Annotated in this window: 51 protein-coding genes, 1 other RNA gene, 1 pseudogene, 1 riboswitch and 1 other annotated feature (1 of these 55 running past the window's edge); of the genes and pseudogenes, 50 read left to right on the forward strand and 3 right to left on the reverse strand. The window is 38.8% G+C overall.

All coding sequences use genetic code 11. The features are described from left to right. Window positions 1-424 precede the first annotated feature (424 nt). The 29 genes and pseudogenes from CD122_RS10165 to CD122_RS10305 all read left to right on the forward strand — a co-directional run bounded on the left by CD122_RS10165 (window position 425) and on the right by CD122_RS10305 (window position 30,190). Complete coding sequence (locus CD122_RS10165; protein ID WP_103358862.1) at window positions 425-910, forward strand: DUF4930 family protein; 486 nt, start codon at window positions 425-427, stop codon at window positions 908-910. Window positions 911-1,023: 113 nt separating this feature from the next. Beyond that, a complete protein-coding gene (gene mreC, locus CD122_RS10170) occupies window positions 1,024-1,860 on the forward strand; it encodes a rod shape-determining protein MreC (protein WP_103358863.1) in 837 nt (278 codons plus the stop codon). Further along, window positions 1,860-2,378, forward strand: a complete 519-nt coding sequence (gene mreD / locus CD122_RS10175; protein WP_103358864.1) for a rod shape-determining protein MreD — start codon at window positions 1,860-1,862, stop codon at window positions 2,376-2,378. The genes mreC and mreD overlap by 1 nt, the downstream gene beginning before the upstream one ends. A 35-nt stretch (window positions 2,379-2,413) precedes the next feature. Then, window positions 2,414-2,486 (forward strand) — a sequence feature (ribosomal protein L21 leader region). A gap of 11 nt (window positions 2,487-2,497) precedes the next feature. After that, window positions 2,498-2,806, forward strand: a complete 309-nt coding sequence (gene rplU, locus CD122_RS10180) for a 50S ribosomal protein L21 (protein ID WP_044360228.1) — start codon at window positions 2,498-2,500, stop codon at window positions 2,804-2,806. A 3-nt stretch (window positions 2,807-2,809) separates the two neighbouring features. Further along, entirely contained in the window at window positions 2,810-3,130 is a 321-nt protein-coding gene (locus CD122_RS10185) for a ribosomal-processing cysteine protease Prp (RefSeq protein ID WP_103358865.1), read from the forward strand. A gap of 10 nt (window positions 3,131-3,140) precedes the next feature. Beyond that, window positions 3,141-3,425 carry a 50S ribosomal protein L27 gene (gene rpmA, locus CD122_RS10190; protein ID WP_014613716.1) on the forward strand — a complete coding sequence of 95 codons (285 nt, stop codon included), beginning with the start codon at window positions 3,141-3,143 and terminating at the stop codon, window positions 3,423-3,425. 178 nt (window positions 3,426-3,603) lie between these two features. Continuing rightward, on the forward strand, window positions 3,604-4,893 hold the full coding sequence (gene obgE, locus CD122_RS10195) for a GTPase ObgE (RefSeq protein ID WP_103358866.1): 1,290 nt from the start codon (window positions 3,604-3,606) through the stop codon (window positions 4,891-4,893). Window positions 4,894-4,915: 22 nt separating this feature from the next. Beyond that, complete coding sequence (locus CD122_RS10200; protein WP_103358867.1) at window positions 4,916-5,359, forward strand: ACT domain-containing protein; 444 nt, start codon at window positions 4,916-4,918, stop codon at window positions 5,357-5,359. 14 nt (window positions 5,360-5,373) lie between these two features. After that, window positions 5,374-5,973 (forward strand): Holliday junction branch migration protein RuvA, encoded by a 600-nt coding sequence (gene ruvA, locus CD122_RS10205; protein WP_103358868.1) that lies wholly within the window; start codon window positions 5,374-5,376, stop codon window positions 5,971-5,973. A gap of 10 nt (window positions 5,974-5,983) precedes the next feature. Continuing rightward, entirely contained in the window at window positions 5,984-6,982 is a 999-nt protein-coding gene (gene ruvB / locus CD122_RS10210; RefSeq protein ID WP_103358869.1) for a Holliday junction branch migration DNA helicase RuvB, read from the forward strand. A gap of 12 nt (window positions 6,983-6,994) precedes the next feature. Next, window positions 6,995-8,020 carry a tRNA preQ1(34) S-adenosylmethionine ribosyltransferase-isomerase QueA gene (queA, locus tag CD122_RS10215; RefSeq protein ID WP_103358870.1) on the forward strand — a complete coding sequence of 342 codons (1,026 nt, stop codon included), beginning with the start codon at window positions 6,995-6,997 and terminating at the stop codon, window positions 8,018-8,020. Window positions 8,021-8,037: 17 nt separating this feature from the next. Beyond that, the gene (gene tgt / locus CD122_RS10220) at window positions 8,038-9,177 is read left to right on the forward strand and encodes a tRNA guanosine(34) transglycosylase Tgt (protein WP_103358871.1); all 1,140 of its coding nucleotides are present in this window, start codon (window positions 8,038-8,040) and stop codon (window positions 9,175-9,177) included. Window positions 9,178-9,192: 15 nt separating this feature from the next. Beyond that, window positions 9,193-9,456: a preprotein translocase subunit YajC gene (gene yajC / locus CD122_RS10225; RefSeq protein WP_103358872.1), complete on the forward strand. Its 264-nt coding sequence runs from the start codon at window positions 9,193-9,195 to the stop codon at window positions 9,454-9,456. 239 nt (window positions 9,457-9,695) lie between these two features. Next, window positions 9,696-11,975, forward strand: a complete 2,280-nt coding sequence (gene secDF, locus CD122_RS10230; RefSeq protein WP_103358873.1) for a protein translocase subunit SecDF — start codon at window positions 9,696-9,698, stop codon at window positions 11,973-11,975. A gap of 235 nt (window positions 11,976-12,210) precedes the next feature. After that, entirely contained in the window at window positions 12,211-14,496 is a 2,286-nt protein-coding gene (recJ, locus tag CD122_RS10235; protein ID WP_103358874.1) for a single-stranded-DNA-specific exonuclease RecJ, read from the forward strand. Between the two features lie 10 nt (window positions 14,497-14,506). Further along, the gene (locus CD122_RS10240; RefSeq protein ID WP_103358875.1) at window positions 14,507-15,025 is read left to right on the forward strand and encodes an adenine phosphoribosyltransferase; all 519 of its coding nucleotides are present in this window, start codon (window positions 14,507-14,509) and stop codon (window positions 15,023-15,025) included. Between the two features lie 235 nt (window positions 15,026-15,260). After that, window positions 15,261-17,450 carry a RelA/SpoT family protein gene (locus CD122_RS10245; RefSeq protein WP_103358876.1) on the forward strand — a complete coding sequence of 730 codons (2,190 nt, stop codon included), beginning with the start codon at window positions 15,261-15,263 and terminating at the stop codon, window positions 17,448-17,450. Window positions 17,451-17,462: 12 nt separating this feature from the next. Further along, complete coding sequence (gene dtd / locus CD122_RS10250) at window positions 17,463-17,915, forward strand: D-aminoacyl-tRNA deacylase (protein ID WP_103358877.1); 453 nt, start codon at window positions 17,463-17,465, stop codon at window positions 17,913-17,915. Then, window positions 17,912-18,790 carry an N-acetylmuramoyl-L-alanine amidase gene (locus tag CD122_RS10255; RefSeq protein ID WP_103358878.1) on the forward strand — a complete coding sequence of 293 codons (879 nt, stop codon included), beginning with the start codon at window positions 17,912-17,914 and terminating at the stop codon, window positions 18,788-18,790. The genes dtd and CD122_RS10255 overlap by 4 nt, the downstream gene beginning before the upstream one ends. A 544-nt stretch (window positions 18,791-19,334) precedes the next feature. Then, window positions 19,335-20,600, forward strand: coding sequence for a histidine--tRNA ligase (gene hisS, locus CD122_RS10260; RefSeq protein ID WP_103358879.1), 1,266 nt, complete (start codon window positions 19,335-19,337; stop codon window positions 20,598-20,600). A gap of 3 nt (window positions 20,601-20,603) precedes the next feature. Then, on the forward strand, window positions 20,604-22,370 hold the full coding sequence (gene aspS, locus CD122_RS10265; RefSeq protein ID WP_103358880.1) for an aspartate--tRNA ligase: 1,767 nt from the start codon (window positions 20,604-20,606) through the stop codon (window positions 22,368-22,370). A gap of 136 nt (window positions 22,371-22,506) precedes the next feature. Then, window positions 22,507-22,700, forward strand: a non-coding RNA gene (ssrS, locus tag CD122_RS10270) — 6S RNA. 243 nt (window positions 22,701-22,943) lie between these two features. Further along, window positions 22,944-23,606 (forward strand): SDR family oxidoreductase, encoded by a 663-nt coding sequence (locus CD122_RS10275; RefSeq protein WP_103358881.1) that lies wholly within the window; start codon window positions 22,944-22,946, stop codon window positions 23,604-23,606. Window positions 23,607-23,806: 200 nt separating this feature from the next. Continuing rightward, the gene (gene opp4A / locus CD122_RS10280; protein ID WP_103358882.1) at window positions 23,807-25,522 is read left to right on the forward strand and encodes an oligopeptide ABC transporter substrate-binding protein; all 1,716 of its coding nucleotides are present in this window, start codon (window positions 23,807-23,809) and stop codon (window positions 25,520-25,522) included. Window positions 25,523-25,607: 85 nt separating this feature from the next. Further along, window positions 25,608-26,621: an ABC transporter ATP-binding protein gene (locus CD122_RS10285; RefSeq protein WP_103358883.1), complete on the forward strand. Its 1,014-nt coding sequence runs from the start codon at window positions 25,608-25,610 to the stop codon at window positions 26,619-26,621. Further along, a pseudogene (locus CD122_RS10290) lies at window positions 26,611-27,449 on the forward strand (ABC transporter ATP-binding protein). The gene CD122_RS10285 and the pseudogene CD122_RS10290 overlap by 11 nt, the downstream one beginning before the upstream one ends. Then, window positions 27,446-28,408: an oligopeptide ABC transporter permease gene (gene opp4B, locus CD122_RS10295; RefSeq protein ID WP_103358884.1), complete on the forward strand. Its 963-nt coding sequence runs from the start codon at window positions 27,446-27,448 to the stop codon at window positions 28,406-28,408. The pseudogene CD122_RS10290 and the gene opp4B overlap by 4 nt, the downstream one beginning before the upstream one ends. A 12-nt stretch (window positions 28,409-28,420) precedes the next feature. Continuing rightward, window positions 28,421-29,314 carry an oligopeptide ABC transporter permease gene (opp4C, locus tag CD122_RS10300; protein ID WP_103358885.1) on the forward strand — a complete coding sequence of 298 codons (894 nt, stop codon included), beginning with the start codon at window positions 28,421-28,423 and terminating at the stop codon, window positions 29,312-29,314. 105 nt (window positions 29,315-29,419) lie between these two features. After that, window positions 29,420-30,190, forward strand: a complete 771-nt coding sequence (locus CD122_RS10305) for a tRNA threonylcarbamoyladenosine dehydratase (RefSeq protein ID WP_103358886.1) — start codon at window positions 29,420-29,422, stop codon at window positions 30,188-30,190. Window positions 30,191-30,222: 32 nt separating this feature from the next. Here the strand turns inward: CD122_RS10305 and mazE are convergent, their stop codons facing one another. Continuing rightward, entirely contained in the window at window positions 30,223-30,447 is a 225-nt protein-coding gene (gene mazE / locus CD122_RS10310) for a type II toxin-antitoxin system PemI/MazE family antitoxin (RefSeq protein WP_103358887.1), read from the reverse strand. Window positions 30,448-30,586: 139 nt separating this feature from the next. Beyond that, complete coding sequence (locus CD122_RS10315) at window positions 30,587-31,852, reverse strand: replication-associated recombination protein A (protein WP_103358888.1); 1,266 nt, start codon at window positions 31,850-31,852, stop codon at window positions 30,587-30,589. Between the two features lie 130 nt (window positions 31,853-31,982). Here CD122_RS10315 and cymR point away from each other — a divergent pair, with 130 nt between their 5' ends. Both cymR and CD122_RS10325 read left to right on the forward strand, forming a co-directional pair. Beyond that, the gene (gene cymR / locus CD122_RS10320; RefSeq protein WP_103358889.1) at window positions 31,983-32,402 is read left to right on the forward strand and encodes a cysteine metabolism transcriptional regulator CymR; all 420 of its coding nucleotides are present in this window, start codon (window positions 31,983-31,985) and stop codon (window positions 32,400-32,402) included. A 91-nt stretch (window positions 32,403-32,493) separates the two neighbouring features. After that, the gene (locus CD122_RS10325) at window positions 32,494-32,685 is read left to right on the forward strand and encodes a CsbD family protein (protein ID WP_103358890.1); all 192 of its coding nucleotides are present in this window, start codon (window positions 32,494-32,496) and stop codon (window positions 32,683-32,685) included. A 131-nt stretch (window positions 32,686-32,816) separates the two neighbouring features. Here CD122_RS10325 and CD122_RS10330 read toward each other — a convergent pair whose 3' ends face one another. Continuing rightward, a complete protein-coding gene (locus CD122_RS10330) occupies window positions 32,817-33,830 on the reverse strand; it encodes an LLM class flavin-dependent oxidoreductase (protein WP_103358891.1) in 1,014 nt (337 codons plus the stop codon). A 308-nt stretch (window positions 33,831-34,138) separates the two neighbouring features. Between CD122_RS10330 and CD122_RS10335 the strand changes: the two genes are divergently transcribed. The 19 genes from CD122_RS10335 to CD122_RS10425 all read left to right on the forward strand — a co-directional run. Beyond that, window positions 34,139-35,287: a cysteine desulfurase family protein gene (locus CD122_RS10335; RefSeq protein WP_103358892.1), complete on the forward strand. Its 1,149-nt coding sequence runs from the start codon at window positions 34,139-34,141 to the stop codon at window positions 35,285-35,287. After that, the gene (mnmA, locus tag CD122_RS10340; RefSeq protein ID WP_103358893.1) at window positions 35,284-36,396 is read left to right on the forward strand and encodes a tRNA 2-thiouridine(34) synthase MnmA; all 1,113 of its coding nucleotides are present in this window, start codon (window positions 35,284-35,286) and stop codon (window positions 36,394-36,396) included. The genes CD122_RS10335 and mnmA overlap by 4 nt, the downstream gene beginning before the upstream one ends. A gap of 150 nt (window positions 36,397-36,546) precedes the next feature. Then, on the forward strand, window positions 36,547-37,221 hold the full coding sequence (locus CD122_RS10345) for a tetratricopeptide repeat protein (RefSeq protein ID WP_103358910.1): 675 nt from the start codon (window positions 36,547-36,549) through the stop codon (window positions 37,219-37,221). 2 nt (window positions 37,222-37,223) lie between these two features. Further along, window positions 37,224-39,611, forward strand: coding sequence for an SF1B family DNA helicase RecD2 (gene recD2 / locus CD122_RS10350; RefSeq protein ID WP_103358894.1), 2,388 nt, complete (start codon window positions 37,224-37,226; stop codon window positions 39,609-39,611). Window positions 39,612-39,859: 248 nt separating this feature from the next. Continuing rightward, window positions 39,860-42,490: an alanine--tRNA ligase gene (gene alaS / locus CD122_RS10355; RefSeq protein WP_103358895.1), complete on the forward strand. Its 2,631-nt coding sequence runs from the start codon at window positions 39,860-39,862 to the stop codon at window positions 42,488-42,490. Between the two features lie 65 nt (window positions 42,491-42,555). Next, the gene (locus tag CD122_RS10360; protein WP_103358896.1) at window positions 42,556-42,831 is read left to right on the forward strand and encodes an IreB family regulatory phosphoprotein; all 276 of its coding nucleotides are present in this window, start codon (window positions 42,556-42,558) and stop codon (window positions 42,829-42,831) included. After that, entirely contained in the window at window positions 42,824-43,252 is a 429-nt protein-coding gene (gene ruvX / locus CD122_RS10365; protein ID WP_103358897.1) for a Holliday junction resolvase RuvX, read from the forward strand. The genes CD122_RS10360 and ruvX overlap by 8 nt, the downstream gene beginning before the upstream one ends. A gap of 13 nt (window positions 43,253-43,265) precedes the next feature. Then, window positions 43,266-43,586, forward strand: a complete 321-nt coding sequence (locus tag CD122_RS10370; RefSeq protein ID WP_103358898.1) for a DUF1292 domain-containing protein — start codon at window positions 43,266-43,268, stop codon at window positions 43,584-43,586. A 217-nt stretch (window positions 43,587-43,803) separates the two neighbouring features. Beyond that, a complete protein-coding gene (locus tag CD122_RS10375) occupies window positions 43,804-45,477 on the forward strand; it encodes a hypothetical protein (RefSeq protein ID WP_103358899.1) in 1,674 nt (557 codons plus the stop codon). Window positions 45,478-45,867: 390 nt separating this feature from the next. Continuing rightward, window positions 45,868-46,137 carry a hypothetical protein gene (locus tag CD122_RS10380; protein ID WP_103358900.1) on the forward strand — a complete coding sequence of 90 codons (270 nt, stop codon included), beginning with the start codon at window positions 45,868-45,870 and terminating at the stop codon, window positions 46,135-46,137. Between the two features lie 570 nt (window positions 46,138-46,707). Continuing rightward, entirely contained in the window at window positions 46,708-47,232 is a 525-nt protein-coding gene (locus tag CD122_RS10385) for a hypothetical protein (protein WP_103358901.1), read from the forward strand. A 391-nt stretch (window positions 47,233-47,623) separates the two neighbouring features. After that, complete coding sequence (locus CD122_RS10390) at window positions 47,624-48,268, forward strand: O-methyltransferase (protein ID WP_103358902.1); 645 nt, start codon at window positions 47,624-47,626, stop codon at window positions 48,266-48,268. Beyond that, window positions 48,261-49,190 carry a peptidase U32 family protein gene (locus tag CD122_RS10395; RefSeq protein ID WP_103358903.1) on the forward strand — a complete coding sequence of 310 codons (930 nt, stop codon included), beginning with the start codon at window positions 48,261-48,263 and terminating at the stop codon, window positions 49,188-49,190. The genes CD122_RS10390 and CD122_RS10395 overlap by 8 nt, the downstream gene beginning before the upstream one ends. 18 nt (window positions 49,191-49,208) lie before the next feature. Continuing rightward, window positions 49,209-50,474, forward strand: a complete 1,266-nt coding sequence (locus CD122_RS10400) for a peptidase U32 family protein (protein WP_103358904.1) — start codon at window positions 49,209-49,211, stop codon at window positions 50,472-50,474. Window positions 50,475-50,478: 4 nt separating this feature from the next. Beyond that, window positions 50,479-51,105 (forward strand): uridine kinase, encoded by a 627-nt coding sequence (udk, locus tag CD122_RS10405; RefSeq protein ID WP_103358905.1) that lies wholly within the window; start codon window positions 50,479-50,481, stop codon window positions 51,103-51,105. A 23-nt stretch (window positions 51,106-51,128) separates the two neighbouring features. Beyond that, window positions 51,129-51,605: a transcription elongation factor GreA gene (greA, locus tag CD122_RS10410; RefSeq protein WP_095116685.1), complete on the forward strand. Its 477-nt coding sequence runs from the start codon at window positions 51,129-51,131 to the stop codon at window positions 51,603-51,605. A gap of 107 nt (window positions 51,606-51,712) precedes the next feature. Then, window positions 51,713-51,815, forward strand: a riboswitch (TPP riboswitch). Window positions 51,816-51,986: 171 nt separating this feature from the next. Beyond that, the gene (gene thiC / locus CD122_RS10415) at window positions 51,987-53,723 is read left to right on the forward strand and encodes a phosphomethylpyrimidine synthase ThiC (protein ID WP_103358906.1); all 1,737 of its coding nucleotides are present in this window, start codon (window positions 51,987-51,989) and stop codon (window positions 53,721-53,723) included. Window positions 53,724-53,999: 276 nt separating this feature from the next. Then, on the forward strand, window positions 54,000-54,914 hold the full coding sequence (locus tag CD122_RS10420) for an FAD:protein FMN transferase (RefSeq protein ID WP_103358907.1): 915 nt from the start codon (window positions 54,000-54,002) through the stop codon (window positions 54,912-54,914). 71 nt (window positions 54,915-54,985) lie between these two features. Beyond that, a protein-coding gene (locus tag CD122_RS10425) for an NADH-dependent flavin oxidoreductase (RefSeq protein WP_103358908.1) crosses the window boundary here: on the forward strand, window positions 54,986-57,671 show its 5' portion. It continues 347 nt past the right edge of the window; the window shows 2,686 of its 3,033 coding nt (coding positions 1-2,686); it begins with the start codon at window positions 54,986-54,988; its stop codon lies beyond the right edge, outside the window.

The raw sequence follows: 57,671 nt of genomic DNA on the forward strand, positions 1-57,671 counted from the left end.
CCCGCATCTCTATCGTAATGTGTATTTTATATAACAGTTAGGTATATATTATTAGATATGAAGAAATTGTACGAGCCACAAGAACAATTCATAGCCTAAATATAAAACTAACAAAAATAAACCGATTTTTATGACCCATTTTAATAAAGTGAAACTAAATCGCAAAACTAAAATAACGAGTAGTATGGTTAAAAATAAAGTAATCCAGCTCATCTATATGCCTCCCTTAGATTATATTTTACAAAAAATAAATTTATCTTGCATCCTACTTGAGCACAATATGTTATCGTACCTTAGTATGATGAATAAAACGACAGCTTTCGGTATAATAAACAATTATGTATGTTGTTTATAAAAAATGAGAATTTGGAATGCTTTTTAAATATGTTTTTATATACTATGTTCAAATGTTGGAGGGAGAAACTTGCAGCTAATCAAACGCATTATTAAAGTTTTGATTGTTTTAGTTTTGTTGGCGATTCTGATTTTCATTTCATTAAAGTTTCTACCTGGTATTAAAGATCAAGCATGGAACCCGTTAAATGAACAAGTGGTGGTCCAAGAAGTTGATGAATCAGGTTTTGAAGTGCCGGTAGAAGGTCAAAGCTATGTATTGAAAGAAAATAATTTGTTCCGCAATGTGCCGAAAAGTCAAAGTCGTCACGTGTTCGATTGGATAGATAAATATGAGTTTACACAAGTGAATGAGTTAGAACGCATGGCGTATGATGATACATATCTTATTGCCGAACAAAATACGCAATTTATTTTATATCGTTTTGGTGATGATACAATGCGTGTTTATACAACTGAACACGACATGCAGTATGATTTATATCAACTAGGACATCAATTGAATTTATTACCAGCTGATTCGTTCCAGTCAAAAGATGATGATATAAATGATTAAAGCAATTGTCTGTATTTATCATGCAAAAATATGATTTTGCCACTTTATTTAATATATGGACTGATATAAAATAAAAAGATACAAACAAATACATGTAACTTGAGGTGTTGAGGTTGTCCAATTTTTTTAGAAACAACAAATTAGTGGTGTTGTTCTGTGCATTAATCCTATTTATTGGCTTAATTGGATTGTCTATTAGGTCAAATGTACAATCGGCGCCAGAACAGTATGTCAGTGATACGACTTCATTCGGACAGCGGGTGTTTTCATATCCGATGCATTTAGTAACAGGCTCCATTACGAATTTCTTCCAAGATAGACAACCTGCCACGAATCAAACGAAGCAACTTGAAGCAGAGACGCAGCGTTTGAAATCAGAAAATGAGAAACTGAAAAAAGAACTTGATATGGAAGATATTTCGAAGTATGAACCTGTATCAGCAGGGGTACTTGCACGTCAACCGGATCAATGGATTAATACGCTTGTCATCGATAAAGGTGCTAAAGACGGTATTAAGCCAAACATGGCAGTCATGACGACTGAAGGTTTAGTAGGGCAAGTGAGTAAAGTGAATCAATTTTCATCACAAGTGAATCTTATTTCAACAAAAGGGCGTTTAAATCGTTTGTCAGTCAACGTCTTACATGATTCTAACGAAGTGTTCGGATTAATTGATCATTTTGACGAAAAGAACGACCGTCTCATTGTTAGCGACATCGATAACAACGAGGATGTTAAAAAAGGAGATAAAGTCGTAACAAGTGGTCTTGGTGATCAACTACCTAAAGGACTCTATGTGGGAGAAGTTGAAAAAGTACAGAATGATCAATATGGTCTATCTAAACAAGTGTCTATTAAAACAGGTGCGAACTTAAATCAAATCATGCACGTTTATGTTGCAAAACGTGACCCTAAAACGCTTGTTGACGATGAAGGGGACGACAAGTAATGAGAAAATCCATTTACTATGTACTCGGTGCACTGTTATGTTTTTATCTGGATACATTGCTGACGTTTATGTCACCCATTGCAATCGGTCATGTTAAGTTTATTTTTGTCCCACATTTAGTATTTCTATATCTCATTTTAATAACTGTATATAGAAATACGAGCACAGCACTTGTATTAGGCATTCTAGTCGGCATCATACAAGATTTATACTTCGGTCAAATATATGGTCTTTATTTATTCGGCTATCTCTTGTCTATCTTGATTGCTGATAAGTTTCTCAAAGTATTCTTTAGAGATCATGTGATGGTTTATTGGATGATCTTGCTAGGCATTATCTTCCTAGAAATATTTGTTGTGGCAGTGTACAGTGTGTTAGGTTTGATTGACTTTCAAATCATACCATTCATCACTTTACGCCTATTGCCAACACTATTTTTAAATGCATTGTTATTGATAGTTATCTATGTCATTCTTGAAAGAAAAACAAAAGTGAAGACAAGTGTTGACATCAAATAATCAGAGTGTTATGATTCAGTAGTTGAGTAGTTTATAGCTACATACAACCGCTCAAATATAGGTTTAAGAACGTAATGTCACCTATATATGGCGTGACTTAAAATTAGGAGGTGCAAAGTATGTTTGCTATTATTGAAACAGGTGGAAAACAAATCAAAGTTGAAGAAGGTCAAGAGATTTACGTTGAGAAGTTAGACGTAAACGAAGGTGACACTTTCACTTTTGATAAAGTCCTTTTTGTAGGTGGAGATGCTGTTAAAGTTGGTGCGCCAACAGTAGAAGGTGCTACAGTTACAGCGACTGTTAACAAACAAGGTCGTGGTAAGAAGATTACAGTATTCACATACCGTCGTCGTAAAGACTCAAAACGCAAAAAAGGTCATCGTCAGCCTTATACAAAGCTTACGATTGAAAAAATTAACGCTTAATATATGATTAATGTTGATATCACGTTAAACGAAGAAGGTCGTGTCACAGATGTTGTGATGGACGGTCATGCCGATTTCGCGGAACATGGACAAGACATCGTTTGTGCAGGCGCATCAGCGGTAGTCTTTGGTAGTGTAAATGCGATAATGGGATTAACAGCCGAAAGACCGGATATTGATTACAGCGACGATGGTGGATATTTTCATGTAAGAAGTGTTGATACAAACAATGAACAAGCGCAGCTTATATTGCAAGCGATGCTCATATCTCTACAAACAATAGAAGATGAATATAGTGATTTTATTAAATTAAATCTAAAGTGAGGTGTAACTCATGCTAAAATTAAACTTACAATTTTTCGCATCTAAAAAAGGGGTAAGTTCTACAAAAAACGGACGTGACTCTGAATCAAAACGCCTTGGTGCTAAACGTGCTGATGGACAATTCGTTACAGGTGGTTCAATCTTATTCCGTCAACGTGGAACTAAGATTTACCCAGGTGAAAACGTAGGTCGCGGTGGCGATGATACATTATTCGCTAAAATCGATGGCGTTGTTAAATTTGAACGTAAAGGTCGCGACAAAAAACAAGTATCTGTATACGCAGTTGCTGAATAATTTGTCGTCATTTAACACCAGAAGGTAACTTCTGGTGTTTATTTATTAGGTGGCGGTTTTATGATAGTTTTCATTGTGATATGACCGCAATTTATCATATGATAATACATAAGCCTATTAACATCTAGATAACTAGAGGTTTCATATATTATAGAAAGAAGTAAAAGAGGTGAACTGAATGTTTGTCGATCAAGTCAAAATATTTTTAAAGGCCGGTGACGGTGGTAATGGTATAACGGCATATCGTCGTGAAAAATATGTACCGTTTGGTGGACCAGCAGGTGGTGACGGTGGTCGTGGGGCTTCCGTTATTTTTGAAGTAGATGAAGGTTTAAGAACATTAATGGATTTTAGATACCAACGTCAATTTAAGGCGAAAAAAGGTGAGAATGGTCAGAGTAGTAATATGCATGGTAGAAATGCAGAAGACCTTGTATTAAAAGTGCCACCGGGTACAATCGTTAAGGATGTTGCAACAGAACAAACACTTGCTGACTTAGTAGAACATGGTCAACGTGCAGTTATCGCAAAAGGTGGTCGTGGCGGACGTGGGAACTCTCGTTTTGCGACGCCTAAAAATCCGGCACCTGATTTTAGTGAAAATGGTGAGCCGGGTGAAGAACTAGAGGTTGTGCTTGAACTTAAACTATTAGCAGATGTTGGACTTGTTGGTTTCCCAAGTGTTGGTAAATCTACATTATTATCCATCGTTTCAAAAGCAAAACCGAAAATCGGTGCGTATCATTTTACAACGATTCAACCAAATCTTGGTGTTGTTGTCACGCCTGATCAACGCAGCTTTGTATTAGCTGATTTACCAGGTCTAATTGAAGGCGCGTCTGAAGGTGTCGGTTTAGGGCATCAATTTTTACGTCATGTAGAACGTACAAAAGTGATTGTGCATGTAATTGATATGAGTGGTATGGAAGGCAGAGATCCGTACGAAGATTATCAAACCATTAATCATGAGTTGAAGGCGTATGAACATCGTTTGGAAGAACGCCCGCAAATCGTTGTGGCGAACAAAATGGACATTCCAGAGGCTGCTGAACAGTTAGAACTTTTCAAAGAACAGCTTGGACCTGATACACCAGTTGTGCCGATTTCATCTTATACACGAGAGAATATTGACCAGCTACTCTATACGATTGCGAACACGCTAGAAGAAGTTAAAGATATTGACTTCAATGAAGAAGAAACGGCTGATGAAACGAATCGTGTATTATATAAACACACACCGTCGCAAGATAAGTTTGAAATTACACGTGATGACGATGGTGCTTATGTGGTAAGTGGTAATGCGATTGAGCGTATGTTCAAGATGACGGACTTTAACAGTGATCCTGCGGTACGTCGTTTTGCGCGTCAAATGCGTTCGATGGGTATTGATGATGCATTGCGTGACAGAGGTGCCGAAAACGGAGATATTGTACGAATTCTTGGTGGAGAATTTGAATTTATCGAATAGCGTCGAGTAAGGGGACGACACAATGAAACCAAAATTTTATTTAATTCGTGAAGATGTATTGCCATATGTAGTTGAAAAGGTATTGAAAGTGAAGGCGTCGCTTAAAGAGAATCCGACGATGACAGTTCAAGAGGCGGTCGTTTTACATGACTGTTCGCGTAGTGCGTTCTATAAGTATCGAGATACGATTTTTCCGTTAGAAGATATGAAACAAGATTTAGAAGCATTTACGATTATTTTGTTCGTGAATGATAAGGTGGGAATTTTAGCACATATTCTTGAAAAATTGTCTGCGTTAAACTTTTCAGTGTTGACCATTCATCAAAGTGTGCCGATTGATGAAAAAGCATCTATTACACTATCGTTGAATGCAAGCAAAGCCTCATTAAATGCCTATGAAATTATAAATGAGTTACGTCAAATGGAATATGTTTATAACGTTGATATTATTGGTATGAACATGTAAGGAGTAGAGTGAAAATGTATGCATATATACGTGGTACGGTGACGGAATTACAGCCGTCGCATATTACAGTTGAAACCACTTCTGGTATCGGTTATGAAATACAAACACCCAATTCATACCGTTTTCAAAGCCAACTAAATAAACAAGTTACAGTTTATACATCATTAATTGTGCGTGAAGATGCACAATTGTTGTATGGTTTTATCGATCAGGAAGAAAAGACAATGTTTTTAAGCCTTATCAAAGTAACGGGCATTGGACCGAAGTCTGCGCTGGCGATTTTAGCTGCAAGTACACCGGTTCAAGTGAAACGTGCGATTGAACATGAAGATGAGGCTTACTTAACACAATTTCCAGGTATCGGTAAAAAGACAGCACGTCAAATTATTTTAGATCTTAAAGGTAAAGTTGTCATTGAAGCGTCTGTGGATGATGGTCAACTCAACTTGAATATGAGTAATGATGAACAGATTTCTAAAGATGCGTTGCTTGCGTTGGATGCTTTAGGCTATTCAAAACGTGAACTGCAAAAGGTTGAAAAAGCGATGCAGAAGGAATCATTTGAAACGGTTGATGAAGCTGTGAAGTTTGGCTTAAAACAATTAATAGGATAGGAGGGCCCTTATGGAACAAGACCGTATGATGGATGGCCACGAGAACGTATTTGATGACGATATTGAGTTATCATTGCGCCCGGAGTTTTTACGTCAATATATTGGACAATCGTCAATTAAGTCGAATTTAGAAGTGTTTATTCAAGCTGCCAAGTTGCGTGAAGAACCGTTGGACCACGTCTTGTTGTTTGGCCCTCCAGGACTTGGTAAAACAACGCTATCGCATATTATTGCGAATGAAATGGGCGTTAATATGCGGACGGTTTCTGGTCCTTCTATTGAACGTCCGGGGGATTTAGCGGCAATATTGACGAATCTTCAACCTGGCGACGTGCTATTTATTGATGAAATTCATCGTTTAAGTAGTGTTGTTGAAGAAGTGTTGTATCCGGCGATGGAAGATTTCTTCTTAGATATTGTTGTTGGAAAGGGCGAAGAAGCGCGAAGTATCCGTATTGATTTGCCGCCGTTCACATTAGTCGGTGCAACGACACGTGCGGGTAGCTTAACGGGCCCGTTACGTGACCGTTTTGGTGTGCATTTACGCTTAGAATATTATAGTGAAGTGGATTTACAGCATATCATTATGCGAACAGCAGAAGTATTAGGCACTGCGATTGACAAGGAAAGTGCACGTGAGATTGCGAAGCGTAGTCGTGGGACACCCCGAATTGCGAACCGTTTGTTAAAACGTATACGAGACTTCCAACAAGTGAATCAAGACGATATGATTTACATTGAAACAACGAAGCATGCACTGCAGTTGTTACAAGTCGATGAACAGGGGCTTGATTACATTGACCATAAAATGATGGCGTGTATTATCGAGCAATATCGTGGTGGCCCAGTTGGACTGGATACGATTGCCGTATCTATTGGGGAAGAACGCGTGACAATCGAGGATGTTTATGAACCATTTCTCATTCAAAAAGGCTTTCTCGAGCGTACACCACGTGGTAGAAAGGCGACCCCGCTTGCTTATGAACACTTCAATTATCCACAAAAGTAAGGAGCTAGCACGTTGAATATAGAAGAATTTGATTATGATTTACCAGAATCTTTAATAGCACAGACGCCATTAAAGAATCGTGACACAAGTCGTTTGCTTCATCTTGATAGGGAAACAGGTGCAGTTGAAGATCTACATTTTAAAGATATCGTACGTTTCTTTAAGCCAGGCGATACTTTGGTACTCAATGATACGAAAGTAATGCCAGCGCGCTTGATTGGATTGAAAACAGAAACAAATGCGCAAGTTGAAATGTTAATGTTAAATCAAGTAGAAGGTGACGATTGGGAAGTATTGTTGAAACCTGCAAAACGTATTAAAGAAGGACAATCGTTAAGCTTTGGCGATGGTAAAATTATTGCTACTTGTATTGAAACGCGTGATCAAGGTGGGCGTATTATGCGCTTACAATATGACGGCATTTTACAAGAGCGTTTAGATGAGCTCGGCGAAATGCCATTGCCACCTTATATTAAAGAACGCTTGGCCGATAAAGATCGTTATCAAACGGTCTATGCCAAAGAAACGGGTTCTGCAGCAGCACCGACAGCTGGTCTGCATTTTACGGATGAATTATTAGCAGAAGTCCAAAACATGGGTGTGCGCTTAGCATTTGTCACACTACACGTTGGTTTAGGAACCTTCCGTCCAGTGAGTGTTGATAATATTGATGACCATGAGATGCACAGTGAATTTTATATGATGTCACAAGAAACAGCCGATTTACTTAACCAGACTCAAGCAGATGGGCACCGTATTATTTCGGTTGGGACAACATCAACACGTACACTCGAAACAATTCGTCGAGACAACGATAAATTTGTCGCAACGAGTGGTTGGACAGATATTTTTATTTATCCAGGTTTTGAATTCAAAGCTGTAGATGGACTCATTACAAACTTCCATTTACCGAAGTCGACATTAGTCATGCTTGTTTCAGCGTTTAGTACACGACAATACGTCTTAAACGCATATGCACATGCTGTAGAAGCGTCTTACCGATTCTTTAGCTTTGGCGATGCGATGATTATTATTTAATGATAGGAGAGAACAGGATGCCAGCAGTGACATATGAACATATCAAAACGTGTAAGCAATCAGGCGCACGTCTCGGTATTGTTCACACACCACACGGTTCATTTGAAACACCGATGTTTATGCCAGTCGGTACAAAAGCAACGGTTAAGACGATGAGCCCAGAAGAATTAAAACAAATGAACACGAAAATCTTACTTGGGAATACGTATCATCTATGGTTACAACCAGGGAATGATATCGTTAAACAAGCAGGTGGCCTACATAAGTTTATGAACTGGGACGGTCCGATTTTGACGGATTCGGGTGGTTTCCAAGTATTCAGCTTGAGCAACTTGCGTAAAATCACTGAAGAAGGTGTAGAATTCCGCCACCATACAAACGGTTCTAAGTTATTCTTATCACCAGAAGATTCAATTAAAATTCAAAATGATTTAGGTTCTGACATTATTATGGCATTTGATGAATGTCCACCAATGCCAGCTGAGTATGACTATGTCAAAAAATCATTAGAACGTACAACAAGATGGGCAGAACGTTGTAAAAAAGCACATCAACGTCCCGAAGACCAAGCATTATTCGGTATCATTCAAGGTGGCGAATACAAAGATCTTCGTCAACAGTCAGCGGAAGCACTTGTCGATCTTGACTTCCCAGGCTATGCGATTGGGGGTCTTTCAGTAGGTGAACCGAAGCCAGTCATGTACGAAATGGTAGAACACACGGTGCAATATATGCCAGAAGATAAGCCGCGCTATCTGATGGGTGTTGGCTCACCAGATGCATTGATTGAATGTAGTATTCGTGGTATGGATATGTTCGACTGTGTATTACCAACACGTATTGCACGTAACGGAACTTGTATGACATCACACGGTCGTCTTGTCGTTAAAAACGCACAATTTAAAGATGACTTCCGTCCGTTAGATGAGAATTGTGATTGTTACACATGTAAAAACTATACGCGTGCTTATTTACGCCATTTAATCAAAGCGGACGAAACGTTCGGTATACGCCTTACTACTTATCACAACTTACATTTTCTGTTAAAATTAATGGAGAACATTAGACAAGCCATTCGAGAAGATCGTCTTTTAGATTTTAAAGAGGAATTTTTTGAACAATATGGTCTTAATGTTGAAAATCCAAAAAATTTCTAGATAGGAGTTTGATTTATGTCTTCGTTTATTAGTTTATTACCACTAATTTTACTATTCGTAGTCATGTGGTTCTTTATGATTCGTCCACAACAAAAACGTGCGAAAGAGCATCGTGAAATGGTGGAACAATTACAAGCAGGTCAACGCGTAACAACAATCGGCGGTATCAAAGGAACTGTACGCGCTGTAGATGAAACAACAGCTGTTATTACAGTTAACGGTAAAGGTACTGAATTGACGTTTGAAAAACAAGCAATTAAGCAAGTTGACCCATCATAATTTAAACATGCAATGATATGTAACACATAACGGCTGGGGCAATGTGAATTTGTCCCAGCTTGTATCGTTTTAAACGACTTTTTTATGTTGGGTGCTACAATATTTTTACGAATCAACGTGAATTTGATATGATAGTAAATGTTGATTATTAAGCATGTCAGACATACTTTAAGACGAAAGCATTCGCCTATTTGGTTATAATACAGTTTGATATGAAGTTTAGAAAAAGAGGTGTTTTTGTGAAAAAAGCAAGTAGGTTGGTTGCATTTTTTGTGATTGTCGCATTGTTATTCGGTATGATGGCGTCGACCTATAAAAATGTAATCAAAGATGTCAACCTAGGGCTCGATTTACAAGGTGGATTTGAAGTACTCTACCAAGTGGATCCTCTTCAAAAGGGAGATAAGATTGACAGTACAGCAGTTGAGTCCACTGCGAAAACGTTAGAAAGACGTGTCAATGTTTTAGGGGTTTCTGAACCTAAAATCCAAGTAGAAGATAAGAACCGTATTCGCGTACAATTAGCGGGCGTTAAAGACCAGACACAAGCACGTAAAATCTTATCATCTCAAGCGAACTTAACGATTCGTGACGCAGATGACAAGGTGTTATTGACTGGTAAAGACTTAGTACAAGGGTCTGCGAAACAAGAGTTTAAGCAAAATACGAATGCGCCAGCGGTTACTTTCAAGTTAAAAGACAGTAAAAAGTTTGCGAAAGTAACAGAAGAGATTTCTAAAAAAGATGAGAATGTCATGGTTGTGTGGCTGGACTTCCAAAAAGGTGATAGCTACCAAGATGAAAAAGTAAAAGAAGATCCAAAATATATTTCGGCAGCGTCTGTTGAACAAGCCATCGACTCTGAAAGTGTAGAAATTTCAGGTGGTTTCCAAGGTGAAGACGGTATTGCGGAAGCGAAACAAATTGCTGACTTATTGAACTCAGGTTCATTACCAGTTAATTTGAAAGAGATTTATTCAACATCTGTCGGTGCACAATTTGGTCAAGATGCATTGGATAAAACAATCTTTGCGTCAATCTTAGGTATCGGCATTATCTTTGCCTTTATGTTGTTGTTCTACCACATTCCGGGGGCTATCGCGGTCATTACGTTAACAACATACATCTATTTAACAATGGTTGCGTTTAACTTTATCGGTGGTGTGCTTACACTTCCAGGTTTAGCAGCCTTAGTGTTAGGTGTCGGTATGGCAGTTGATGCGAACATCATCATGTATGAACGTATCAAAGATGAAATTCGTATTGGTCGCACGCTGAAACAAGCGTATAAAAAAGCGAACAAAAGTTCATTCATTACCATTCTGGATGCCAACTTAACAACAGTGTTAGCAGCGACGGTATTATTCTTCTTCGGTGAAAGCTCGGTTAAAGGTTTTGCGACAATGCTTTTACTCGCAATTCTTATGAGTTTCGTCACAGCCGTATTCTTAACACGTATTTTATTATCATTACTCGTACATTCAAACTTCTTCAAGAAAAAAATGTGGTTGTTTGGTGTCCGTCGTAAAGATATTCATGATATTAACGAAGGCTATGATGTACCAGACCTTCATACGCCATACGACAAAATTGACTTTATGAAGCTCGCAAAACCATTGTTTGCATTCAGTGGTATTGTCATTATCGCAGGTGTAATCATTATCTCTATCTTTAAGTTGAACTTAGGGATCGACTTTACATCTGGTACACGTGTTGATTTCCAAGCTGAACAACGCTTGCAACAAACACAAATCGAGAAGAAAATGGAAGACATTGGCTTGAAGCCGAACCAAATGTCTATCGGTGGTGACAAAGAGCAAAATGCGTCAATGCAATATAAACGTGATTTAACAAAAGAAGAAATTTCAAAACTTAAATCAACGTTGAACGATGCATATAATGCAGACCCATCAGTCAATACGGTATCACCAACGATTGGTCAAGAGTTAGCGAAAAATGCGATATTGGCAGTCATTCTGGCTTCGATTGGTATGATCATTTACATTACGCTTCGTTTCGAGTGGCGTATGGGTATTTCATCTATTATCTCGTTACTCCATGATGCATTTATGATTATTGCCGTATTTAGCTTGTTGCGTTTAGAAGTGGATATTACGTTCATCGCAGCGGTACTGACAATTATTGGTTACTCAATCAACGATACTATCGTAACGTTTGACCGTGTGCGTGAGATGTTGGCAAATGTCAAAGTCATCACGAAAGAATCACAAATTGACTACATTGTTAATAGTTCCATCCGTCAAACGTTAACGCGTTCGATTAACACGGTATTAACAGTTGTTGTAGTCGTTGTCGCATTATTAATTTTCGGTGCGTCAAGTATCTTCAACTTCTCATTAGCATTGTTAATCGGTTTAGTATCAGGTGTGTATTCTTCAATCTTTATCGCCGTACCTTTATGGGGTATGTTGAAAAAACGAGAATTACGCAAATCTGATAACAATAAGTTAGTCGTATACAAACGTAAACGTACAAACGAAGAAAAAGTATTAGTATAATTGAACATTTCAAGGCATGTGTTATTGAATTTAATAGCACGTGCCTTTTGTGCGTTTAGAAAGGATATAAAGTTTTTTATGTATGAACCATTCAAACAGCCACTGCCAAAAGTATCATTTGGTGCTGTTCAATTTTTAACCGCTATTGTTCAAAGCTTAATTTACTATAACTGTGATGCTTTTTATTTGGTCTGATTTTCGATATAATACGGTTTGTGGAAAGAGGTATAAAACAATGATAAAACCGAAATATCAGTGGATTAATAATACGGAACACCCAACAATTGATGATACATTGGTACAACAATTTAATATTACGCCAATTATGCAACGCACGTTAGAAGGAAAAGGCATTGTGACTGAAGAAGCGTTAGCCAGTGTCTTGGAAGATCGACAAATCATACATGATAGCGCGCAAATGAGTGACATGGCAAAAGCGGTGGCACGTATTCGTCAAGCGATAGCAAATCAAGAACCGATTCTCGTGTATGGTGACTATGATGCAGACGGTGTGACATCGACAACGATTATGGTGGACACGTTGCGCAAGCTTGGGGCGATTGTAGGTTGGTATATTCCAAACCGTTTTACAGAAGGGTATGGACCAAGTGAAGCGGCATTCCAAAATGCGGTTGATGAAGGCGTTTCGCTTATTATTACAGTGGATAACGGTATCCAAGGTCATGATGAGATTGCACTCGTACAGGAACAAGGAGTGGATGTCATTGTGACAGACCACCACGAAATTGGACCAACGTTACCGAATGCGTATGCGATTGTGCATCCAATGCATCCGGATTATGACTACCCATTCCGTTATTTATGTGGTGCAGGCGTGGCTTTGAAAGTAGCCAGTGCGTTATTAGAGGATCAAGTACCACAAGCTTATTGGGGACTGGCTGCGATTGGCACAGTGGCGGATTTGGTACCGTTAACAGATGAAAATAGATCGATTGTAAAAAAAGGGCTTAAACAGCTGAATGAAGATAAACCTGCTTCCATTACAGCGATTTTAGAACAAGCAAGTTATGATGATGTCATTACTGAAGAAACAATCGGCTTCTTAATTGCACCACGATTGAATGCGGTTGGTCGATTAGAAGATGCAAGTTTAGCCGCTGAGTTGTTAATGGCGGATGATTATGAAGAAGCACAATTTCTAGCGGAACAAGTAGAACATTTCAATCAAGAGCGTAAAGATATTGTAAGTGACATTGCAGAAGCCGCATTGGAAATGGCGGCATCTTATGTAGCGCGTGGCGATCAGTTTCTCGTACTGGCACAAGAAGATTGGCACGAAGGTGTGTTAGGTATTGTCGCATCACGTGTCGTTGAAACATATCATTTACCGACAATGGTGTTGAATTTGGATGCTGAAAAAGGCCATGCGAAAGGCTCTGCACGTAGTATTGAACAAGTGTCGATGTTTGATGCATTATCAGAACAGTCAACGCTTATCCAAAAGTTTGGTGGACATCATATGGCAGCAGGATTAACATTGGATTTGGATAATGTCGATGCGTTGCGTGATGGCTTAAACGATTGGATGCGACAAACGTTTGCTGGTGTGTCATTACAACCGACTAAAACAGTCGATGCGGTCGTAAACATTGGAGATATTACAGTTGATAACATTCAAGCGATGAATCGTTTAAGACCGTTTGGCATGGGGTTTTCAAAACCGGTCATTCAACTTTCTGGCATGCAAGTTCAACAAGCAAAAGCAATCGGACAACAGCAAAATCACCTCAAAGTGACGTTTGAGTCGTCACCGATGCAAGCATTGTATTGGAATTATGGTGCGCTAGCTGGGGAACTAATGGCAGGACAGACGATAGATATGATTGGCGAGTTGCAGATTAATGAGTGGAATGGTAACCGCAGTGCGCAATTTATTGTAACGGATATTGCAAGTAACGAACGTCAAATTTTAGACTATCGTAGTAAAAATAAAAAACTACCTCAATTTGATAACGATGCACAGGTCAGCTATTTAATTCATCCAAGTCGAGATAAGCAACGAGACAACGAGTTCTATTATGGAGAAGTTATTCCAGAGCATTATGAAAAATGTGTGATGCGTGATTTGCCGTTAACAATGGAAGACATTGAAGCGACATTACAACAATTGCAAGTGTCACAAATTTATCTTGTATTCGCACATGAACGTTCGATTTATTTTGAAGGGATTCCACAGCAAGCCATTTTTAAACAATGTTATAAGTCATTAATGCAAAAAGGGACAATCGACCTTGGGCAAGATGGCATGGCATTGTGTCAGTATTTAAATATTAAGCCAAATACTTTGAAATTTATCTTGAAAGTTTTTCTCGACTTAGGCTTAATTTCACAAAAAGATGGTATAATTGAACCGGTGCAACAAACTGATAAGCGACCGATTGAGACGAGTCGTGTTTATCAAGCACGCGTTCAGCGATTAGAAGTTGAAAAACAATTATTATATGACGAATTTAGTGCGGTTAAAGCATGGATTGAAACATCATTGGCACGCACGAATTAGGAGGATATCGATGGATTTAAAAAAATACGTATCAGAGGTACAAGATTGGCCTCAAAAAGGCGTGAGCTTCAAAGATATAACAACAATTATGGATAACGGTGAAGCATATGGTTATGCAACTGACCAAATTGTAAAATATGCGAAAGAAAAAAATGTCGATATAGTCGTGGGGCCAGAGGCAAGAGGATTTATTATTGGCTGTCCTGTTGCGTATGCGATGGGCATTGGTTTTGCACCAGTTCGTAAAGAAGGAAAGTTACCAAGAGAAGTCATTCGCTATGAATACGACTTGGAGTATGGTAGCAACGTATTAACAATGCATGCGGACGCAATCAAACCAGGACAACGTGTATTGATTACGGATGACTTGTTAGCAACAGGTGGTACGATTGAAGCGGCTATCAACCTCGTAGAACAACAAGGCGGTATCGTTGCTGGGATAGCGTTTATTATTGAATTGGCATACTTGAACGGTATGGACAAAATTAAAGATTATGACGTGATGTGCTTAATCTCATACGACGAGTAAGCATAACGTCACACAATATACATTTAATGCGGAATGGCTGCGGCTGTTCTGCTTTTTTAATTTTTTGGAATATGTTGTGAGCAAGCTTTGATTTATATAGTGCACAACTTTTAAATGTAAAAAACTGTGTCACAAAGTTGAAAAGTGATAAGATAAAAAGATACGACATATAGTTCAATTATTGGAATGCTTGTAGTATGATAGAATTAATATTGATTTAGTTGGGGGTGTCCACTTGAATAACGAATATCCATATAGTGCTGATGAGGTGCTACATAAAGCGAAAACATACCTCAGTGAAGAACAATATGCTTTCGTACTTAAAAGTTACCATTTAGCATATGAGGCACATGAAGGGCAATTCCGTAAAAATGGTTTACCATATATCATGCATCCTATCCAAGTGGCAGGAATTTTAACTGAAATGCGCTTGGACGGTCCGACAATTGTAGCGGGTTTTCTACATGATGTCATTGAAGATACACCCTATACGTTTAATGATGTTGCTGAGATGTTCAATGTAGAGATTGCAACGATTGTAGATGGTGTAACCAAACTGAAAAAGGTAAAATATCGCTCAAAAGAAGAGCAACAGGCTGAGAATCACCGCAAATTATTTATTGCGATTGCGAAAGATGTACGCGTAATTTTGGTGAAATTGGCAGATAGACTACATAATATGAGAACATTGCGTGCGATGCCGCGTGAAAAACAAATTCGCATTTCTAAAGAGACGTTAGAAATTTATGCGCCACTTGCACACCGTTTAGGGATTAATACGATTAAATGGGAACTAGAAGATATCGCATTACGTTATATCGACAATGTGCAATATTTTAGAATTGTGAACTTAATGAAGAAAAAACGTAGTGAACGTGAAGCATATATTGAAAATGCGATTCACAACATTCGTAAAGAGATGGATATTATGAATATTGACGGTGAAATCAATGGCCGTCCAAAACATATTTATAGTATTTATCGCAAAATGATGAAACAGAAAAAGCAATTTGATCAAATATTTGACTTGTTGGCGGTACGTGTTATCGTGCATTCGATTAAAGACTGTTACGCCGTGCTAGGGCTCGTCCATACATTATGGAAACCAATGCCAGGTCGTTTCAAAGACTATATCGCCATGCCGAAACAAAATATGTACCAGTCATTGCATACGACAGTCGTAGGTCCGAATGGCGATCCGCTTGAAATTCAAATTCGTACGTTTGAAATGCATGAAATTGCGGAACATGGTGTTGCAGCACACTGGGCATATAAAGAAGGCAAGCAAGTCACACAAGACAGTGAGACATATCATAAAAAGTTAAACTGGCTGAAAGATATTGCGGAGACGGATCATACGTCTACAGATGCACAAGAGTTTATCGAATCATTAAAGTTCGACCTTCAAAGTGACAAAGTGTACGCTTTTACACCGGCAAGTGACGTTATCGAGTTGCCTTATGGCGCGGTGCCGATTGATTTTGCTTATGCAATTCATAGTGAAGTCGGCAACAAAATGATTGGTGCCAAAGTAAACGGTAAAATTGTGCCGATTGATTACGTCCTACAAACGGGAGACATTGTCGAGATTCGTACGAGTAAGCATTCGTACGGTCCAAGTCGTGATTGGTTGAAAATTGTACGTTCATCGAGTGCGAAAAGTAAAATTAAAAGCTTCTTCAAAAAACAAGACCGTTCTTCAAATATTGAAAAAGGTAAGTTTATGATTGAAGCCGAGTTGAAAGAACAAGGCTTCAAAGTAGAAGAAGTGTTAACCGATGCGAACATTAAAATCGTCAATGAGAAATACAATTTCGCAAATGAATCAGACTTGTATGCGTCTGTTGGCTTTGGTGGTGTGACGTCACAACAAATCGTTAACAAACTGACGGAACGTATTCGTATTGAACATAAACAACGTGCATTGAATCAAGCACAGGAAGTAACGAAATCGGTACCAATTAAAGATCATATTACGACGGATTCAGGTGTTTACGTTGAAGGTTTGGATAATGTCCTTATCAAACTTTCGAAATGTTGTAACCCAATACCTGGTGATAAAATACTTGGTTATATCACAAAAGGTCACGGTATCAAAGTGCACCGTACCGACTGTCCAAACATCAAAAATGAAGATGAGCGTCTGATTGACGTAGAGTGGGTTAAGTCGAAAGATGCGTCACAAAAATATCAAGTTGATCTTGAAGTGACTGCATACGACCGTAATGGTTTGTTAAATGAAGTCCTACAAGCCGTAAACAGCACATCTAGTCATTTGATTAAAGTATCAGGTAAATCTGATATTGATAAAAATGCTGTTATTAATTTAAGCATTATGGTAAAAAATGTACATGAAGTCTTTAAAGTTGCTGATAAAATTAAGCAACTTGGAGATATTTATACTGTGACTCGAGTTTGGAATTAGGAGTGTCTGACTATGAAAATTGTCGTTCAACGTGTAAAATCTGCAGCTGTAACGAATGAAACAATTCACCGCGAGATTTCACAAGGATTCTGCATACTCGTTGGTGTGGGTAATGGCGATACAATGGCAGATGTAGAAGTACTCGCTAAAAAAATTGCCAACGCACGAATTTTTGAAGATGAAGCCGGAAAGTTGAATTTAAATATTCAACAGATTGAAGGTGCGGTATTATCCATTTCTCAGTTTACACTTTATGCAGATGTGAAAAAGGGGAATCGTCCAGGCTTTTCTAATGCGATGGCACCTGATGAAGCGAATGCCCTTTATGAGAAGTTTAATGATGCATTGCGTGCATACAATTTACCAGTCGAAACAGGTGTTTTCGGAACGGATATGTTAATTGATATTCAAAACGATGGGCCCGTGACGATTATTTATGAAAGTGAAAATGGCAAAATTCTATGAGAAAATTTGACCAATGGCTTAGACAGAGAAAGTTAAATCCTAAACGCGTTTATATCGCAATTTTAGCTGTTTTGTTCATATTGTTCCTTATTATCATCTCAATCTTTTTAATAGGGAAAAGCGATGATAAAGTCCATTTAGTAGAAGATGCGGAGATTCGTACAGGGCCTAATGCGGTCTATCCGGTATTATATGATGTCAAAGAAGGCGATACGTTTAAAATCCTGTCACGCACTGGCAAATGGGTTGAAGTAGCGTCTGCTGACCATAAACAAAAAGGGTGGATTGCAGGCTGGCATACCAATTTGGATATTAAAGAAGATGTCAATCCGAACGCGAGACCGCTAAAAGGGAAAGTCATTGTGCTCGATCCGGGCCATGGCGGTGGCGACCAAGGTGCTTCCAGTCGTACTGGGAAAAAAACTTTGGAAAAAGATATGACGTTGAAAACAGGTTTGGAACTAAAAAAATTGCTTGAACAAGAAGGCGCGAAGGTGAAAATGATTCGTAAAGATGACACGTATGTGAAGTTGAAAGATCGTAAGGCGACGGGTGATGTGTTTATTAGTATTCATAATGATGCACTGGAATCACCGGATGCCAATGGTGCAACGGTGTATTGGTATCATAAGAAACAAGAAGCATTGGCACAGACGCTGAATGCGAGTATTCAAAAAAAGGCGTTGTTATCTGACCGTGGTCCGAGACAAGAGAATTATCAAGTCTTGCGTCAGACGAAAAAACCAGCTGTACTATTAGAACTTGGTTATATTAGTAATCCGACCGATGAGATTTTGATTAATGATAAAAATCATCGCTACATTGTCGAATCGGCAGTGGTTGATGGCTTAAAAAATTATTTCCTTAATCAATAACTTGAAAATCGCACGAAAAAAAGTTATGATGGTATATGAATTTTATAAGAATAACCGTCTGTATTCTTGGAAGTGTAAGGCGAGATGTGGAAGATGTTCCGAAGAGAGTTTGTCCTTGGCTGTAAGACAAACCATTAACCCTTACAACTTGAACACAAGAAGAGGTACTTTATGAGAATAAAGTCGTGTTGCGAACGTTATCAGCAGTAGAGTGAAGAGGTTGGGACAAAAGCGCTTAGAATTTGAGCAGAACCGAACGATGAGCAAAATTGCTTTCCAAATTTTGTCGAAATCGTGGCAATTCTGTCGAAAATCCTGCTTTTGGGATACCGTTTATCGATTTCCCAGTGCGCAAATTAAATATTTCTCAACTTCTTAATTAGGGTGGCAACACGGCATACGAACGTCCCTTATATGTGTGAGCATATAAGGGGCGTTTTAATTTTGTTGCACCACTACATGACAGCGTCGTATTAACGGCCTTTCTATCACAATAAATTTCAGACATAAAAGGACTCACAAATAAGTTAGGAGAGGTGTAAAGATGATTAAGATTCCACGTGGCACACAAGATATTTTACCTGAGACATCAGCACAGTGGCGTTATATCGAATCGCGGTTACACGAATTGATGGCACGCTACAACTATGAAGAAATTCGCACACCAATCTTTGAAAGCACTGAACTTTTTGCGCGAGGTGTGGGCGATTCAACAGATGTTGTTCAAAAAGAAATGTACACGTTTAAAGACAAAGGGGACCGCAGCTTGACGTTAAGACCTGAAGGCACTGCAGCGGTCGTACGTAGCTATATCGAAAACAAAATGCAAGGTTTACCAAATCAACCTGTAAAGCTTTATTACAATGGCCCGATGTTTCGATATGAACGTAAACAGAAAGGACGTTACCGCCAATTTAACCAATTCGGTGTTGAAGCGATTGGTGCGGAAAATCCAAGCATTGATGCAGAAGTGCTAGCAATGGTTATGCACATTTATCAATCATTCGGCCTAAAAAACTTGAAGTTAGTCATTAACAGTATTGGTGATGCAGAATCACGCGTTGAATATCAACAAGCATTGCGTGAACACTTCCAACCGGTAATTCACAACTACTGTCCGGATTGTCAAAAACGTATTGAAACCAACCCAATGCGTATTTTGGATTGTAAAGTCGACCGCAATCAACCAGAAATGGCAACTGCACCGGCGATTACAGACTACTTAAACGAAGCATCAAAAACGTATTTTGAAGCGGTTAAATCGTATTTAGATCGTCTAGGTATTCCATATGTCGTTGATCCGAATCTTGTACGTGGTTTAGATTATTACACGCACACAGCATTTGAATTGATGATGGATAGTGAAAGCTACGACGGTGCGATTACAACATTGTGTGGTGGCGGCCGTTATAATGGTTTACTTGAATTGTTAGACGGTCCAAAACAAACAGGTATCGGCTTTGCTTTAAGTATTGAAAGACTTTTATTAGCACTTGAAGCAGAAGGAATTACACTACCTGTCGAAAGCCAACTTGATTTGTTTGTCGCAACAATGGGCGAAGCAGCTGATGATTATGCTGTGAAGTTGTTGAATGATTTACGTCATGCAGGTGTAAAGGTTGATAAAGACTATCTATCACGTAAACTTAAAGGACAAATGAAACAGGCAGATCGTTTGAAAGCAAAATATACGATTGTTATCGGTGACCAAGAATTAGAAGAAAAACAAGTAGCAATCAAAAATATGGAAACTGGACAATCTGAAACAATTAAATTTGACGAAATAGCAAGTTATATTAAAGGAGCATAAAAAATGGCACAACGTACAACATATTGTGGATTAGTAACAGAAGCATTATTAGGAGAAGAAATTACATTAAAAGGATGGGTACACAACCGACGTGACCTTGGCGGATTAATTTTCGTTGATGTCCGTGATCGTGAAGGCTATGTACAAGTCGTATTTAACCCAGACTTTTCAGCAGAAGCACTTGCAGTAGCTGAGCGCGTACGTTCTGAGTATGTGGTTGAAGTAACAGGTACTGTAACAAAGCGTGACGATGAAACAGTTAACCCTAAAATTAAAACAGGACAAGTAGAAGTCCAAGCGAAAACATTAACAATCATCAATAAATCAGAAACACCACCATTCGCATTAAACGAAGAAAACTTAACAGTTGATGAAAATATTCGTTTAAAATACCGTTACTTAGACTTACGTCGTGAAAAGTTTGCGGAAACATTCAAAATGCGTCATCAAACGACACAAGCGATTCGTCGTTATTTAGACCAAGCTGGATTCTATGATGTTGAAACACCAGTTTTAACGAAATCAACACCTGAAGGCGCACGTGACTACCTCGTACCTTCACGCGTTCATGATGGTGAATTCTATGCATTACCACAATCACCACAATTATTTAAACAATTATTAATGATTAGTGGTTTCGATAAATACTACCAAATCGCAAAATGTTTCCGTGATGAAGACTTACGTGCAGACCGTCAACCAGAGTTTACACAAGTCGACATTGAAATGAGCTTTGTGGAACAAGAAGATGTAATGGCATTAGGCGAAGCGATGTTGAAAGAAGTTGTATCAGAAGTGAAAGGTGTAACATTAACTGATGCATTCCCACGTATGACGTATGCTGAAGCAATGGAACGCTATGGTAGCGACAAACCTGATACTCGTTTCGGTATGGAATTACTTGATGTATCAGAACTTGGTAACACAATGGACTTCAAAGTATTCAAAGGTGCAGTTGAAAACGGCGGACAAGTAAAAGCGCTTGTTGTTGAAGGTGCAGCTGATGACTACACACGTAAAGATATTGATGGTTTAACAGAATTCGTCAACATCTATGGTGCAAAAGGCTTAGCATGGGTTAAAGTCGTTGAAGAAGGTCTTACAGGACCAATCGCACGTTTCTTTGAAGATGACCATGTTGCACAATTACAATCCTTAACAAATGCAAAAGCTGGAGACCTTGTCTTATTCGTTGCGGACAGTAAAGATGTTGTTGCGCAAAGCTTAGGTGCATTACGTAACAAGCTTGGTAAAGAACGTGGCTTAATCGATCCAGATGCACTTAACTTCTTATGGGTAACAGACTGGCCATTATTAGAGTATGATGATGAAGCAAACCGCTATGTTGCAGCACATCACCCATTCACATCACCAAAACCTGAAGATGTTGAGAAGTTGGAAACAGCACCTGAAACTGCACAAGCACAAGCATACGATATCGTATTGAACGGTTACGAATTAGGCGGTGGTTCTATCCGTATCCACGATGGCGAATTACAATCTAAAATGTTCAAAGCGCTTGGCTTTACAGAAGAAGCAGCACAAGAACAATTTGGTTTCTTATTAGATGCATTCAAATTTGGTGCACCGCCTCATGGTGGTATCGCATTAGGTTTAGACCGCTTAGTTATGTTACTTGCAGGTCGTACAAACTTACGTGATACAATCGCATTCCCTAAAACAGCATCTGCGACAGACTTATTAACAGATGCACCAGGAACAGTATCAGACCGTCAATTAGACGAATTATCACTGCGCATTAAACACTAATTTAGTATGGAATGTTAGTGGTGTGAGATGTGTGGCTTTAGTCAATGAGCGACATATCTTTGCATCACAGCCCAAATGATACGTAGTCGTTTTACTTGCGTATTTATAATAATGTGTTAATATAAACCTATAAGATAGTCGTCTGGGGTGTTCGTAAGTTCGCTTTTTATATTTTGACCTAACACTCATTGATCAGGGAGTCCAATTGGTTTTCTTGCAGCGCACACGCCTCTATAGGAGGACGTGCTAAACAAGAAACAGGACACCCACCTGTACTTAGCAGGCCAAAATGATCAAGCACTCATAAACTACGGCACTCATGGATTCTATCGGTACGCAGGACATTATGTCTTGCGTATTTTTTTTATTTTTTTTGATGTTTAGAACAGCTATAGTTTGGATTTAGCTCAAATTTTAAGTGAGCATATTAATATAATTTTGAACTTTAGACATATCCTAAATTACACAAAAGCGACATTTATAACAATTAAATTTAATTTTGTGAGCAGTTATAATGCGTACCTAATAACTATGTATTACTATGAAGGTAACATATTTATGGAGGGATACAACATGACAAAAACATTCGTACTAGGTGCAAATGGTGGCGTAGGTCGTTACCTTGTACAACAGTTGAAAGCGCAAAATATTGATTTTACAGCAGGTGTACGTAAAGCAGAACAACAAGAAGCGCTAGAAGCACAAGGTATTGATGCGGTATTAATCGACGTTGAAGCAGATACGATTGACGCATTAACAGAGAAACTTAATGGCTATGACCAAGTCGTATTCTCTGTTGGATCTGGTGGTAGCACAGGTGCAGATAAAACAATTGCGGTTGACCTTGATGGCGCAGTGAAAGCAATCCGTGCAAGTGAAGCAGCTAACATTGAGCACTTTGTGATGGTGTCAACTTGGGACTCACGTCGAGAAGCGATTGAACAAGGTGGCAGCTTAAAACCATACACAATTGCTAAACACTACGCAGATGACTACTTACGTCACAGTAACTTAAAAGCGACAATTGTGCACCCTGGCGTATTAGTTGACGATGCGGGTGTAGATAAAGTTCAAATCCAAGCACAATTTGATAGCCCTGAAGATATTAAAATCCCACGTGAAGATGTGGCACGTGTATTATATGAAGTGGTAACACAACCGCATATTCACGGAAAAGAATTCCAAGTGATTAATGGGGACACATCAGCACATGATGCAGTCGCAAACCACAAATAATATTATTATGTAAACAGGTAGCAATGTATGCAAATACGCGTACACTGTTACCTGTTTTTTGTTTTTATAATAACGATAATTAATTGATATACTTTACAATTCGAAAGACTAATATTACATTTTTAAAATAAATTATTGACAAAATTATCAGACTAATATAATAATTGTAATTAATCAGACACAATTTAAGGGGGAGTTGTATGAGTAAGAAGTGGCGTTTTTTATCTATTTTGTTTCTTAGTGTAGTTGTCGTATTAGCTGCATGTGGCAAAGGGGATTCTGGTTCAGGAAGTAGTAAAAGCAAGACAGAAAAAAGTGACGCGAAAGGTGGCACATTAAATGTCGGTATTGCTGAACCACCTCAAGGAGATTTCCAAGCGATATTCTCTGGGTCATCAGGAGATTCAGAAGTAATTGCCTATTTTAATGATAGCCTTGTTGATTTTGATGATGAACTCAATATGAAACCGAAAATCTTGTCTTGGGAGCAAAAGAAAGATGACGAATTAACATATACGTTTAAGATGAAAAAAGGCATTAAATGGCAAGATGGCAATCCGTTAACAATTAATGACTGGATTTTTACGTTAGAAACTTTAGCAGATCCAGATTATGACGGACCACGATATGACAATGTAGACGGTGTCCAAGGTGCTGAAGAGAAGCATAAAGGACAAGCCGATACGATTTCAGGTATTAAGAAAATTGATGATTATACAGTAGAGTTGACGTTCAAAGAAAATAAAGCGAACAATTTATTAGATATTTGGACAAGTTCATTGATTAGCGAAAAAATCTTTAAAGATATTCCAGTTAAAGATATGGCGAAATCACCTGAAGTTAGAAAACATCCAATCGGTATTGGGCCTTATAAAGTCAAAAATATTGTCGATGGTGAATCGGTAACACTTGAGAAGTTTGATGATTATTGGCAAGGCGAACCACAACTCGACAAAATCAATTTACGTGTTGTTGAACAAACGTCAATGGCACAAGCGTTAGAGAGTGGTGAAATTGACATGGCTAGCTTGTCAGCACCAATCGCGAAAGAGTTAAGTGATAACGGTTCTGAAAATATTTCACTATTAGAAGCACCGTCAACATCATATGCCATTGTTGGTTTTGTATTAAATGATTACGACAAAAAGACACAAACAATCGGTAAAGAACGTCCGAAATATCAAGACAAAAAGTTACGTCAAGCGATGGCGCACGCGATTAACCGCAAAGAATGGATTGACGCTTTCTATTATGGTTATGGTAAACCGATGAACGGACTAATTCCATCATCTCACTGGAGTGGTGCTAAAGAAGGCGACGTGCCAACGTATGACTACGATGTGAAAAAAGCGAAAAAATTATTAGATGAAGCGGGTTATAAAGACAAAGATGGTGACGGTTGGAGAGAAGATAAAGACGGTAAGCCATTTGTGATTAACTTGAAACACTATGCGGGCTCTAACCCAACATTCGAACCACGTACGGCAGCACTTAAAGGTTACTGGGAAAAAGTCGGTTTGAAAACAAAAACTGAAATGGTTGAGTTTGGTAAGTTTGGCGAAGACTTAGAGAATGCTACGGATGACATGGAGACGTATGTCAGAACTTGGGTACAAGGGGCAGACCCTGATCCATCAGGCTTATACAAATCAACGGCATTATGGAATGAATCACGCTACAACAATGAGAAAGCAGATAAGTTGCTCGATGATGCACTTGATGGCGACGTTGTAGGTGACGACAAAGACAAACGTAAAGAGAAGTACTTAGAATGGCAAAAAATCATGGCGGAAGATGTCCCAGTGATTCCTATCGTTGAACTGGAAGATGTTACAGCCGTTAACAATAAAGTGAAAAACTTTGAAGTGTCATTAAAAGGTACGAACCCAATTTATGAATGGACTGTTGAAGAGTAAGACGTATTGTTAAATGAAAGTGAAGGATTGGGCGAATGTACAGCTCAATCCTTTCATTATTAAGAAGGGGATAGGGGGCTTCGTTATGGAAGATAGAGAACTATTACGCGTCAAAGATTTATGTGCAGGATTTGAAATTAACGGCCAGCGCTATAATGCAATTTCTAACATTAACCTTACACTTAAAAAAGGAGAAGTGATGGGGATCGTTGGTGAATCTGGTTCCGGTAAATCTGTACTCAGTATGTCCATTCTACGTTTGTTACCAGATAAGATTGGCGAAATTCATAGTGGGGAAGTATATTTCAAACAACAACGCATTGATAATATGTCAACAACGCAATTTAATAAAATTCGTGGCAATGCGTTAGCGATGATTTTCCAAGAACCTATGACATCATTGAACCCAGTGTTTACGATTGGGAATCAGTTGATTGAAATGATGGTTAGTCATCTTGATATGAATAAAAAAGAAGCGAGAACACGTGCTATTTCACTATTAAAACAAGTCGGCATACCGCGTGCGGATGAAGTCGTTGATTCGTATCCACATCAGCTATCAGGTGGGATGCGTCAACGTGTGATGATTGCGATGGCGATTTCATGTTCGCCAGAGTTACTCATTGCTGATGAACCAACAACAGCACTTGACGTAACTGTTCAAGCGCAAATTCTCGAACTATTAAAAAGTATTCAACAAGAAACAGATATGGGCATTATCTTTATTTCACATGATCTAGGTGTTATTTCAGAAGTGTGTGATACGGTCGCAGTTATGTATGCTGGAGAAATTGTTGAACGTGCGAGCGTTATGGATATTTTCAATGATCCGAAACATCCTTATACACGTTTGTTAATTAAAGCAATCCCGCGTTTAGATATTAAGCAAGATAAGTTGGAAACCATTGAAGGTACTGTACCTGGACTTGATGAATTGCCTGAAGTGGGCTGCAAGTTTGCGAATCGTTGCCCGCATGCGATGCCTGTATGTACGCAACGCAATTTGAAGACGACGCATATTAATGAAACACATCAAGTATCGTGTCATCTCTTTGATGAAAGTGTGATGGCAGAAGGGGGCGTACAACATGTCGAATGAGCACATTTTAGAAGTTAAAGATTTAAAACAATATTATCCGATTAAAGGTGGTATATTTCAGCGTAAAGTTGGCGAAGTGAAAGCCGTTGATGGTATTTCATTCGTTGTTAAAAAAGGACAAACAGTCGGGCTTGTAGGCGAGTCAGGCTGTGGTAAATCATCAGCAGGACGTACAATTTTACGCTTGCAAGACGTTACATCAGGTGAAATTCGTTTTTGTGATCAAGATATTACACATTTAAAAGGAAAAGCGTTACGCGAAGCACGTAAAGGCTTTCAAATGGTCTTTCAAGATCCTTATGCGTCATTAAATCCAATGCAAATGGTCGGCGATATTGTCGGCGAACCGATTCGTAACTATTACCATAAGTCGCAAAAAGAAATCGAAGGCGAAGTGAAAGACTTATTAAAACGTGTAGGCCTTAACGAACAATGGATGAACTACAAGAAGACTTTGGCTTGAGCTATCTGTTTATCGCACACGACTTGAGTGTTGTCAAACATGTCAGTGACTATATTTGTGTAATGTATTTAGGTCATATTGTTGAACAAGGACCTGCCGAGGCGATTTATAATCGACCACAACACCCATATACACAATCATTGATTTCAGCGATTCCAGAAATTCGACCAGGTCAAAAGAAAGAACGTATTTTGTTGCAAGGGGACCTTCCTTCACCGAGTGATCCACCACAAGGTTGTCCGTTCCATACGAGATGTCCAGTTGCTAAAGACGCATGTCGCTTACAAAAACCGGACTATCGTCAAGTCGAACCTGATCACTACGCAGCATGTATTCTGTTAGAAGAAGAGGTGTTCCCAGAATGACAAATTTAATTATTCGACGCTTTTTATTAATGATTCCGTTATTATTTGCAATGTCAATTGTGATATTTTTACTCGCAAAGTTACAACCAGGTGATGCATTTACAGGGCAGATGGATCCAAGCGTAGATGCCAGTTACTATGAAGAACAACGTGAAAAGTTAGGGCTCAATGAATCGATTCCTGTGCAATATATGAAGTGGGGCAACAATGTGCTTCATGGAGAGTTAGGGGACTCCATTCGTTACAAACGCCCAGTGATGGATTTAATCAAAGAACGTATGCCGAATACGATTTTACTCGGCGTTGTTAGCTTAGTCATCACATATCTGATTGCTTTTCCACTCGGTGTGTTGTCGGGTAGAAAACCGTATAGCACCATTGACTACAGCATTCAATTTATTAACTATTTAATGCTCGCAATTCCATCATTCGTTGCAGGTGTATTTGCAATCTATATCTTCGCATTCCAATTAGGCTGGTTCCCATTTTCAGGTTCCGTCGCAATTGGTTTGGAAAGTGGTACGTTTGAGTATTATATAAGCAAGTTGTATCACACGATCTTGCCAGGTACAGTATTAGGACTGCTATCCACAGCAAGTTACGTCCAATTTTTACGTAATGATATTATCGAAAACTCACGTAAAGATTATGTGCGTACTGCACGTTCTAAAGGATTGTCAGAATCTAAAATTTACAACAAACATATTTTACGTAACTCAGTCATCCCGATTGTGACATTTTTCGGTGCTGATGTACTGTCGGTTTTTGGCGGAGCAGTTATTACGGAAACGATTTTCTCGTATCCAGGTATTGGTAAGTTGTTAATTGACGCAATCAGTGGTAAAGACTATCCACTGATGATGGCGCTACTCCTCTTTTTCTCATTTTTAGGATTACTAGCAAATCTGATTTCGGATATCGCATACAGTATTGTGGATCCACGAATCAAGAGTAATTAGGAGGCGGAGACCATGTCAAAACAAGTAAAAGGAACAAATCGTTCACCGTTTGAAATTGCAAAACGTAAATTTATGAAAAATAAACCGGCGATGGCAGCAAGTGGTATTTTAGGATTAATATTTGTTTTTTCGCTTTTGGCACCGCTTCTCGCACCGTATGACCCGAACGTCCAAAACTTAGTGCTCATCAAAGGACAAATGTCATCTGAACATTGGCTAGGTACAGATTCGGGTGGCCGCGATATTCTAAGTCGCTTACTCTACTCGGGACGTGTATCACTCCTATTCGGTCTTATCACAACGATTGGATTGATGATTATCGGTATTCTGATCGGCATGATTTCCGGATACTATGGCGGCTGGGTCGATACCGTACTGATGCGTTTTACAGAATTCGTCATGTTATTCCCATTTATTCCATTCGCAGTCGTGTTAAATGCGACATTCAGTGGTAAAATCGAAAACCAATACGGCTCGGCAATCGTCTTAGCCTTAGTCTTAATCGCACTGTCATGGGTCGGTGTCGCGCGTATCGTTCGTGGTAAAGTCATGCAAGAGAGAGAGAACGAATATTTTTTAGCAGCACAGTCGATCGGAACACCCGTTTATAAGATTTTGTTCAAACATTTATTACCAAATATTTTAAGTGTGATTATCGTGCAAGGGACTTTAATTTTTGCGGTTCAAATTGTCGCAGAAGCAGGATTAAGCTTTTTAGGCTTTGGTATTGATAAATCTGTACCAACGTGGGGGAATATGTTGAGTGATGCACAAGAAGGCGATATTTTACGTGGGAAACCGTGGATTTGGATGCCGCCAGCCATTGCGATTACAGTGACAATCTTATGTATTAACTTTATTGGTGAAGGCTTGAAGGATGCACTCAATCCGAAATCGCGTCACTAAAGTCTGTTTCAAATTCCTTTCTATCTGTGGTATCATGCAATTATGATAAAATCACTAGGATAAAACAATACATGAATACTAAGTAGCATGTAGAAGGAGAAAACGATGAAACACCAATTTTCAAGAAATGAACTTGCGATCGGTAAAGAAGGTTTGGATCGCCTTAAAAATACAACAGTAGCCGTGCTCGGTGTCGGTGGCGTTGGTTCGTTTGCCGCAGAAGCATTGGCGCGTACGAATATCGGGCATATTATTTTGATTGATAAAGATGATGTTGATATTACAAATGTTAACCGTCAAATTCATGCCTTAACAACAACAATCGGTCAAAGTAAAGTGACGTTGATGGAAGAACGTATTAAGCTGATTAACCCGGATTGTAAAGTCACACCACTGCATATGTTCTATACAGAAGAAACGTATGAGCAGTTATTCAATGATTACAATATTGATTACGTCATTGATGCGAGCGATACAATTATTTATAAAGTCCACTTGATGGAACAATGTTTACAACGTGGTATTCAAGTGATTTCAAGTATGGGTGCGGCTAATAAAATTGATCCGACACGTTTCCAAATTGCAGATATTTCAAAAACGCATACAGATCCAATTGCACGTATTATTCGTCAAAAATTAAAGCAAAAGAAAATTTATCGCGGCATTCCTGTCGTCTTTTCAGATGAAAGCCCAATTGTGATTCGTGAAGACGTCAAAGCAGTTGTAGGTGATGCGCAAGGTAAAAACCGTAAAGCACAAATGCCACCATCTTCTAACGCATTTGTACCAAGTGTGGTAGGTTTAATTTTAGCAAGTTATGTATGTAATAAAATCGTGGAAGACATTCCAGTCACACGTATTAAAGATAAGCAATAATGAAAAAGCATGGAGTCCTGTAATATTGGGCTTCATGCTTTCTCATTATTTAGCCATACGTCATTATAAATTTCATCTTCATTAACAAATTCATTCTTTTTGGCAGTCGCAAAATAATCATCAACTTTTGGTATTAACGAAATCGTCCCATTTTGTTCTTCGCAAATATAAAATGTTTTGCCAGCTGGGATATTAAACTTGTGATCTAATGTAACGATTACTTCATCGTCTTGAAGACGTGTTTTTACAGTGTCCATTAGACATCACCCTTTCAATGAGTATTCATACACATAATATATCATTTTAAATTTAATATCAATGAATATCTAGGGTCGTTAGAAAACGATATAAAAAAGCATGAAGCCACGTATTGTTAGGCTGCACGCTTTGTGATTGCTAGTTCTGTTGTTTAGTAATGTTGTCGTAGATTTGTTTGAATTGTTGTTCGGCTTTAGATGTTTCTTTTGGCTGATAGTATTGCTTGTTTTTAAGTTTAGTTGGTAAATATTGTTGTGCAACAAATCCGGAATCATAGTTGTGCGGATATTTGTAGCCGATTGCACGACCAAGTTCTTTAGCACCGCTATAGTGTCCGTCTTTTAAATGATCTGGAATTTGTCCGACATGACCTTGGCGTATATCAGATAGGGCACTATCGATCGATGTAATCGCCGAATTAGATTTTGGAGACAAGCAAAGTTCTATGACCGCTTGACTTAATGGGATACGCGCTTCTGGAAAGCCGAGTCGTTCAGCTGCTTCAATCGCTGCCAGCGTTCGTTGACCAGCACTAGGGGAAGCGAGTCCAATATCTTCATAACTAATGATTAATAGGCGACGTGCAATCGTTGGAAGGTCGCCAGCTTGAATTAATCTTGCAAGGTAATGTAACGCAGCGTCGACATCACTCCCGCGAATGGACTTTTGAAATGCACTCATCACATCGTAATGCATGTCGCCATCTTTATCGCTTAAAAATGCACCACGTTGTAAGCAGTCTTCAGCGTCTTTCAATGTAATATGTGCAGGTTTTGTATTTGCACTTAACACAGCCAATTCCAGAGCATTGAGTGCGCTTCTTACATCGCCTTGGCTTTGAGTAGCAAAATATTCAAATGCATCATCATCAATCGTCACATCGTATTGTTTCAAACCACGTTCTTCATCATCCAAGGCATTTTGTAAGGCTTGTTTAAGATCTTCTGCTTCGAGTGGATACAATTCAAATATTTGTGCACGTGAACGTATCGCAGGGTTAATCGCATGATAAGGGTTCGATGTTGTCGCACCAATCAAGACAATTTTGCCGTTTTCAAGATGTGGTAAGAGAAAATCTTGCTTAGCTTTATCGAGGCGGTGGATTTCATCTAGTAACAAAATCACTTGTCCTGACATTTTCGCTTCTTCGACAATCAGTTGCATATCTTTTTTCGTATTCGTTACAGCGTTCAGCTGACGGAATTTGTAAGCAGTACTTCCCGCAATCGCTTGTGCAATACTCGTTTTACCGATACCCGGTGGTCCGTAAAAAATCATAGAAGAGAGACGCTGTGCTTGAACCATGCGACGAATAATACCTGTTTCTCCCACTAGGTGTTGTTGGGCGATTACTTCATCAATGGTACGTGGTCGCATACGTGAAGCTAATGGCTCCGTTGTCATGAGATAACCTCCTAACATTATTTTTCAACGTATTTGTTGACTATCATTTGTACTCTTTTCGCAATGGTATTATAATAATATAAATAGTGAAAAATTGTAAGCAAATAGGATGGATAGGTGAGAGGATCTAATGAAAATATCGACTAAAGGCCGATATGGCTTAACATTAATGATTGCTTTAGCGAAGAGAGAAGGAACAGGTTGTGTCTCTTTGAAAACAATTGCTGAAGAAAATAATTTAAGTGATTTATATCTTGAACAACTCGTAGGACCATTGCGTAATGCAGGGCTCATTAGAAGTGTGCGTGGTGCAAAAGGTGGCTATGAATTGAATATGCCATCCGAAGAAATTACAGCGGGCGATATTATCCGCTTGCTTGAAGGTCCACTAACTATTGTGGAACGCATTGAATCCGAACCACCTGCACAACAACAATTATGGCTTCGTATGCGTGATGCAGTCAAAGATGTGTTGGATCAAACAACATTACAATCACTTGCAGCACACGAGGACACAGCTAACTTAGAAGGCTATATGTTTTATATTTAGTAATGTTTTATTAAATTATGAGACGCTTTAGTTTAAATTACCTATAATTAGGGTATAATTGTATTGTAAGCAAATTTAGGAGGTAATGATGATGACAAACGCAGAAAGCAAATTCGATCAAGTAAAAGGTAATGTTAAAGAAACAGTTGGTAACGTAACTGACGATAAACAATTAGAAGCTGAAGGCAAACAAGATAAAGCAGCAGGAAAAGTAAAAGAAGTTGTTGAAAACGTTAAAGACAAAGCAACTGAAGCAATCGACAAATTAAAAGGCGACAAATAATTATCGTCATATAATGTGGACAGTGGGTGCTCTATTTGAGTGCCTGCTGTTTTTTTAGTTGTGAGAAAAATAAAAAGCTTCCATGACGATGACTCACTACACATCATTATGGAAGCTTTCTCTATTTCATATTACGCTTGCTCTTCGTTTAATTCATCCAATGTTTCTTTAAAGTATTGATATGACTGTGCTTGCTTGTCTGTATCATAAATGTAGCTGACAGCCATAATTTCATCGACTTCGCCATAGTATCGGATAAAGTCGCGAATTTGATTTTTAACAGCGGCTTTATCACCAACAAGTGATTGTTGAATACGCGCGTCAGCCATTGCGACTTCTTGTGGTGACATAACGCTATGCATGTCGCGTACAGGTGGTTGCATTTTTTGCATACGTCCTCTTGTAATACCTGTGAACATTTGTGATTGTGTTGTAGCTAAATACATTGCTTCGTCACTTGTATCTGCCATCACAACGTTTAAACAAACCATAACATATGGCTCATCTAGAAAGTCAGATGGCTCAAATAATTCACGATAAATTTGTAAGGCTTCTTTCATTTGTTGTGGCGCAAAGTGACCGGCAAAAACATAAGGTAATCCTTTACGTGCCGCCAGATGTGCTGAGTCTGTTGAAGACCCTAAAATATAGAGTGGCACTTCTGTACCGACTGCTGGAATCGCCTTAACGAACCCTTGATTTGTGTCTGGTCCGAAGTATTGAATCAATTGTGAGACTTCATCTGGAAATTGATAGACGCCATCGTGTTTGTCACGACGTAAAGCATTGGCTGTTGCCATATCTGTCCCAGGTGCGCGACCAAGTCCTAAGTCGAGGCGATCGCCATAGATGGTTTTCAATGTACCAAATTGTTCAGCGACAACGAGTGGGGCATGGTTTGGTAGCATAATACCGCCAGAACCGATGCGCAAATGTTCTGTATGGGATAGTGCGTGTTGAATCAGTATCGCCGTTGCGGAACTGACTAAGTTTGGTGCATTGTGATGTTCGGCAATCCAGTAGCGTTCGTATGACAGTTTTTCTAATGTTTGTGCTAAGTTGACCATTTCATCAATAGCACCACGGTCATTGGAACCTTCTCTAATTGGAACGAGGTTCAATGCGGAATAACGAATTTGTTTCATGATGTACCTACACTCCTTTTCTGACGTTAGTATAGCACTTGTCACGTTTAAAGGCGTTTAAATTGCTTACGCAGGTTTCATTGTAGTTCCATGTGATTCGTCATACAATAGAAGAGATTGGGATATTATGTATATGGCAGTAGCTGAGCGGCCCAAAAATAAACTTTTACTAGCTTATACCGGGGGCAACGGCATCTTTTTAGAATAATGAGATCCTGTCCGACGCCCTGTCTCGAACAGACTACTAGCAATATAAAATTGGCAATGCTAAAATAGGAACACTGATTAGAAGAAAGGACTGTCGTAAAATGGGTATTTATGCAGATTATGCTGCGACCACACCAGTAAAACCACAAGTGATAGAAGCGATGATGTCGATTTATCAACATCATTATGGAAATCCGTCTTCCATCCATACGCAAGGAAGAGATGCACGTCATTATTTAGATACATCACGTCGAGAAGTGGCACGAATTTTAAATGCAGAACCGAGTGAGATTATCTTCACGAGTGGGGCGACAGAGTCAAATAATACCGTCATTAAAGGGATTGCCCAGGCACAACGTGATAAAGGGAAGCACCTTATTACGTCAAAGATTGAACATCATTCAGTACTGCACGTTTTTGAATTACTCGAAAAACAAGGCTTTGAAGTGACATATTTAGATGTAGATGAAGCTGGGCGCGTAGATGTGCAACAGTTGAAAGAGGCGTTACGTGATGATACGACGCTCGTTTCGATTATGTTTGTCAACAATGAAGTAGGCACGATGCAGCCGATTGATGAAATTCAAGAAATCGTGGCACAATCGAACGCTTATTTCCACACGGATGCGGTACAAGCGGTCGGTCATTTACCTATTGATGTCAAGGAACTGGCTGTCGATGCGTTAAGCTTAACGGCACATAAGTTTGGTGGTCCAAAAGGTGTCGGTGCGCTTTACATTAAAAAAGGCACACATATTCATTATCAACAACAAGGTGGCGAACAGGAAACGAAACGTCGTGCCGGTACGGAGAATGTGCCACAAATTGTCGGGCTTACTGAAGCATTGAAACTTGCCGATTCAGAACGTGACGCGCATAATATCCATATTGCATTATTAAAGGAACAGCTATTAGTCGGTTTGCAAGATAGAGCGATTCCATTTGAATTGAACGGCTCAATGATTGAAACGACAAATCATATTGTTAACTTATATTTCCCATTTATTGATGTTGAAACGCTATTAACATTACTTGATTTAGCAGGCATCTACGTATCATCAGGTTCGGCATGTACGGCGGGTTCTACCATTCCATCACACGTTTTATCAGCGATGTACGGGGATGATGCACGTGTGACACGTTCAGTACGTATTAGTTTAAATGAATTAATGACAAAAGATGATATTAATCGCATCATCGTTGAAATACAAAAAATCTATTTGAAGTTTAAAGAGGAGGAACATGCGTGACAAATGAAAATACACGTGTTGTAGTCGGAATGTCAGGAGGTGTTGACAGTTCCGTTACAGCATACTTATTAAAACAACAAGGTTATGACGTCATCGGTATTTTTATGAAGAACTGGGATGACACAGATGAAAATGGTGTTTGTACGGCGACGGAAGATTATAACGATGTGATTGCAGTATGTAACCAAATTGGTATTCCATATTATGCGGTTAACTTTGAACAAGAATATTGGGACAAAGTGTTTACGTATTTTTTAGATGAATATAAAAAAGGACGTACACCGAATCCGGACGTGATGTGTAATAAGGAAATTAAATTTAAAGCGTTTTTAGAACATGCGCTTAAACTCGGTGCGGATTATGTGGCAACAGGTCACTATGCGCGTGTGCGTCGTAATGAAGATGGACGTGTTGAAATGTTACGCGGTGTGGATCAAAACAAAGACCAAACGTATTTCTTAAACCAATTAACGGATGAACAATTACAAAAAGTGATGTTCCCAATTGGCGATATTGATAAAAAAGAAGTGCGTGCGATTGCGCTGGAACAAGACTTAGCAACGGCGAAGAAAAAAGATTCAACTGGGATTTGTTTTATCGGAGAGCGTAACTTTAAAGAATTTTTATCACAATATTTACCAGCACAATCAGGTGAAATGCGTACGCTTGATGGCGAATTAAAAGGGCGACATAGCGGCCTAATGTATTACACAATCGGACAACGTCATGGTCTCGGCATTGGTGGCGACGGAGATCCGTGGTTCGTTGTAGGTAAAAATTTACAAGATAATGTATTGTATGTTGAACAAGGTTTCCATCACGATGCGCTTTACAGTGATTATTTAGTCGCTTCTGATGTGTCATTTGTGAATCCAATTGACTTAACTGAGCCATTGAAATGTACGGCGAAGTTTAGATATCGTCAACAAGATACAGGTGTAACCGTGACGAAAGAAAGTGACGATTCAATTCGCGTGACATTCGATGAACCTGTACGCGCGATCACGCCAGGTCAAGCCGTTGTCTTCTACGATGGCGATGTATGTCTAGGTGGCGCGACAATTGATGATGTATTCAAAAACAGCGGTCAACTTAGCTACGTAATTTAATAGAACTTTTGATAGATAGGGGTAGTACGATAAAATCTTTGAAAAACAAAAGATTTTTGTGCTACGCCCTATTTTAGTTATGACGACTTTTGATGTACAATTGACATTAAGCTAGAAAATTATGAACAGTAATGTAAAGGTGAGACGATGATAGAACAACAACAAATACATAGATTAATTAAGCAAGGTCAGTTTGAAAAAGCATTACAAGCGTGTTTCGATAATATTGAAGCGTCACCTGAAGAAGTTGAGAATTACATCAATTCAGGTATATTGCTAGCAGAGGCTGGCGAAATCGATAAAGCTGAACGCTTCTTCCAACGCGCCATTGAATTACAGCCAGATAATGGTGTGATTTATTATAACTTAGCGAATGTTTACTTTAATGAAGCACGTTTTCAAGAGGCGATTAAGTTGTATCAGCTTGCTATTGGTAAGCAGTTAGAAACGAAAGATGTCTATTTTATGCTCGGTATGTCGTTTGTGCAACTGGAAGCGAAAGACAAAGCGTTACCATTTTTAATGCGTGCATCTGAAATGGACACAGAATTTGAAGATTTAGAAGCACAATTTCAATATGCGCTTGTATTATGTGAACATGAGATGTTTGAACAAGCGGTGCCATTACTTGAGCGTATTTTAGAAAAAGCACCCAATCATGCAGACGCACAATATAATCTGACGCTGGCACAATATATGTTGAATGAAGATATTGAAGCGGCCATTCAAGGTTTTGAACGTGCAGTCGAAATGGATGACACGCATATGCTAAGTCATCACGCTATTAAAACATTTACGATGATTCAAGAAGAACAGGAGGGATAAGCGTGGACAACCCAACGTTATTAGATAGCACCTATGTCAAAGGTGACGTTGCACTTATACTTTTTCAAAACAGTGACAATTTCTATACCGTTTTAAAAGTCGATGTAGCGGATACAAATGGCGACTTTGAAGATGAAGCAACGGTCGTTGGGTATTTTCCGGATATCGTTGAAGACGAAACGTATACATTCAAAGGCTACGTTGTTGAGCATGCACGCTACGGCAAGCAACTGAAAGCGGAGACGTTTCAAAAAGAAATCCCTCAAACGAAAGATGCGGTAATCGCCTATTTATCGAGTGCGTTGTTCAAAGGCATCGGTGTTAAAACCGCAGAAGCTATCGTAAACACGCTAGGCGAAGATGCGATTCATCAAATATTAAACGACGCGTCATGTTTAGCACGCGTGCCTAAGCTGTCCAAAGATAAGCAAGAACAAATTGCGCAACAAGTATACCAAAACCAAGAAAGTGAACAGATTATGATTCGCTTGAACGAGTTAGGCTTCGGTTCCAAGCTTGCGATGGACATTTATAAATTTTATCAATCGGATACATTAAAAGTGCTCGACAGTAATCCTTACCAGCTCGTGTATGACATCAAAGGGGTTGGTTTCCAAAAAGCCGATCAGCTAGCGCAACAACTCGGCATTCATCCGATGCACCAAGATCGCTTACGTGCAGGCATTCTATACGTTGTAGAGGAAACGTGTATTAAAAACGGGCATACGTATTTGCCGGCAGAAGCACTCATTAATGCGGCGATTGAGCTGTTATCAAAAAATATGACAGACGTTATTGATATGGCGGCGATGCAAGAGTGTATGACACAATTAGTTGAAGAACAGAAATTGATTGCGGTCGATGATATTGTTGCGATGCCGAGTCTGTATTATTCTGAACTGAAAAGTACGCAAAACTTATTTAAAGTGGCGAATCAGAAGCAAGCACTGACGAAATTTGATTTGTCTGATATTCAATTACATATTGGTGAAATTGAAGAAATGAATGAAGTCAGCTATGCGACCTCTCAAAAAGAAGCGTTGGAATGCGCAATTCAGAATAAAGTGATGTTGTTAACAGGTGGTCCAGGTACTGGTAAGACGACGGTCATTAAAGGGATTGTGCAACTTTATGCGGAAATGCATGGCTTATCGTTGGATTATGATGATTATGACGAAGATGAGGCTTTCCCAGTCGTACTTGCGGCGCCAACGGGTCGGGCGTCTAAACGTCTGCATGAGTCAACGGGATTAGAAGCGATGACCGTGCATCGTTTGATTGGTTGGAATCAGGAGACAAAGCCAGATGACTTGTTGGAACATGAGATTGATGCACGTTTAATTATTATTGATGAGATGTCGATGGTCGATACGTGGCTATTTCATCAGTTTATGAATGCTGTCCCAGTCGATGCGCAAATTGTGCTTGTAGGCGATGAAGATCAGTTGCCTTCAGTAGGACCGGGGCAAGTGTTCAAAGACTTAATTGACGCGGATGTGCTACCGAGAATTAACTTAACGGAAGTGTATCGTCAACAAGACGGCTCGAGCATTATTGACTTGGCACACCGTATGAAAATGGGTGAAGAAGTCGACATTACCCAACGATTTCATGACCGTTCATTTATTCCATGCCAAACGTCGCAAATTCCAGAAATCGTCGATAAAATTGTAACGAATGCTGTTGGTAAAGGTTACACAATGTCAGACATTCAAGTGTTAGCACCGATGTATCGTGGCAGTGCAGGCATTCAAAAACTGAACCAAGTCCTGCAAAACATTTTAAATCCGAAAGAAGATGACGATCATCGCGAAGTCCCGTTTGGTGATGTGGTGTTTCGTCAAGGGGATAAAGTGTTACAGTTGGTTAACCGACCGAACGACAATGTCTTTAATGGGGACATCGGTGAGATTGTAGGTATCTTTTGGGCGAAAGAGAACGCCTTGAATAAAGATGTGGTCATTGTTGATTATGAAGGTAATGAGATTACATATATGCGTTCAGACTTAACAGAACTCACACATGCGTATTGTACTTCAATTCATAAAGCACAAGGGTCAGAATTTCCTATTGTCATTATGCCGATTGTCAAACAGTATTATCGTATGTTACAAAAGCCAATCTTGTATACAGGTCTGACACGTGCCAAACAATCGCTCGTATTTCTAGGCGATGCAGAAGCATTTAATATTGGTCTACATACACATGGACAGACACGTTTGACTCAACTGCAGTCGTTCCTAGTCACATACTTTAAAGGCACAGCGCCAGAAGATGAGGCAGGCGAGGATGCGGACACAAATTTTATAGCTTCGATGTTCCAAGTCAATCCAATGATTAATATGGGCGATACGACGCCATATGACTTTCTAGAAATTGACAAAGCCTAAGATATTTTTATATAATCACATTAAAGTAAAGCGGATAACCGAGTAAATGATAAGGTGACTTCACAGAGACGTATCGTTGCTGAGAGATACGAGTCCTACCATTGAACGCTACTATGCGCATAGTTGAATAGCAGACAATAGAGTGATAGTCACCAACGACTATAACTAGGGTGGTACCGCGAGACATTCGTCCCTTTGATGAGACGAGTGTCTTTTTGTTTGAAGAAACATAACAGGGAGTTGACAGAATGAAGAATTTAAAAGCTAGTGAAATACGCCAAATGTATTTAGATTATTTTGTTGAAAAAGGACATATGGTGGAACCTTCAGCGCCATTAGTACCGATTGATGATGACACATTACTATGGATTAACTCAGGTGTCGCAACATTAAAGAAATATTTTGATGGTCGTGAAGTACCGAAAAAACCACGTATTGTGAACGCCCAAAAATCAATTCGTACGAACGACATTGAGAACGTTGGTTTTACAGCACGTCACCACACATTCTTTGAAATGCTTGGGAATTTCTCAATTGGCGACTATTTCAAACGTGAAGCCATTGAATTTGCATGGGAATTTTTAACAAGTGATAAATGGATGGCAATGGAACCTGAAAAGTTATACGTTACAATCCATCCGGAAGATATGGAAGCGTATAACTTATGGCACGACTTAATCGGTTTATCTGAAGACCGTATTATTCGTATTGAAGGCAACTTCTGGGATATCGGTGAAGGACCATCTGGACCAAACACTGAGATTTTCTACGACCGTGGGGAAGCATATGGCACTAATGATCCAGCAGAAGAAATGTATCCGGGTGGCGAAAATGAACGCTATCTTGAAGTATGGAACTTAGTATTTAGTGAATTCAACCACAACAAAGATCACAGCTATACACCACTACCAAGTAAAAACATTGATACCGGCATGGGGCTAGAGCGTATGGCCTCAATCTCACAAAACGTACGCACGAACTATGAAACAGACTTGTTCATGCCGATTATGGCTGAAATTGAAAACATTTCAGGTAAAAAATACTTAGTCAATGCACAAGATGACGTCGCATTCAAAGTCATTGCCGACCATATTCGTACAATTGCCTTTGCGATTTCAGATGGTGCGCTACCTGCAAACGAAGGCCGTGGCTATGTATTACGTCGTTTATTACGTCGTGCGGTTCGTTTCAGTCAAACACTAGATATTAACGAACCATTTATGTACCGCTTAGTAGAAATTGTTGCGGAAATTATGGAACCTTACTATCCAAACGTTAAAGAAAAGCAAGACTTTATTGCGCGCGTGATTAAGTCAGAAGAAGCGCGTTTCCACGAGACATTGGAAGAAGGTCTGTCAATCTTGAACGGCTTAATCGAACAATCGAAAGAACAAGACGGTACGATTGCTGGCGAAGATGCGTTTAAATTGTATGATACGTATGGTTTCCCAATCGAATTGACGCAAGAGATTGCCGAGAATGAAGGTTTAACGATTGATATGGCAGGCTTTGAAACACATATGGAAGCACAGCGTAATCGCGCACGTGAAGCACGTCAAAATAACCAATCTATGCAAGTTCAAAGTGAAGTGTTGAAACAAATTGATACGCAAAGCGAATTTGTTGGGTATGAACAATTTGCAACGACAGCACGCATTACAGATATGATTGTTGACGGTGCACGTGTGACTGAAGTAGATGCAGATCAAACCGTTTACTTTATTTTAGACAAAACACCATTCTACGCAGTAAGCGGTGGGCAAGTGGCAGATAAAGGTATCGTAGCAAGTGATGACTTTGAAATTGAAGTACGTGAAGTCATTAAAGCGCCAAATGGTCAAAACTTACACACAGGTTACGTGAAATTCGGTACGGTAACAGAAGGTGCTGAAGTTGAGGCGTCAGTTGATAGCAAATCACGTAAAGCGATTATGAAAAACCACAGCGCGACACACTTATTGCATGCAGCGTTAAAAGAAGTATTAGGTAGCCACGTTAACCAAGCAGGTTCATTAGTAGACAGCGAGCGTTTACGATTCGACTTCTCACATATCGCAGCAATGACTCAAGAAGAATTACAACTTGTTGAACAACGTGTAAACGAAGAAATCTGGAACAGTGTTGATGTTTCAATCAGCGAAATGCCAATTGACGAAGCGAAAGCGAAAGGTGCAATGGCGTTATTCGGTGAGAAATATGGCGATGTCGTACGTGTAGTAGATATGCAACCATTCTCTATTGAACTATGTGGTGGTACACACGTTAATAACACATCTGAAATCGGCTTATTCAAAATTACAAGTGAGTCAGGTACAGGTGCAGGCGTACGCCGTATTGAAGCGGTTACTGGACAAGCAGCATTTGTTTACTTAGAACGTTACTTAGAGCGTTTCAATGCGATTAAAACACAAGTTAAAGCAAAAGCAGACGATCAAGTACTTGATAAAGTTGAAAACTTACAAGTACAAGAAAAAGCATTACAACAAACAATTGAAGCGAAAAACAAAGAAATTAACGCACTGAAAATGGGCAACATTGAAGACCAAGTTGTGACAATTAACGATATGCCAGTGTTAATTACAGAAGTTGAAGTGGATAATGCCAAAGCAATGCGTACAACAATGGATGACTTCAAATCTAAGTTACAAGATGCGATTATTGTTTTAGCGAGCGATGTCGGTGGTAAAGTATCATTAGTCGCTACAGTACCAAAACAATATGTAGATCGCATTAAAGCTGGCGACATTATTAAAGAGATGGCACCAATTGTTGGCGGTAAAGGTGGCGGTCGTCCTGATATGGCACAAGGTGGCGGTACAGACCCAAGTCAGATAACAGCAGCATTACAATTTGTTGAAACTTACATTAAATCATTATAAAAATAGAGTTGTTTCGTGTAGAATAGAAGAAGTAATCTATTTATGGTTTAAGGAGTGTTATGACAATGGCAAATTTTGATAAAACGATGAAGTTCAATTACGATGAAATCCCTAAAGCAAACGTTGAAACAGTTCTTAATAATGTCTACAACACATTAGAAGAGAGAGGCTACAATGCGGTTAATCAAATCGTAGGCTATCTCTTATCCGGTGACCCAGCATACATTCCACGTCATAATGAAGCACGTAATCAAATTAGACACATCGATCGTGATGACATCATGGAAGAACTCGTGTCATTCTATTTGAAACACAACAACGATACAGACAACAATGCTTAAACATAAAATTATCGGCTTAGATGTAGGAAGTAAGACTGTTGGTGTTGCGATTAGCGACATGATGGGTTGGACAGCACAAGGATTGGACACACTCCATATTAACGAACAACAAAACGAGCTCGGATTAGACACCTTAATTGACATTATTAAGCGAGAACGAGTAGGTACCGTCGTTATCGGATTGCCTAAAAACATGAACAATTCGATTGGTTTCCGTGGTGAAGCGTCGTTACATTATAAAGAAGCTTTGGCTGAACGTATGCCACAACTAGAGATTATTATGTGGGATGAACGCCTGAGCACAATGGCAGCAGAACGCTCATTACTTGAAGCAGATGTTTCAAGATCCAAACGTAAAAAAGTAATAGACAAAATGGCGGCAGTATTTATTTTACAAGGCTATTTAGATTCATTAAATTAAGGAGAGAGCAACTATGACAAATGAAAACCATAAAATTAACGAATTAGAAATTAACGCAGATGAAGCGTTATTAACACTTTTTGATGAAGAAGGTAACGAAGTATTATACCGTAAAATGTTAGAATTCTATCACCCAGGATTCGATAAAGAATACGTTATTCTTGCGGAAGAAGGCGCACAAGCGGACGAAGACGACTTAATCGAGTTAGTCCCAATGATCAACGAACCTGATGAAAATGGTGAAGGTGGTCGTTTTATCGGCATCGAAACAGAAGAAGAATGGGATATGATTGAAGAAGTCGTTAATACGAACTTCAACGAAACTGAAGAATAAGTTTTCATGCGAGCTGATGTGTTGTATATGCACATCAGCTTTTTACATAGAAGCATATATGAGAATGATGTCTGACTGTCAGTTTTAGGCGCATCGCTTTTCACATATTATACGTGCGTGACAGCTGAAAGCCCACTACTTAGTTGAGTGGATTTCGGATATTTGAAGTGTATCTATCGCAGCAATTTGTGTAATGTTATGAAGGAGGTGGTTTCTCTTGAAGAATGTAGAAAAAATAACCGATAGCGTTCAATTAGCGCATTATTTAGAGAACGTAGATCATTTAAGCGATAACTATATTACTTTTTTTAGTTATGACAGTACAGCACAACAATTAGAAATAATCATTGAAGAACGTGACATGGATCAACAAACAATATCTCCAAAAGTGTGGCGTTTGCAGTGTGAAAGTGTTGATCATTTAAGTATACAGAACACTGAGAGTACCTCAACGCAAAAGATAGGAGAGCTATTTGTACATCAAAATAGGTTTTTTCTCCGGCTAATAAGTGGCTTTATATCGTTTGAAGCGGCATCATTTACATTTGATGTGCCAAAATATGAAGATATTTCACACATTAACATGGCATATGTGATGCAATCGTTAGAATCAAGTACATATATGAAAAATATGACTTTTAGTTTTGATAGTGATAGTATGGCACGCGTGATTGGATACGCCGAAGATAACCAAAAACCGTATTGGGCGACTGTCCCAGATTATTCGAGACCAGCAAATTTTGAGACAATTGATGACTTATTTGATGCTAAAATTTATAATAATCAGTCTTTAAAAGAGCGATGGTCTGAAGTGAAGATAGAACGTATCGATGGGCTCACATTAACGAATTGGCTAAGTAGGAAAATAGACACTGCTGATATGCACGTTTTCATTAAGGATATGGATCATATAGTGATTAACGGTGTGGAACTACCTGGATTTGTTGATGTGGAATATACGTGTGATACGTGTGGTTCTAGTGCTTGGTGTGTGGAGCGATATACTTCTTATTTTTGTCCATACTGCAATCGCTGGTTGGATGTCGATGATGAAGGTATCGCATTTTTTAAACGTAGACGCCCGCTAGAACCTGCATTAATGTGGCAACCGAATAAAAAGTTGAATTTTTGTCAAGTGCAATTCCATCCGGGGAGTAAAAATTATACGTATCACTGTGTTGATAACGCTATTTCAGTGGGGGACTGGGTCATCGTACCAGTCGGTTCTGATCATGTTGAAAAAGAAGTGCGTGTCGTTAAAGTGTTTCAATGTCCTATAACACATCCGCCTTTCCCGCTCAATCATATTAAATCAGTCATCCAAAAGAAAAGTCATCGCAATAGACAGGCAGATCAAACGATGAAATTACTTCTTTCTAATGGTAATGTTTGTGACATAGTGGATGAACAGCAATTGTCATATGAGACTGGTGTTTATGATATTGTTAAAACGCCAATTGGCAACTTTTGGTTAGAGTTCAATGGCGAACCTATTAAAATGAAACTCAGCACCAGATATCCGCCAGCAGACGAGAAATATTTTGTAGAAGGTGTCTATCGAATTAAGCCCGTCCAAGTAGACTTTGAAAACTTTATTCATTTAAAGCTGATGACGAATGTAGATATTCCCAATGCGAGATGGATTGATAATCTTTCAGGCGCATATCAAGATGGCAACAATTGGCAAGTAGATGCATATGATATTGGCATCGCAGTACACCCACAAGAATATGATGATTATGAAGTTTTATTTACTGATGAAAATATACCGTATTATGCTATTTGGCCAGATGAATATAAAACATGCTATGCCTTTACGGTGGCGTGGAAATATTACGTTTCCGATGATGACTTATCCATTTGGAATCAGGTATCTGTTTATGCTAATTAAGTAACATAGCTAAGATTGAATGGCAAAGTTGGTGGGACACCGCTTATCGTGTTCTCCCACCCCGGCAAGTTTGAGTAAGTGTGACATAACTTGCAAAAGCGTATTTTCATATCAGTCAGTTACTACCTTACACATGAAATCTTAAAGTTAAATTAAAAGTTTCTAATTGAAAGATTCATCATTTTTAATATTTTTCAAGAAACAATAGACTTTTGTGTCGCTTTCTCAAACGCTATATTTAACTTTATAAAAAGCATGACGTTCAAAATAAAAATGGTATACATTTACACATCCATTTGCGGTTTAATTATTTTATAACGTATTTAAACGATGTGATTTGCACATATGTGTCCCAGCCACATCGACATTTGAAAGGATAGTGTAAAGAAGATGGAATTTAAAAAGAAATTACGTATTGCAGTATTAGGTATTGGCTTATCAATTATTTCGCCAGCTGTTTTATTTGGACCTGCGCATAATGTACATGCTGAAGGAATCAATATAAATGAATTGAAGCATAAATATGTTGGCAATATTCCAGCAAATGCGGTGCCTGTAGACGGAGATCCAGCAACACTTAAAATTGAAGAAGGAAATGTAACAATTTTTATTGATGCACATACTGGTGAGTTTAGAGGTATCATTTCTGCAAAAAACTAGAGACTAGCTATAATGTGTGAAGAAATGGGTGTGTTAGAATGATCATTCTGGACACGCCTTTTTTTATTGGATACTTTTCAGTCAATCGGATATTTTCGCGTTAGTTTTAATGAAGAAATCAGTGATTTTAAAATAATAGGTATTTTTATCGCAAATAATATATACAAATTTGAAGTCAATTACGTTTTAATTAAGTTATACATTGATTCAATGTGATAAAACTTTATTCAATACATATATACCGATCGATGGGGAAGTTGGTAACGTGACTTTGATGAAGATAAAAACACAATATGTATCAGTGTATAACAGTAGATGTCATTGACAAAATCTCTGCTAAGTTAAGAGACGCATCTCGTAGATTAAAAGAATTGAAGATATGTTTACAGAAGAAGGTTCCGGGGGAGGGAATCTTCTTTTTTGTGCTGTGAAAACTTCTATGTCATACATATTGCTATATAATAGAATGGTAATGATTAACTTGGGAAGAGACATAGAGTCAATAAAGTTGTGACTGTGATAGCCATAAACGTTTTTCTCATAGGCGCTCTTACTAACGGGGGGAAAACAATGAAAACAAATGATAGACTACTCACTCATGGTGTTGTATGTGACTTGTCAAAAGGAAAACATGATTCAGATACAGCAATCGCATACGATATTCTTAAAACACCTATTGGGAATTTTTGGTTAGAATTTAATGATCGACCAATTCCAATGACTGTTAGAGCTGATTACCCATCAAATGAAGAAAAATATTACGTCGAAGGGGCATACACAATTAAGCCCTGCCAAGTGGATTTTGAAAATTTTTATTGTCTGAGAATATGTACAAACATAGATATAAAATCAGCCAGAATGATTGATACATTCAGCGGTGAACATCAAGAAGGCTACAATTGGCAACTAGGACAATATGATATTGGTATTTCAGCGCATCCATTTTCCGATAACGACCTAGAAGCGACAATAACAGCAGAGGGCATGCCATATTTTATAGACTGGTATGACGACAGTAAAACATTATACTTTTTTGGTGTTGCGTGGAAATATTACGTTTCTGATGATGATTTATCCACTTGCTTCAATACTTAAATAGTAGCAGCACGATTCTAGAACTATACACGATTAAAAGTAAAATGGTATACAGGATTTTGCTTTGATACTCTTATGTTTCGTTTCATTTTATGATAGAATAATATGAAGTAATTTTGTTGAGACGATATGAAACGATGATGAACCTCGTGTAAGAGGGGAGAAAAAATTATCCAAGCTCTGAATGTTCAAGTGCTTGTAAAATATCAAACATGGCAACGATTAACTGAAATAGATGTGTGTGCACCGAGCAGCTAAGGTTTAATGTTTATGATAACAACACCTATGTTTCAGTTTTGCCGGGGTGGGGCGCTGAAATCTAAATGGTTTCTGTCCCACTCCCTATTTTTTGATGATTTTTATCGAAATTTAATTAAAGGAAGTTTGAAAGATGGACAATTTAAATCAATCTTATTTTTTAAGTTTGCAAGCGTATGATAGTGAACTGGATCAATTGCGTGCGTTTGCGGAAGCGCATCAAGTACCCATTGTTGATCAGTTGTCATTGGATATGATTAAGCAAATTATCCGTATTCATCAACCGACAGAAATTTTAGAGCTCGGCACAGCAATTGGATACAGTAGCATGCATTTTGCTTCTGTATCACCTGACATTAACGTAACGACAATCGAACGTAATGAAGAGATGATTGCTTATGCGAAAAAACATTTTGAACAGTTTCGCTTTACAGACCAAATTAGATTGATTGAAGCAGATGCGGCACAAGCATTTTCAAAGGTAAATGACCGCACATATGATATGATTTTTATCGACGCAGCAAAAGCACAATCAAAGAAGTTTTTTGAGTTATATAGCCCGTTATTAAAAGATGGCGGCGTGATTATTACGGATAACGTCCTTTATCATGGCTTTGTTGCTAATATTGATATTGTACGAAGCCGTAATGTGAAACAGATGGTAAAAAAAGTACAGAAATTTAATCAATGGCTAAGTGAACAATCTGATTTTAAAACAAATTTTATCAATATGGATGATGGTTTAGCTATTTCTATAAAGGAGCACAAAAATGACTGAATTATTAGTGACACCCAAGTCTCTCAGCCATATCGAGACATTGATTGATAAAGGCGCAGATGCGTTTGTCATCGGTGAAGAAAAGTTTGGCTTACGTTTGGCTGGTGAATTTAATAGAGAACAAATGAAACAAGCAGTTGAAATGATTCACGCTGCAGGTAAAAAAGCATATGCAGCGGTTAACGGCATTTTTCATAACTATCATATTCCTGCTGTTGAAGATTATATTCAATTTTTGCATGACATTCGTGTCGATCGCATTATTTTTGGTGATCCAGCAGTAGTTATGATTGTCAAACAACAAGAAAATCCAATCCCACTTCATTGGAACGCGGAAACACTTGTAACCAACTACTTCCAATGTAATTATTGGGGACAACGTGGTTCACGTAGAGCCGTATTAGCACGTGAGTTAAGCTTAGACGAAATTTTAAATATTAAAGCGAATGCGGATGTTGAAATTGAAGTTCAAGTTCATGGTATGACGTGTATGTTCCAATCAAAACGTATGCTACTAGGCAACTACTACACTTTCCAAGAGCGACAAATGAAGATTCAACGTGAAGACTTAGATGATACGACGCAATTATTGTTATATGATGAAGAACGCGATAACAAATATCCAGTTTATGAAGATTATAACGGGACACATATTATGTCACCGAATGATATTTGTTTAATTGAAGAATTAGCGCCGTTATTTGAAGCGGGTATTGATAGCTTTAAAATTGATGGCTTATTGCACAGTGAAGAATATATTAATACCGTGACGCAACAATATCGTGAAGCGATTGATTTGTATCACGAAGATCCTGAAATCTATGAAGATGAGAAGTTTATGTTAGTGGATCCTATTGAAGCGATTCAACCGGAACACCGTCCATTTGATGAAGGATTCTACTATAAACAAACGGTATATTAAAATAAGGAGAGAGCGCATATGACGGTACTAGAAGCAGTGAAATCAGATGCAAAGCCCAAAGTGAAAAAACCAGAATTGCTTGCACCTGCTGGTAACCTTGAAAAGTTAAAAATTGCCATTCATTATGGTGCAGATGCCGTGTTTATCGGTGGACAAGAGTACGGTTTACGTTCCAATGCCGATAACTTTACGATTGATGAAATTCGTGAAGGTGTTGAGTTTGCGAACCGATACGGCGCAAAAGTCTATATTACAACAAACATCATTGCCCATGATGAAAATATTGATGGTTTAGACGATTATTTAATGCAATTGGAAAGCATTGGCGCAACAGGCATTATCGTCGCGGACCCATTAATTATTGAAACGTGTAAACGTGTTGCACCAAAACTTGAAATTCATTTATCAACGCAACAATCGTTAAGTAACTACAAAGCGGTCGAGTATTGGAAAGAAGAAGGGCTAGACCGTGTGGTACTTGCACGTGAAACAGGCGCAATGGAAATGAAAGAAATGAAAGACAAAGTGGATATTGAGATTGAGGCGTTCATCCATGGTGCAATGTGTATCGCATACTCTGGACGTTGTACACTTAGTAACCACATGACAGCACGTGACTCTAACCGAGGCGGCTGTTGTCAAAGTTGTCGTTGGGATTATGACTTGTTAACAGTCGATGAAGACGGCGAATTAGATGTATACTATGAAGATGGACAAGCTGTTCCATTTGCGATGAGTCCACGTGACTTGAAACTTATCGAATCTATTCCGAATATGATGGATTTAGGTATCGATTCTTTAAAAATTGAAGGACGTATGAAGTCAATTCACTATATTGCGACAGTCGTTTCTGTATATCGTAAAGTGATTGATGCTTATGCGGCTGACCCTGAAAACTTCAAAATCAAGCCTGAATGGTTAATCGAACTTGATAAATGTGCCAACCGTGATACAGCACCAGCATTCTTCAAAGGAACACCTGGATACGAAGAGCAAATGTTTGGTAACGAATCAACGAAGAAATCACCGTATGACTTTATCGGGCTTGTATTAGCGTATGATGAAGAGACGCAAATTGCGACAATTCAACAACGTAACCATTTCAAACCGGGTCAAGAAGTCGAGTTTTTCGGTCCTGAAATTGAAACATTTACGCAAGTTGTAGAAGCAATTTATGATGAAGAAGGTAACGAATTAGATGCAGCACGTCATCCGTTACAAATCGTTCAAATTAAGGTAGACCGTCCAATTTATGTAAATAATATGATGAGAAAAGAGGTATAAAGCTATGGCGCCTACAACAATTATTGGTATTGCTGGTGGCTCAGGTTCTGGAAAAACTTCTGTCACTAATAAGATTATGAATAATTTAGAAGGCCATAGTGTGGCACTGATTGAACAAGATTATTACTACAAAGATCAATCTCATCTAACATTTGAAGAGCGACTTAAAACGAACTATGATCATCCATTTGCTTTTGATAATGACTTACTTATTCAAAATCTGCGAGACTTGTGTGCAGGTCGTGAAGTTGAAGTGCCAACTTACGATTATACAAATCATACGCGCAGTGAGAAAACCATTGCATTTCAACCTAAAGATGTTATTATCGTAGAAGGTATATTCGCGCTTGAAAATGAAGAACTCCGCAATATGATGGATGTTAAGATTTATGTTGATACAGATGCAGACTTACGTATCTTGCGCCGTTTATTGCGTGATACACGAGAACGTGGTCGTACGATGGATTCTGTTATCGACCAATATCTCAGTGTCGTACGCCCAATGCACAACCAGTTTATCGAACCAACGAAAAAATTTGCGGACATCATCATTCCAGAAGGTGGCAGCAATAAAGTGGCAATCGACATTATGACAACGAAAATTCAAGCACTCGTTCAGAAAAAAGATTAAAACAGTTAAAGGAAGATGAACATATGGAAAATCAAAAACAATACCCAATGACACAAGAAGGTTTTGAAAAACTTGAACAAGAATTAGAAGAGTTAAAAACCGTTAAGCGACCTGAAGTTGTAGAAAAAATTAAGGTTGCACGTAGCTTTGGTGACTTGTCTGAGAACTCTGAGTATGACGCTGCCAAAGACGAACAAGGCTTTATCGAGCAAGATATCCAACGTATCGAAACAATGTTACGTCATGCGTTAATCATTGAAGATACAGGCGATAACAACGTTGTACAAATTGGTAAGACTGTGACATTTGTAGAACTTCCAGGCGATGACGAAGAAAGCTACCAAATCGTTGGTTCAGCGGAATCTGATGCTTTCAATGGCAAAATTTCAAATGAATCACCAATGGCTCAAGCGTTAATTGGGAAACATTTGAACGATGAAGTACGTGTACCACTTCCAAACGGTGGAGAAATGAACGTTAAAATTACAAACATTCAATAATAGATAGATGAGACCAGGACGTGAAATATTGCGTCTTGGTTTTTTAGTTTTACGTACATTTGGCAGTTCCATTTTTTAATGTTATGATGATTGTGTAACAAATTTATATGACTTGCTAGGGGTGCTTTATTGAGCTGAAAGAGGTTCTGACCTCAACCCTTTGTACCTGATCTAGATAATACTAGCGTAGGGAAGCAAACGACGACCGACATCATATCGATAACGTGTAGTGGCTATATGCCAACATACGTTTATTTCTACATAAAACTATCGTTGTTTTCGCGCGTATTCAGTCTATTTCTGAATGCGTTTTTATTTTGGTTACAATCTGTGATTCAGTTTCATTAAAGCCTCTTAGTGATAATTTAGGAGGAATATATTATGGAACAAGCGAATATTGAATTGAAGAAAAACTTTCCAGCAAGTCAACGTATTTACAAACAAGGCGTCGATCCGGACATTCAGGTACCGTTTCGTCAAATTACACTCTCAGACACGGTTACTGAGCAGGAGACGTTGCATAATCCGCCATTGACGGTATATGATACGGCCGGTCCTTATCATGATGAAACGTATGAAGTTGATGTGACACGTGGTATTCCTGCTTTGCGTACACCATGGATAGAAGGGCGAAATGATGTTGAGCATTATGAAGGCCGTTGTATCCAAGCAATTGACAATGGTTATAAGCAAGATGGACATCATAAAATTGTCACGCATCCATTTCGCTATCAACCACGCCGTGCGAAAGAAAATCATAATGTTACACAAATGCATTATGCGCGACAAGGTGTTATCACGAAGGAAATGAAGTTCGTAGCGACACGTGAAAATGTATCACCCGAGTTTGTACGTGACGAAATTGCGCGAGGGCGAGCGATTATTCCAAATAATATTAATCATCCAGAGTCTGAACCGATGATTATTGGCAAAAATTTTCAAGTTAAGATTAATGCGAATATCGGAAATTCTGCCGTTTCATCATCTATAGAAGCAGAAATTGAAAAATTGGTCTGGGCGACACATTGGGGTGCCGATACGATTATGGATTTATCGACAGGGAAGAACATCCACTCGACTAGAGAATATCTCATTCGTAATTCACCGGTTCCTGTGGGTACTGTGCCCATTTATCAAGCATTAGAAAAAGTAGACGGTATTGCAGAAGATCTGACGTGGGAAGTGTATCGTGATACGTTAATTGAACAGGCTGAGCAAGGCGTCGATTATTTTACGATTCATGCAGGTGTACGCCTTCATTATATTCCAATGACTGTAGACCGCCTAACAGGTATTGTGTCACGCGGTGGGTCAATCATGGCGCAATGGTGTTTGGCACATCACGAAGAAAGTTTTTTATACACACATTTTGATGATATTTGCGAGATTTTAAAATGCTATGATATTGCAGTGTCACTTGGAGATGGCTTACGCCCAGGTTCCATTTACGACGCGAATGATGAGAGTCAGCTAGCCGAGTTAAAAACATTAGGAGAACTCACAAAAATTGCCTGGTCACATGATGTGCAAGTAATGATTGAAGGCCCTGGCCATGTGCCAATGCATAAAATTAAAGAAAATCAAGAGTTAGCCGATTTATATTGCCAAGAAGCGCCATTCTATACATTAGGGCCATTGACTACCGATATTGCTCCAGCATACGATCATATTACATCTGCTATTGGTGCCGCTCAAATTGCACGTTACGGCACAGCAATGTTGTGTTACGTAACGCCGAAAGAGCATCTTGGCTTGCCTAACAAAGATGATGTTCGTGAAGGTGTCGTCACATATAAAATAGCTGCACATGCTGCTGATTTAGCAAAAGGCTTACCTGGCGCGACTGAACGTGATGATGCAATTAGTAAAGCCCGTTTTGAGTTTCGTTGGATTGATCAGTTTAATTTATCTCTAGATCCAGATCGTGCACGTGCCTACCATGATGAAACACTACCAGCAACGGCAGCCAAAGTCGCACATTTTTGTAGCATGTGTGGCCCTAAATTCTGTTCAATGCGTATTTCACATGATATTCGAGATAACTTCAAAGAACAACAACAAGGTATGGCAGAGCAAGCAGAAGCTTTTAGAAAACAAGGTAGTAACATTTATCATTAAGCCGTTCACTCCTTATCTTTCATGAGTAAAGATAAGGGGTTTATTATTTTTGTATAATAATATGTATTTGGCGCTTCCTATAATCATTAGCACTAAGGGGGTACTTAAAATATAAAAATAATGCCTTCAAGCTCAATATTATCAACAATTAATAAATGTAAAATCAATTCTATAAATTTTTACATTTTTGTGAATAACATATAATTATGTGTTTTTGTTCACAAACTTTGCTATCCTATAAATGTATCAATGACATCAATTACAGGAGGCGACATGATGCAAACGGAATGGATACATGCAATGGGGACGACAATCAGACTTTCCATTGTTCACGCATCCGCAGACGTACTGTTGACAGAAGCAACAAAGCGTATACATGATTGGGAGCAACGTTTTAGTGCCAATCGTCCTGACTCCACTTTAATGCAGATTAATCAACAAGCAGGTAAGCAGCCAGTACAAGTTGACCCTGAATTATATAACCTTATCGAGCATGGTTATCACGTTAGTATTTCTTCTCAACTTAAAATGAACATCTTAATTGGACCCCTTGTTAAACTTTGGCGTATTGGTTTCAAAGATGCACGCCAACCATCACCCTCAGAAATAACAGCCGCATTAAAATGTATCAACCCCTTAGATATGCAACTTAATCCCGAGAATCACACAGTTTTTCTACAACATCCTGGTATGGAGTTAGATTTAGGTGCCATTGCCAAAGGTTATTTTGCCGATGCACTCAAGACGTATTTTGTCACGCAAGGTGTAAAACACGGCATTATCGATTTTGGTGGTAATGTTGTTACGATTGGCACACCTTTAGCAGCAAAGTATTGGCATGTAGGCATACAACATCCATTTGAGATGCGTGGCACACCGATTGAGACGCTTCGTGTTGCAAATCAATCTGTCGTAACATCCGGTATTTATGAACGATGCTTTACTTGGGGAGACAAAGTATATCATCACATACTTGATGCACAGACAGGTTATCCTGTAGAGAACGACATAGCCAGTGTAACAATTGTGAGTGATCATGCGCTAGACGGCGAGATTTGGACAACGATTTGTTGCTTCGGTTATGCGAGACAAAATATTGCGTTATTAGAACAATTGGACGGAATAGAAGGACTTATTGTTCGTAAAGACGGCAAAGTTTTAACAACGCAACAATTACAGCGACTATCTTAGAACATCACAGAAAGAAAAAATTTTGCACTCATATGTGAAAATAATCACAATACACAAAGGAGGATTTATATATGGGTAAGCAATTGTTAGATTCAGTCACTTTAAATAGTGGGGTGGTGTTAAAAAATCGTGTCTTAATGGCACCAATGACGATTCAATCCGCTTATTTTGATGGCAGCGTGACAACAGAAATGATTGATTACTATCGTTTTCGTTCTGGAGATGCTGCGGCAGTCATTGTCGAAAGCTGTTTCGTTGAAGATAATGGACGTGGGTTTCCCGGAGCCATTGGGATTGATACGGACGACAAAATAGCAGGATTGCGTCGTTTGGCAGAAGCAATACAAGAGAAAGGCTCTAAAGCGATACTTCAACTGTATCATGCAGGTCGAATGGCGAATCCACGTTATAACAGTGGGGACAAGCCAATTTCAGCAAGTCCTGTCGCAGCGTTAAGACCTGATGCAGCAGTGCCTAGAGAAATGACTGCTATACAAGTTGAACAGATGATTGAGCGTTTTGGAGAAGCAACGCGCCGTGCCATTGAAGCCGGGTTTGATGGTGTTGAAATTCATGGTGCCAATACGTATCTTTTACAACAATTTTTCTCACCACATTCGAATCGACGTCAAGATAAATGGGGAGGAAGTCGTGAAAATCGCGTCAAGTTCCCGGTTGAAGTACTAAAAAAAGTGCAAGATGTGGTACAAGAACAAGACGCAAAATCATTTATAATCGGTTATCGTTATTCTCCAGAAGAAATTGAAGAACCGGGTATTCGCTTTGAAGATACTATGTATTTATTGAACACATTAGCCGAGTATGAACCGGATTATGTACATGTATCGATGAATAGTTATAAACGTACATCAATTGTGAATCAAGACGATACAGAGCCGTTGATTGACAAGTATTTAAAAATGCAAAGTGATAAATTGGCAAAAATCCCACATATTGGTGTCGGTAGTATTGCACAGCGTCAAGATGCAGAAGAAGCACTAGAGATGGGATATGAATTACTGAGTGTTGGTAAAGCGTATCTTGTAGAACCAAACTGGACAGAAAAAGTAATGAATGACGAAAAAATCGAGTCGTTTGTTGATATTCATGATCAACAACCATTACACATTCCATCGCCATTATGGAAAGTAATGGATTTTATGATTTTAGATAAAGAAGAAGAGCATCGCAAATATGAAAAGTTAAAAGCATTACAAAATAAAAAGGTAGCGTTCAAACCAGGTGTCTATCATGTATTTGCGAAAGGACACAATGGTGATTTACCGATGGAAGTTGAATTGTCTGAAACAGAGATTTTACGTATTGATGTAGATGATAGTAGCGAATCTGAAGGGATTGCCAACCCAGTATTTGAAAGATTGCCTCGTGATATTATTGAAGGACAAACACTGAATGTTGATGTTATTTCAGGTGCAACTGTAACGAGCGAAGGCATTGTGGAAGGAATTGCTGAAGCTATCAAACAAGCAGGTGAAGATCCTGATGTATTGCGTGCGCGACCAAAACCTGTCATTCAATGGTCTAATGAAACAATTGAAGAAACAACTGATGTGGTCGTAATCGGTACAGGTGGTGCAGGTTTAAGTGCCGCTGCATCTGTTTTAGAAGCAGGAAAATCTGTCATTATGTTGGAAAAATTCCCGGCAATTGGTGGTAATACAATACGCACAGGTGGGCAAGTGAATGCACCTGAACCAAGCTGGCAAAATAGTTTCTCAGCACTTGCAGGTGAAAAAGAAACTTTAGAAGCTATGTTAAAACATGATATTGGAGAAATTGATACTGAATATCGTGCAGATTTTGAAATTGTACAACAACAAATTAAAGCATACTTGGAAGATATCGAGAATCAACCAGCGTATTTATTTGATTCCACAGAATTTCATCGTATTCAAACATACATTGGTGGCAAACGTAAAGACCGTAACGGCACTGAAATTTCTGGTGATTATCAACTTGTTAAAACGCTCACTGATAATGTCCTAACATCAGTCAAATGGCTAACGGATAAAGGTGTGCACTTTGATCGTTCAGTCGTTGATATGCCAGTCGGTGCATTGTGGCGTCGTGGTCATAAACCTATGAAAGCACAAGGTTTGGAATACATTGAATCATTAAGCGGCTTTGTTAAGCAACATCAAGGACGTATTATGAACGAGACAACAGCTGAAAAATTGATTAAAGAGAACGGCAAAATCGTCGGTGTTGAAGCACGTAAAGCCAATGGAACAAAAATTAAATTGCATACACGCCACGGTGTGATTCTTGCGACAGGTGGCTTCGGCGCAAATACACAAATGCTACAACAGTACAACACGTATTGGGACTACATTCCAGACGATATTAAAACAACCAACTCTCCTGCGATCACTGGAGATGGTATTAAACTCGGATTACAAGCGGGGGCTGATCTTGTAGGCATGGGCTTTACACAGATGATGCCAATTTCTGACCCTAAAACAGGTGCATTATTTACAGGATTGATTGTCACACCATCTAACTTTGTCTTTATTAACAAACAAGGTAAGCGTTTTGTGAACGAATTTGAAAGTCGAGACGTACTCTCAAAAGCAGCGTTAGAACAACCAGACAGTATGTTCTATATTATTGCAGATGAAAATATAAAAGCACTTGCGATGAATACTTCAGAAAGTAAAATTAAGCATGAACTAGAAGATGGTACATTGATTAAAGCTGACACATTAGAAGCCTTGGCAGAAAAATTGTATATTGATG

It is taken from the genome of Staphylococcus rostri (assembly GCF_002902145.1).
GTDB classification, from domain to species: Bacteria; Bacillota; Bacilli; order Staphylococcales; family Staphylococcaceae; genus Staphylococcus; species Staphylococcus rostri.

Coding starts and splice junctions, on each gene's coding strand:
- mazE (WP_103358887.1), bottom strand. CDS start 30,447: ATGGACACTGTAAAAACACGTCTTCAAGACGATGAAGTAATCGTTACA.
- CD122_RS10380 (WP_103358900.1), top strand. CDS start 45,868: ATGGAATTTAAAAAGAAATTACGTATTGCAGTATTAGGTATTGGCTTA.
- opp4A (WP_103358882.1), top strand. CDS start 23,807: ATGAGTAAGAAGTGGCGTTTTTTATCTATTTTGTTTCTTAGTGTAGTT.
- ruvB (WP_103358869.1), top strand. CDS start 5,984: ATGGAACAAGACCGTATGATGGATGGCCACGAGAACGTATTTGATGAC.
- ruvX (WP_103358897.1), top strand. CDS start 42,824: ATGCTTAAACATAAAATTATCGGCTTAGATGTAGGAAGTAAGACTGTT.
- thiC (WP_103358906.1), top strand. CDS start 51,987: ATGGAACAAGCGAATATTGAATTGAAGAAAAACTTTCCAGCAAGTCAA.
- mreD (WP_103358864.1), top strand. CDS start 1,860: ATGAGAAAATCCATTTACTATGTACTCGGTGCACTGTTATGTTTTTAT.
- CD122_RS10185 (WP_103358865.1), top strand. CDS start 2,810: ATGATTAATGTTGATATCACGTTAAACGAAGAAGGTCGTGTCACAGAT.
- CD122_RS10200 (WP_103358867.1), top strand. CDS start 4,916: ATGAAACCAAAATTTTATTTAATTCGTGAAGATGTATTGCCATATGTA.
- CD122_RS10370 (WP_103358898.1), top strand. CDS start 43,266: ATGACAAATGAAAACCATAAAATTAACGAATTAGAAATTAACGCAGAT.
- yajC (WP_103358872.1), top strand. CDS start 9,193: ATGTCTTCGTTTATTAGTTTATTACCACTAATTTTACTATTCGTAGTC.
- CD122_RS10400 (WP_103358904.1), top strand. CDS start 49,209: ATGACGGTACTAGAAGCAGTGAAATCAGATGCAAAGCCCAAAGTGAAA.
- hisS (WP_103358879.1), top strand. CDS start 19,335: ATGATTAAGATTCCACGTGGCACACAAGATATTTTACCTGAGACATCA.
- alaS (WP_103358895.1), top strand. CDS start 39,860: ATGAAGAATTTAAAAGCTAGTGAAATACGCCAAATGTATTTAGATTAT.
- rpmA (WP_014613716.1), top strand. CDS start 3,141: ATGCTAAAATTAAACTTACAATTTTTCGCATCTAAAAAAGGGGTAAGT.
- greA (WP_095116685.1), top strand. CDS start 51,129: ATGGAAAATCAAAAACAATACCCAATGACACAAGAAGGTTTTGAAAAA.
- CD122_RS10305 (WP_103358886.1), top strand. CDS start 29,420: ATGAAACACCAATTTTCAAGAAATGAACTTGCGATCGGTAAAGAAGGT.
- opp4C (WP_103358885.1), top strand. CDS start 28,421: ATGTCAAAACAAGTAAAAGGAACAAATCGTTCACCGTTTGAAATTGCA.
- CD122_RS10395 (WP_103358903.1), top strand. CDS start 48,261: ATGACTGAATTATTAGTGACACCCAAGTCTCTCAGCCATATCGAGACA.
- obgE (WP_103358866.1), top strand. CDS start 3,604: ATGTTTGTCGATCAAGTCAAAATATTTTTAAAGGCCGGTGACGGTGGT.
- dtd (WP_103358877.1), top strand. CDS start 17,463: ATGAAAATTGTCGTTCAACGTGTAAAATCTGCAGCTGTAACGAATGAA.
- udk (WP_103358905.1), top strand. CDS start 50,479: ATGGCGCCTACAACAATTATTGGTATTGCTGGTGGCTCAGGTTCTGGA.
- CD122_RS10275 (WP_103358881.1), top strand. CDS start 22,944: ATGACAAAAACATTCGTACTAGGTGCAAATGGTGGCGTAGGTCGTTAC.
- CD122_RS10285 (WP_103358883.1), top strand. CDS start 25,608: ATGGAAGATAGAGAACTATTACGCGTCAAAGATTTATGTGCAGGATTT.
- CD122_RS10240 (WP_103358875.1), top strand. CDS start 14,507: ATGGATTTAAAAAAATACGTATCAGAGGTACAAGATTGGCCTCAAAAA.
- CD122_RS10325 (WP_103358890.1), top strand. CDS start 32,494: ATGACAAACGCAGAAAGCAAATTCGATCAAGTAAAAGGTAATGTTAAA.
- ruvA (WP_103358868.1), top strand. CDS start 5,374: ATGTATGCATATATACGTGGTACGGTGACGGAATTACAGCCGTCGCAT.
- CD122_RS10385 (WP_103358901.1), top strand. CDS start 46,708: ATGAAAACAAATGATAGACTACTCACTCATGGTGTTGTATGTGACTTG.
- CD122_RS10360 (WP_103358896.1), top strand. CDS start 42,556: ATGGCAAATTTTGATAAAACGATGAAGTTCAATTACGATGAAATCCCT.
- CD122_RS10255 (WP_103358878.1), top strand. CDS start 17,912: ATGAGAAAATTTGACCAATGGCTTAGACAGAGAAAGTTAAATCCTAAA.
- CD122_RS10390 (WP_103358902.1), top strand. CDS start 47,624: ATGGACAATTTAAATCAATCTTATTTTTTAAGTTTGCAAGCGTATGAT.
- CD122_RS10335 (WP_103358892.1), top strand. CDS start 34,139: ATGGGTATTTATGCAGATTATGCTGCGACCACACCAGTAAAACCACAA.
- cymR (WP_103358889.1), top strand. CDS start 31,983: ATGAAAATATCGACTAAAGGCCGATATGGCTTAACATTAATGATTGCT.
- tgt (WP_103358871.1), top strand. CDS start 8,038: ATGCCAGCAGTGACATATGAACATATCAAAACGTGTAAGCAATCAGGC.
- CD122_RS10315 (WP_103358888.1), bottom strand. CDS start 31,852: ATGACAACGGAGCCATTAGCTTCACGTATGCGACCACGTACCATTGAT.
- CD122_RS10420 (WP_103358907.1), top strand. CDS start 54,000: ATGCAAACGGAATGGATACATGCAATGGGGACGACAATCAGACTTTCC.
- CD122_RS10330 (WP_103358891.1), bottom strand. CDS start 33,830: ATGAAACAAATTCGTTATTCCGCATTGAACCTCGTTCCAATTAGAGAA.
- recJ (WP_103358874.1), top strand. CDS start 12,211: ATGATAAAACCGAAATATCAGTGGATTAATAATACGGAACACCCAACA.
- opp4B (WP_103358884.1), top strand. CDS start 27,446: ATGACAAATTTAATTATTCGACGCTTTTTATTAATGATTCCGTTATTA.
- aspS (WP_103358880.1), top strand. CDS start 20,604: ATGGCACAACGTACAACATATTGTGGATTAGTAACAGAAGCATTATTA.
- rplU (WP_044360228.1), top strand. CDS start 2,498: ATGTTTGCTATTATTGAAACAGGTGGAAAACAAATCAAAGTTGAAGAA.